This is a genomic window from Pseudomonas sp. FG13, assembly GCF_057809755.1.
In genome coordinates, this window is record NZ_JBMDKO010000009.1 from 1 (window position 1) to 55,594 (window position 55,594).

General features: G+C 59.7%; 56 protein-coding genes and 1 pseudogene (1 of these 57 cut by a window edge). 25 read left to right on the top strand and 32 right to left on the bottom strand.

The genetic code is table 11. The features are described 5' to 3' along the window. Positions 1-221: 221 nt before the first annotated feature. Positions 222-713, top strand: a complete 492-nt coding sequence (locus ACODTO_RS10660; protein WP_139648734.1) for a hypothetical protein — start codon at positions 222-224, stop codon at positions 711-713. On the opposite strand, the gene ACODTO_RS10665 is transcribed toward ACODTO_RS10660, so the two are convergent. Together ACODTO_RS10665 and ACODTO_RS10670 are read right to left on the bottom strand one after the other, a co-directional pair. Beyond that, positions 710-958: a hypothetical protein gene (locus ACODTO_RS10665; RefSeq protein ID WP_489106399.1), complete on the bottom strand. Its 249-nt coding sequence runs from the start codon at positions 956-958 to the stop codon at positions 710-712. The genes ACODTO_RS10660 and ACODTO_RS10665 overlap by 4 nt on opposite strands. Positions 959-1,086: 128 nt before the next feature. After that, entirely contained in the window at positions 1,087-2,322 is a 1,236-nt protein-coding gene (locus ACODTO_RS10670; RefSeq protein ID WP_489106400.1) for an MFS transporter, read from the bottom strand. Positions 2,323-2,568: 246 nt separating this feature from the next. Between ACODTO_RS10670 and ACODTO_RS10675 the strand changes: the two genes are divergently transcribed. Next, on the top strand, positions 2,569-3,468 hold the full coding sequence (locus ACODTO_RS10675; RefSeq protein WP_489106401.1) for an AraC family transcriptional regulator: 900 nt from the start codon (positions 2,569-2,571) through the stop codon (positions 3,466-3,468). 201 nt (positions 3,469-3,669) lie between these two features. Here the strand turns inward: ACODTO_RS10675 and cuyB are convergent, their stop codons facing one another. Both cuyB and ACODTO_RS10685 read right to left on the bottom strand, forming a co-directional pair. After that, complete coding sequence (cuyB, locus tag ACODTO_RS10680; RefSeq protein WP_489106402.1) at positions 3,670-5,133, bottom strand: cysteate racemase; 1,464 nt, start codon at positions 5,131-5,133, stop codon at positions 3,670-3,672. An 11-nt stretch (positions 5,134-5,144) separates the two neighbouring features. Continuing rightward, on the bottom strand, positions 5,145-6,437 hold the full coding sequence (locus ACODTO_RS10685) for a dicarboxylate/amino acid:cation symporter (RefSeq protein WP_175363634.1): 1,293 nt from the start codon (positions 6,435-6,437) through the stop codon (positions 5,145-5,147). A 181-nt stretch (positions 6,438-6,618) separates the two neighbouring features. On the opposite strand from ACODTO_RS10685, the gene ACODTO_RS10690 reads away from it, so the two are divergent. Continuing rightward, a complete protein-coding gene (locus ACODTO_RS10690; RefSeq protein ID WP_489106403.1) occupies positions 6,619-7,527 on the top strand; it encodes a LysR substrate-binding domain-containing protein in 909 nt (302 codons plus the stop codon). A gap of 260 nt (positions 7,528-7,787) precedes the next feature. Here ACODTO_RS10690 and ACODTO_RS10695 read toward each other — a convergent pair whose 3' ends face one another. The 3 genes from ACODTO_RS10695 to ACODTO_RS10705 are packed head-to-tail and all read right to left on the bottom strand — an operon-like array spanning position 7,788 to position 9,785. Further along, entirely contained in the window at positions 7,788-8,579 is a 792-nt protein-coding gene (locus tag ACODTO_RS10695; protein WP_175363632.1) for an acetoacetate decarboxylase family protein, read from the bottom strand. A gap of 44 nt (positions 8,580-8,623) precedes the next feature. Beyond that, entirely contained in the window at positions 8,624-9,304 is a 681-nt protein-coding gene (locus ACODTO_RS10700) for a type 1 glutamine amidotransferase domain-containing protein (RefSeq protein ID WP_175363631.1), read from the bottom strand. A 34-nt stretch (positions 9,305-9,338) separates the two neighbouring features. After that, positions 9,339-9,785: a cupin domain-containing protein gene (locus tag ACODTO_RS10705; protein WP_175363630.1), complete on the bottom strand. Its 447-nt coding sequence runs from the start codon at positions 9,783-9,785 to the stop codon at positions 9,339-9,341. Between the two features lie 194 nt (positions 9,786-9,979). Here ACODTO_RS10705 and ACODTO_RS10710 point away from each other — a divergent pair, with 194 nt between their 5' ends. Then, a complete protein-coding gene (locus ACODTO_RS10710; RefSeq protein WP_162843612.1) occupies positions 9,980-10,861 on the top strand; it encodes an NAD(P)-binding domain-containing protein in 882 nt (293 codons plus the stop codon). A 73-nt stretch (positions 10,862-10,934) separates the two neighbouring features. On the opposite strand, the gene ACODTO_RS10715 is transcribed toward ACODTO_RS10710, so the two are convergent. Further along, complete coding sequence (locus tag ACODTO_RS10715) at positions 10,935-11,915, bottom strand: helix-turn-helix domain-containing protein (RefSeq protein WP_052126476.1); 981 nt, start codon at positions 11,913-11,915, stop codon at positions 10,935-10,937. Positions 11,916-12,632: 717 nt separating this feature from the next. Between ACODTO_RS10715 and ACODTO_RS10720 the strand changes: the two genes are divergently transcribed. Beyond that, positions 12,633-14,123, top strand: a complete 1,491-nt coding sequence (locus tag ACODTO_RS10720; RefSeq protein WP_254705015.1) for a cytosine permease — start codon at positions 12,633-12,635, stop codon at positions 14,121-14,123. An 18-nt stretch (positions 14,124-14,141) separates the two neighbouring features. Here the strand turns inward: ACODTO_RS10720 and ACODTO_RS10725 are convergent, their stop codons facing one another. Continuing rightward, positions 14,142-14,813, bottom strand: a complete 672-nt coding sequence (locus ACODTO_RS10725; protein WP_175385282.1) for a TetR/AcrR family transcriptional regulator — start codon at positions 14,811-14,813, stop codon at positions 14,142-14,144. A gap of 112 nt (positions 14,814-14,925) precedes the next feature. Here ACODTO_RS10725 and ACODTO_RS10730 point away from each other — a divergent pair, with 112 nt between their 5' ends. Together ACODTO_RS10730 and ACODTO_RS10735 are read left to right on the top strand one after the other, a co-directional pair. Further along, positions 14,926-15,414, top strand: a complete 489-nt coding sequence (locus ACODTO_RS10730; protein WP_241802040.1) for a hypothetical protein — start codon at positions 14,926-14,928, stop codon at positions 15,412-15,414. Between the two features lie 114 nt (positions 15,415-15,528). After that, positions 15,529-16,275, top strand: a complete 747-nt coding sequence (locus ACODTO_RS10735) for an SDR family oxidoreductase (protein WP_175363627.1) — start codon at positions 15,529-15,531, stop codon at positions 16,273-16,275. Positions 16,276-16,288: 13 nt separating this feature from the next. On the opposite strand, the gene ACODTO_RS10740 is transcribed toward ACODTO_RS10735, so the two are convergent. The 3 genes from ACODTO_RS10740 to ACODTO_RS10750 form a co-directional block, all read right to left on the bottom strand. After that, positions 16,289-17,176: a LysR family transcriptional regulator gene (locus ACODTO_RS10740; protein WP_175363626.1), complete on the bottom strand. Its 888-nt coding sequence runs from the start codon at positions 17,174-17,176 to the stop codon at positions 16,289-16,291. 6 nt (positions 17,177-17,182) lie between these two features. Then, the gene (locus tag ACODTO_RS10745) at positions 17,183-17,869 is read right to left on the bottom strand and encodes a cysteine hydrolase family protein (RefSeq protein ID WP_489106404.1); all 687 of its coding nucleotides are present in this window, start codon (positions 17,867-17,869) and stop codon (positions 17,183-17,185) included. Between the two features lie 255 nt (positions 17,870-18,124). Beyond that, complete coding sequence (locus ACODTO_RS10750) at positions 18,125-18,400, bottom strand: hypothetical protein (protein WP_024778274.1); 276 nt, start codon at positions 18,398-18,400, stop codon at positions 18,125-18,127. Positions 18,401-19,049: 649 nt separating this feature from the next. On the opposite strand from ACODTO_RS10750, the gene ACODTO_RS10755 reads away from it, so the two are divergent. After that, on the top strand, positions 19,050-19,412 hold the full coding sequence (locus ACODTO_RS10755) for a BrnA antitoxin family protein (RefSeq protein ID WP_489106405.1): 363 nt from the start codon (positions 19,050-19,052) through the stop codon (positions 19,410-19,412). A 51-nt stretch (positions 19,413-19,463) separates the two neighbouring features. Here ACODTO_RS10755 and ACODTO_RS10760 read toward each other — a convergent pair whose 3' ends face one another. Together ACODTO_RS10760 and ACODTO_RS10765 are read right to left on the bottom strand one after the other, a co-directional pair. Continuing rightward, a complete protein-coding gene (locus tag ACODTO_RS10760) occupies positions 19,464-20,309 on the bottom strand; it encodes a TIGR03915 family putative DNA repair protein (protein ID WP_489106406.1) in 846 nt (281 codons plus the stop codon). Next, complete coding sequence (locus ACODTO_RS10765) at positions 20,300-21,520, bottom strand: putative DNA modification/repair radical SAM protein (protein WP_489106407.1); 1,221 nt, start codon at positions 21,518-21,520, stop codon at positions 20,300-20,302. The genes ACODTO_RS10760 and ACODTO_RS10765 overlap by 10 nt, the downstream gene beginning before the upstream one ends. A 117-nt stretch (positions 21,521-21,637) precedes the next feature. Between ACODTO_RS10765 and ACODTO_RS10770 the strand changes: the two genes are divergently transcribed. From ACODTO_RS10770 to ACODTO_RS10785, 4 genes are all read left to right on the top strand, one after another. Further along, positions 21,638-21,808 carry a YhfG family protein gene (locus ACODTO_RS10770; protein WP_122319437.1) on the top strand — a complete coding sequence of 57 codons (171 nt, stop codon included), beginning with the start codon at positions 21,638-21,640 and terminating at the stop codon, positions 21,806-21,808. Further along, positions 21,808-22,428, top strand: coding sequence for a putative adenosine monophosphate-protein transferase Fic (locus tag ACODTO_RS10775; RefSeq protein WP_055135398.1), 621 nt, complete (start codon positions 21,808-21,810; stop codon positions 22,426-22,428). The genes ACODTO_RS10770 and ACODTO_RS10775 overlap by 1 nt, the downstream gene beginning before the upstream one ends. A 142-nt stretch (positions 22,429-22,570) precedes the next feature. Then, the gene (locus tag ACODTO_RS10780; protein WP_139648757.1) at positions 22,571-23,113 is read left to right on the top strand and encodes a hypothetical protein; all 543 of its coding nucleotides are present in this window, start codon (positions 22,571-22,573) and stop codon (positions 23,111-23,113) included. Positions 23,114-23,179: 66 nt separating this feature from the next. Then, positions 23,180-23,902 carry a metallophosphoesterase gene (locus tag ACODTO_RS10785; RefSeq protein ID WP_139648759.1) on the top strand — a complete coding sequence of 241 codons (723 nt, stop codon included), beginning with the start codon at positions 23,180-23,182 and terminating at the stop codon, positions 23,900-23,902. 39 nt (positions 23,903-23,941) lie between these two features. Here ACODTO_RS10785 and ACODTO_RS10790 read toward each other — a convergent pair whose 3' ends face one another. Together ACODTO_RS10790 and ACODTO_RS10795 are read right to left on the bottom strand one after the other, a co-directional pair. After that, entirely contained in the window at positions 23,942-24,805 is an 864-nt protein-coding gene (locus ACODTO_RS10790; RefSeq protein WP_373682520.1) for a methyl-accepting chemotaxis protein, read from the bottom strand. Further along, positions 24,797-25,567, bottom strand: a pseudogene (locus ACODTO_RS10795) (MCP four helix bundle domain-containing protein); the annotation flags it as partial. The gene ACODTO_RS10790 and the pseudogene ACODTO_RS10795, both read right to left, overlap by 9 nt. A 501-nt stretch (positions 25,568-26,068) precedes the next feature. On the opposite strand from ACODTO_RS10795, the gene ACODTO_RS10800 reads away from it, so the two are divergent. Next, the gene (locus tag ACODTO_RS10800; protein WP_489106408.1) at positions 26,069-27,061 is read left to right on the top strand and encodes a ParA family protein; all 993 of its coding nucleotides are present in this window, start codon (positions 26,069-26,071) and stop codon (positions 27,059-27,061) included. Positions 27,062-27,749: 688 nt separating this feature from the next. On the opposite strand, the gene ACODTO_RS10805 is transcribed toward ACODTO_RS10800, so the two are convergent. From ACODTO_RS10805 to ACODTO_RS10825, 5 genes are all read right to left on the bottom strand, one after another. Then, the gene (locus ACODTO_RS10805; protein WP_489106409.1) at positions 27,750-28,295 is read right to left on the bottom strand and encodes an ImmA/IrrE family metallo-endopeptidase; all 546 of its coding nucleotides are present in this window, start codon (positions 28,293-28,295) and stop codon (positions 27,750-27,752) included. A gap of 13 nt (positions 28,296-28,308) precedes the next feature. Beyond that, entirely contained in the window at positions 28,309-28,674 is a 366-nt protein-coding gene (locus ACODTO_RS10810) for a helix-turn-helix domain-containing protein (protein WP_489106410.1), read from the bottom strand. 712 nt (positions 28,675-29,386) lie between these two features. Further along, complete coding sequence (locus ACODTO_RS10815; protein ID WP_489106411.1) at positions 29,387-29,680, bottom strand: transposase; 294 nt, start codon at positions 29,678-29,680, stop codon at positions 29,387-29,389. Between the two features lie 27 nt (positions 29,681-29,707). Beyond that, complete coding sequence (locus ACODTO_RS10820; protein WP_489106412.1) at positions 29,708-29,965, bottom strand: hypothetical protein; 258 nt, start codon at positions 29,963-29,965, stop codon at positions 29,708-29,710. After that, on the bottom strand, positions 29,938-30,399 hold the full coding sequence (locus ACODTO_RS10825) for an IS110 family transposase (protein ID WP_489106413.1): 462 nt from the start codon (positions 30,397-30,399) through the stop codon (positions 29,938-29,940). The genes ACODTO_RS10820 and ACODTO_RS10825 overlap by 28 nt, the downstream gene beginning before the upstream one ends. A 223-nt stretch (positions 30,400-30,622) precedes the next feature. Between ACODTO_RS10825 and dusA the strand changes: the two genes are divergently transcribed. Next, the gene (gene dusA, locus ACODTO_RS10830; protein WP_489106414.1) at positions 30,623-31,618 is read left to right on the top strand and encodes a tRNA dihydrouridine(20/20a) synthase DusA; all 996 of its coding nucleotides are present in this window, start codon (positions 30,623-30,625) and stop codon (positions 31,616-31,618) included. Between the two features lie 178 nt (positions 31,619-31,796). Then, complete coding sequence (gene tal / locus ACODTO_RS10835; RefSeq protein WP_139648767.1) at positions 31,797-32,723, top strand: transaldolase; 927 nt, start codon at positions 31,797-31,799, stop codon at positions 32,721-32,723. Between the two features lie 209 nt (positions 32,724-32,932). Here the strand turns inward: tal and rssC are convergent, their stop codons facing one another. From rssC to ACODTO_RS10850, 3 genes are all read right to left on the bottom strand, one after another. Further along, positions 32,933-33,415, bottom strand: coding sequence for an anti-sigma factor antagonist RssC (rssC, locus tag ACODTO_RS10840; protein ID WP_139648769.1), 483 nt, complete (start codon positions 33,413-33,415; stop codon positions 32,933-32,935). Beyond that, on the bottom strand, positions 33,415-34,596 hold the full coding sequence (rssB, locus tag ACODTO_RS10845) for a two-component system response regulator RssB (protein WP_139648771.1): 1,182 nt from the start codon (positions 34,594-34,596) through the stop codon (positions 33,415-33,417). Before rssB ends, rssC begins: the two co-directional genes overlap by 1 nt. A gap of 343 nt (positions 34,597-34,939) precedes the next feature. After that, positions 34,940-35,629: an MlaA family lipoprotein gene (locus tag ACODTO_RS10850; protein WP_139648773.1), complete on the bottom strand. Its 690-nt coding sequence runs from the start codon at positions 35,627-35,629 to the stop codon at positions 34,940-34,942. Positions 35,630-35,831: 202 nt separating this feature from the next. Between ACODTO_RS10850 and pcrP the strand changes: the two genes are divergently transcribed. Both pcrP and ACODTO_RS10860 read left to right on the top strand, forming a co-directional pair. Then, a complete protein-coding gene (pcrP, locus tag ACODTO_RS10855; RefSeq protein ID WP_489106415.1) occupies positions 35,832-36,452 on the top strand; it encodes an HAD superfamily inactivated hydrolase PcrP in 621 nt (206 codons plus the stop codon). A 111-nt stretch (positions 36,453-36,563) separates the two neighbouring features. Beyond that, positions 36,564-36,827 (top strand): DUF4404 family protein, encoded by a 264-nt coding sequence (locus ACODTO_RS10860; RefSeq protein ID WP_489106416.1) that lies wholly within the window; start codon positions 36,564-36,566, stop codon positions 36,825-36,827. A gap of 184 nt (positions 36,828-37,011) precedes the next feature. Here ACODTO_RS10860 and queF read toward each other — a convergent pair whose 3' ends face one another. Together queF and copI are read right to left on the bottom strand one after the other, a co-directional pair. Then, entirely contained in the window at positions 37,012-37,842 is an 831-nt protein-coding gene (queF, locus tag ACODTO_RS10865) for an NADPH-dependent 7-cyano-7-deazaguanine reductase QueF (protein ID WP_489106417.1), read from the bottom strand. A gap of 61 nt (positions 37,843-37,903) precedes the next feature. Continuing rightward, positions 37,904-38,416 carry a copper-resistant cuproprotein CopI gene (copI, locus tag ACODTO_RS10870; RefSeq protein WP_489106418.1) on the bottom strand — a complete coding sequence of 171 codons (513 nt, stop codon included), beginning with the start codon at positions 38,414-38,416 and terminating at the stop codon, positions 37,904-37,906. 155 nt (positions 38,417-38,571) lie between these two features. On the opposite strand from copI, the gene ACODTO_RS10875 reads away from it, so the two are divergent. Both ACODTO_RS10875 and ACODTO_RS10880 read left to right on the top strand, forming a co-directional pair. Next, entirely contained in the window at positions 38,572-39,252 is a 681-nt protein-coding gene (locus ACODTO_RS10875; protein WP_139648781.1) for a heavy metal response regulator transcription factor, read from the top strand. Beyond that, positions 39,249-40,595: a heavy metal sensor histidine kinase gene (locus ACODTO_RS10880; protein WP_489106419.1), complete on the top strand. Its 1,347-nt coding sequence runs from the start codon at positions 39,249-39,251 to the stop codon at positions 40,593-40,595. Before ACODTO_RS10875 ends, ACODTO_RS10880 begins: the two co-directional genes overlap by 4 nt. Positions 40,596-40,759: 164 nt before the next feature. On the opposite strand, the gene ACODTO_RS10885 is transcribed toward ACODTO_RS10880, so the two are convergent. The 3 genes from ACODTO_RS10885 to ACODTO_RS10895 all read right to left on the bottom strand — a co-directional run bounded on the left by ACODTO_RS10885 (position 40,760) and on the right by ACODTO_RS10895 (position 44,009). After that, positions 40,760-42,004: a lipoprotein-releasing ABC transporter permease subunit gene (locus tag ACODTO_RS10885; RefSeq protein ID WP_489106420.1), complete on the bottom strand. Its 1,245-nt coding sequence runs from the start codon at positions 42,002-42,004 to the stop codon at positions 40,760-40,762. Positions 42,005-42,067: 63 nt separating this feature from the next. Then, a complete protein-coding gene (gene lolD, locus ACODTO_RS10890; RefSeq protein ID WP_175363615.1) occupies positions 42,068-42,751 on the bottom strand; it encodes a lipoprotein-releasing ABC transporter ATP-binding protein LolD in 684 nt (227 codons plus the stop codon). A 7-nt stretch (positions 42,752-42,758) separates the two neighbouring features. Continuing rightward, positions 42,759-44,009 (bottom strand): lipoprotein-releasing ABC transporter permease subunit, encoded by a 1,251-nt coding sequence (locus ACODTO_RS10895; RefSeq protein ID WP_489106421.1) that lies wholly within the window; start codon positions 44,007-44,009, stop codon positions 42,759-42,761. A 94-nt stretch (positions 44,010-44,103) separates the two neighbouring features. Here ACODTO_RS10895 and ACODTO_RS10900 point away from each other — a divergent pair, with 94 nt between their 5' ends. Both ACODTO_RS10900 and ACODTO_RS10905 read left to right on the top strand, forming a co-directional pair. Then, positions 44,104-44,700, top strand: a complete 597-nt coding sequence (locus ACODTO_RS10900; protein ID WP_139648789.1) for a PilZ domain-containing protein — start codon at positions 44,104-44,106, stop codon at positions 44,698-44,700. Continuing rightward, on the top strand, positions 44,697-45,419 hold the full coding sequence (locus ACODTO_RS10905) for a glycerophosphodiester phosphodiesterase (RefSeq protein WP_489106422.1): 723 nt from the start codon (positions 44,697-44,699) through the stop codon (positions 45,417-45,419). Before ACODTO_RS10900 ends, ACODTO_RS10905 begins: the two co-directional genes overlap by 4 nt. A gap of 42 nt (positions 45,420-45,461) precedes the next feature. Here the strand turns inward: ACODTO_RS10905 and sthA are convergent, their stop codons facing one another. Next, the gene (gene sthA, locus ACODTO_RS10910) at positions 45,462-46,856 is read right to left on the bottom strand and encodes a Si-specific NAD(P)(+) transhydrogenase (protein ID WP_041020652.1); all 1,395 of its coding nucleotides are present in this window, start codon (positions 46,854-46,856) and stop codon (positions 45,462-45,464) included. Positions 46,857-47,066: 210 nt separating this feature from the next. Continuing rightward, positions 47,067-48,053, bottom strand: a complete 987-nt coding sequence (locus ACODTO_RS10915; protein WP_489106423.1) for an FAD:protein FMN transferase — start codon at positions 48,051-48,053, stop codon at positions 47,067-47,069. 263 nt (positions 48,054-48,316) lie between these two features. Here ACODTO_RS10915 and ACODTO_RS10920 point away from each other — a divergent pair, with 263 nt between their 5' ends. Further along, positions 48,317-49,615: an MFS transporter gene (locus ACODTO_RS10920; protein ID WP_139648795.1), complete on the top strand. Its 1,299-nt coding sequence runs from the start codon at positions 48,317-48,319 to the stop codon at positions 49,613-49,615. A gap of 157 nt (positions 49,616-49,772) precedes the next feature. Here ACODTO_RS10920 and ACODTO_RS10925 read toward each other — a convergent pair whose 3' ends face one another. Continuing rightward, on the bottom strand, positions 49,773-51,236 hold the full coding sequence (locus ACODTO_RS10925; RefSeq protein ID WP_041020650.1) for a glyceraldehyde-3-phosphate dehydrogenase: 1,464 nt from the start codon (positions 51,234-51,236) through the stop codon (positions 49,773-49,775). Between the two features lie 169 nt (positions 51,237-51,405). Here ACODTO_RS10925 and mfd point away from each other — a divergent pair, with 169 nt between their 5' ends. The 3 genes in view from mfd to ACODTO_RS10940 are tightly spaced (at most 11 nt apart) and all read left to right on the top strand, a layout consistent with a single transcriptional unit that may run on beyond the window. Further along, positions 51,406-54,855 carry a transcription-repair coupling factor gene (mfd, locus tag ACODTO_RS10930; protein WP_175385272.1) on the top strand — a complete coding sequence of 1,150 codons (3,450 nt, stop codon included), beginning with the start codon at positions 51,406-51,408 and terminating at the stop codon, positions 54,853-54,855. 10 nt (positions 54,856-54,865) lie between these two features. After that, positions 54,866-55,432, top strand: a complete 567-nt coding sequence (locus ACODTO_RS10935; protein WP_139648798.1) for a CsiV family protein — start codon at positions 54,866-54,868, stop codon at positions 55,430-55,432. A gap of 11 nt (positions 55,433-55,443) precedes the next feature. Further along, on the top strand, positions 55,444-55,594 hold the 5' end (the start) of the coding sequence (locus ACODTO_RS10940; RefSeq protein ID WP_139648801.1) for a DEAD/DEAH box helicase. The gene runs 2,540 nt beyond the window's last position; 151 of the gene's 2,691 nt are visible here — the first part of the coding sequence; its start codon is at positions 55,444-55,446; the stop codon falls past the right edge of the window.

Consider the following 55,594-nt stretch of genomic DNA (forward strand, 5'->3'; position numbering starts at 1 on the left):
GGGGAGTCGTGTTGAACCGAGATATTGTGCTCGTCGCTAAACAACTGTGGGAGCGAGCCTGCTCGCGATAGCGGTGCATAAACCCACCCAGAATTGACTGGCCTGACGCCTTCGCGAGCAAGCTCGCCCCTACACTCGAAAGCCTTCCCCTGACCCAACGCAACTGAACCCCTGCCCCCATCAGCTAAGCTCACCTCATCACTACGACAGGGAGCATTAACATGAGCAAGGCAGACGAGCTGGCAGCCAAACTGAGGCAAACCCGGCAAAGCCGTGCCGATACGGATAACAACGCCGACCTGGCGATTGAACATTGGCCCGCCCAGGTCTATGAGCTGTACCACCAGATCGAAACCTGGCTGGCGCCGGTCTGCGAGGCCGGGCTGACGATTCGGCGCAATCCCACCCACGTGTTCGAAAGCCATTCCAGCGGTTCGACGTACAACTACGCCATTGATCGACTGTCGATGGAAGGAAACCATCACCGCATCGAGCTCGACCCGATTGCCCGCTTCTCCTCTCATGGAGAGGGCTGTATTGAAATCCACCTGAAGGGGCAGACACGCTGTCTTCTGCGAACCGTCGGCGAGCATGGTGAATCGCGGTGGCATGTCCAGTCGAACGGACAACCGCAGTCCGAGCCCTTGGCACTGGACGAAGATGCATTGGTTGCGCTGGTGGAGGAAGGTCTGGGGTTAACGCACGCAGTCTAGTTGCTGGCCTGGAAGGCCGACTGGAGTGTCACGCCGCTGCCAACTTCAGCGTCGGGCGACGTCACTTGCGCCATCGGCCGTGCCACCAGCCTGTTCAAGGCGTTGTCGATCTCATCGGCCGCGCCTTGTACATAGAGGGCATTCGCCCAGCTCCAGTAGCGATCGGACATCAATCCGCCCACCGCCTGGGCACACAGCTCATCGCTGCAGACACCCATTTTCCCCGCGGCAGCGATAACGGCCATAAGGGCTTGCTCCAACTGGGGAATTCGTTCGGTAGACACAACTGACGGCCTGATGGATCGCGAGAGCCGAGTTTACCAAGATATCAATAGGCCACCAACCGCAAGCGCTCAACGGTCAGCTGACTTGCTCAGCTACCCACCGCGCTGAATGCCGCGGTGCTCGGCATCGCTAACGACTCCCGAGCCGTAGCGCGGCCAGCCAGCATGGTCAGGATGGCGGCAACGCCCAGCACCGCCGCACTGGTTTCGAAGGTCGCCTGGTAGCCGTTCAGATCAAACAGAAGACCACCGACCGTCGCGCCCGACCCGATGGCGAGCTGGACGATTGCCACCATCAGCCCGCCTCCGGCCTCTGCATCGTCCGGCAGTGTTCGCGCCAGCCAGGTCCACCACCCGACAGGCGCGGCAGTCGCCACCAGTCCCCATAATCCCAGCAAGACGGTCGTGGCAACCGCGGACGCGCCGAACCCCACCAGCGCAATGGCAATCGCCGCCATCAACAAGGGGATTATGATCAGAGTCCGATACAAGCCCTTCTTCAGAAATGCGCCAATCAGGAAAGTGCCCAGGAAACCGGCCACGCCGATGACCAGCAACATGAACGAAAGCAGGGAGACGCTCACTTGGGTCACGCTTTCGAGGAACGGACGCAGGTAAGTGAACAGCATGAACTGCCCCATGAAAAACGTGCTGACCGCCAACATGCCCCATGCAACCGGCGCCCGGGTCATCAGCCTGAAGACATTGCTGCTGCCCTGCTTCGTCTGCGAGTGCCGGACCCGCATTGTCGGCATCCGCAACAGCAGCCAGACCAGGGCAATCGCAGCCACGGGCACGATGCAGAAGAACGCGCCACGCCAACCGATGATCGCGCCCAGGAAACTGCCCAACGGCGCCGCCACCACCGTCGCCAGGGCGTTGCCGCCATTGACGATAGCCAAGGCACGCGGCAGATGATTGTCCGGTACCAGTCGCATGGCCGTGGCCGCCGACAGCGACCAGAAGCCACCGATTGCAACCCCGATCAAGGCGCGTCCCGCCATGAACGTCAGGTAATCAGGCGCCAGCGCGACCACCGTCCCGGAGAGGATCATCAGCAGTGTCAGGGCCGACAGCAGCCATTTACGGTCGATCCTGGCCGCAATCGAGGCAATGAACAGACTGGTGATCAGCGCGAAGGCGCCGGACACGGCAATGCCCTGGCCGGCCTGCCCCTCGCTGACATGCAGATCCGCTGCTATCGGCGTCAGCAGGCTGACCGGCATGAATTCCGACGCTACGAGCGCGAACGCGGCGAGCGCCATGGCAAGCACGGCACTCCATGCGGGTTGGCCGTGTGATTTCGGCAAAGAGGTATCGGTCATCGAGTATGCATCCTGTCGCTGAGGTAAACGCTTTTGCTGCGCCGCAAGAGCGGGTCCGCTCGGGCCTCGGGAACAGCACCGCAGCACACGCCCATTTCAGCGGTTATCTCTAGATGACCGGTAGAGTATTTCTCTGTAATTCTTGCCCGATTCTGTGAACCTGCACGCGACATATAGTCAGCGCTTCGCTTGGCGAGGTAATGTTCTGCCTAAAGCTATCAACCCAACCTGAAATCTGAGCACACCATGACGACCCGGCGCACATCGTTGCAAAAGACACTCGCCGACAACATTGGCGCGCGGGCCCTGCGGACGGGGGACTATGCAACCTCGATCGCCGGCCTCAGCCTGTTTCGCCGTGATGCCCCCGCGCCGCCTGCCATCTGCATGATCGAACCGAGCATCGTCCTCGTGGCCCAGGGTGCGAAGCAACTGTGGCTCGGCGGCGAGGCCTATGGCTACGATGCCTCGCGCTTCCTTATCACCTCGCTGGACCTGCCCGCCGATTCCGAGGTGACCCAGGCCAGCCCGGAGCACCCCTGTCTGGGACTGGTCTTCAAGCTCGACTTGCGCCTGGTCGCCGACCTGGTCGCCCAAGGCAGCCTGGCACCCGGTCGGGATCGCCCCGTCGGCGTCGGCGCGAACATCGGCGCGGTGACGCCCGAGCTGCTCGCGCCATTCATACGCCTGCTGGGCCTGCTGGATGAACCCGACGCGATTCCGGTCCTCGCGCCACTGATCCAGAGGGAAATCCATTATCGTCTGTTGATGAGCGAACAAGCTGCCCGGCTGCGGCAGATCGCCTCCGTGGACAGCCAGGGCTACCGGATCGCCAAGGCCATCGACTGGCTGAAATTGAACTACACCGACCCGATCCGCGTGGAAGACCTTGCGGCGAGTGTGCAGATGAGCGGCCCCACGTTCCACCATCACTTCCGCCAACTCACCGCGATGAGCCCGCTGCAATACCAGAAATGGCTGCGGCTGAACGAAGCGAAACGCCTGATGCTCAACGAACACATGGATGTGGCGAGCGCGGCCTTCAAGGTGGGCTATGAAAGCCCGTCCCAGTTCAGTCGCGAATATGGCCGCTTGTTTGGTGCGCCGCCCAAGCGAGATATTGCCGGGCTACGGAACAAGGCTTAATGCAAAACACTGTGGCGAGGGGATTTATCCCCGCTGGGTTGCGAAGCAACCCCAAGACAGCCAAACATAATCTGTCTGGTACATCGAGGTGCCAGGGTTCAGGGCTGCTTCGCAACCCAGCGGGGATAAATCCCCTCGCCACAGTATGTTGTGTGTTTGCTCAGGTGAAACACCACAGGCTAAGTCTTGTTGAGGACAACCTCATTTCGCCAGGGCAATGCACTTCAATGCCAGGATCATCGTCGGGTCCACCAACGCCACCGTGTGCCCATTGATTTCAAACGCCTCGCCGTGTTCGAGCACCAGGGGCAGCTCCGTACACCCAAGGATCAACACCCCTGCCCCCAGTTCGCATAGGTGCTCGGCCGCCAGCAGCAACTGTTCCCTGCACAGCCCGTCGGTGAAACCGGCCTTGATTCCCCGCGGCCCGTAGATAGCGTCCATGACCATGGCCTGATAATCGACCCCCGGCGTCAGGATCTGCAGCCCGGCGCGGCGTGCGGCCTGGTGATAGACCTGGCTCTGTACCGTGCCGGAAGTCGCCAGGAGCCCGATGATCTTGCCCGCCCCGTATCGGTGCAGGATCCACTCCACGGTCTCGCTCAACATATTCACGATGGGCACCCGCAGGTTCGCCTGGATGCGTTCGACAAAGGCATGGGCGGTGTTGCAGGGAATCGCGATGGCGTTGACGCCCGCGGTTTCGAGGCGCTTGCAGGTGGCATACATCGCCAGGGTCGGATCGGTTTCACCCCGCAGCAGGTTGGCCGTCCGATCCGGTATCTGCGGGTTCTGTTCGACCACCATCCTGATGTGGTCCTGGTCCCTGTCCGCCGGCGTATGAGCCACCACCTTGGCCATGAAATCCACCGTGGCGGCAGGCCCGACACCGCCCATGATGCCCAGCTTGAAGCTCGGTGGACTTGGCGACGTCCGCTGCTGCGTCGCGAAGTCAGCGTAGATCGAGTTGATGTCCAGCACCGCCATACCCCTTCGCTGCAACTCGGCACAGACCAATGAAAGCTCGGTCATGCCGGGAAGCATCACCGTCGCCCCCTGAGCCTGCAACGACAAGCACGCCTGATGCAGCACCTCCAGCGGCGCGCCCTCCAGGTGACCGTCCTTGATGCCGTCAAGACCGTACATGGCCTCCATCAAAGCCGACTGAGCCTCGGCATCGGGATAAACGATCCGGTAATCCTGCGAGAAGTACCGTTCGAACAATCCACAGTGACGCACGAAGTCGGAGCCGATGACACCCAGCGTTGCCCCCGGCCGGACGGTGCGCCTGACGTGCCGGGCCAGGGCCGCCATCATGTCCAGCACCGCAATGCCCAGCTCGTCCTGGATTTCCGCGCGGAAGGTATGGCTGGCGAAGCATGGAAGCATCACCGCGTCGAAACCATTGGCCTCGAACGACTTGCACACCTGGAACACATAGAACTTGCGCGACGTCATGCTCGCACTCGTGTCCAGGGGCAGCAGCACGTCCTTGAACGGGTGCTGCTCGACCAGAAAATGGTAGCGGCCCTGATCCTCAAGCACCGCCCTGGACTTGACCAGCTTGTAGAACAGATCGCCACCGGCCAGTGAGCCAAGCCCGCCGACGATGCCCAGCTTCCGAACCGCAGGCGCTTGCTGGGTCGACTTCGCTTTCACCTTCATGAGGTTGCTCCCTACACAACCGGAACCGGTTCGGATCGAGACCGGACGGGGGCAGTGTCTCGATCCTCGACCGCCTCCTCGTGAGGTTCGGATTGAGCGACCACCGCCGTTGCGATGCTGTTGCCCACCACGTTGGTGGCTGTGCGTGCCATGTCCAGGAACTGGTCGATACCGATGATCAGCAACAACCCCGCCTCGGGAAGATTGAACATCGGCAGTGTGGCCGCGACCACGACGACCGAGGCGCGGGCCACGCCGGCCATGCCTTTGCTGGTGATCATGAGCGTCAGGAGAATCAACATCTGCTGAGTGAAACTGAGGTCAATGTTGTAGGCCTGGGCGATGAACAGGATGGCGAAGGCCTGGTACATCATCGAGCCGTCCAGGTTGAACGAATACCCCAGGGGCAATACGAAGCTGGAGACACGCTTGGGCGCGCCGAACTTCTCCAGCGCCTCGATGGTTTTCGGGTAGGCGGACTCGCTGCTGGCGGTGGAAAAGGCCAGGAGAATCGGCTCGCGGATGAGCTTGCCGAGCCGGAACACGGCGCGTCCGAGGAACAGGTAGCCGGCACCGAACAACAGTGTCCAGAGGATCAGGATGCCCAGGTAGAACTCGCCGATCAGCTTGCCATAGTCGACCAGCAAACCGAGGCCCTGGGTGGTGATCGCCGAAGCGATGGCGGCAAACACGCCAATCGGCGCGAAAGCCATGACGTAGTCGGTGATCTTGAACATCACCTTCGCCAGCTCTTCGATAGCGTCTGTGATCCGGGTGTAGCCTGCCCGCTTGACGCCAGCCAGTGCGAAGCCAAAGAACAGCGAAAACACCACGATCTGCAGAATCTCGTTGTTCGCCATGGCTTCGGCGATGCTGCGGGGGAACACGTGGCCGATGAAGGCCTTGAGGCTGAAATCACCGGTATTGACCGACACCGCAGCGGTCGCATGCTGCGCGACGTCCAGGTTCAGCCCGGCGCCCGGCTGAAACAGATTCACCAGCCCCATCCCGATCAGCAGCGAAACGATTGACGCCGTCACGAACCAGGCCATGGCTCGGGCACCGATGCGCCCGACGGAACGGGAGTTGCCCATGCTGGCGATACCGCCGACCAGCGTCGCGAACACCAGGGGGGCGATGATCATCTTGATCATGCGCAGGAAAATGTCGGTGACCATCGAAAAGTAACCGGCGATCTCCTTGGCGCTTTGCTCGCTCCCTGCGAAATGGTGACACGCCCAACCCACCAGCACGCCCAGGGCAATGCCCATTGCAATTCGACGTGGGAGCTTATTTTTCTTCACGGTGCTGTCCTCAAGTAGTTCTTGGAGTTTTTTACTTGGCAAGGTCGATTCTAAGGAGCGGATCTGGCGAGATGATGAGTAATCCAGCTACCTTCATGCGCTTTCGGAATAGTTATGCGAAGGACGCGCTGGGCCGGGTGATTGCGACGTAAACTGGCGCATCTTTAACGGGAGATCGGACATGCAACTCAAATGGCTGGATGACCTGCTGGCGATCGCCGAATGGAAGAACTTCTCCCGCGCCGCCGAAGTTCGTTGCGTGACCCAGTCGGCCTTGTCACGCCGGATCCGCTCACTCGAGGAGTGGGTGGGGGTCAAGCTGGTAGACCGCGGCACCTACCCCGTCCAGCTAACGGCGGCGGGCATCACCTTTTGCGAGGAAAGTCGGGACGCATTGGCCGGCCTGCTGCGGTTACGCTCGACGTTACGCGACGTGGAGCGGATGCCGGGCCGCTCTATCCAGATCACCGCGGCCCACAGCCTCTCGATGACCTTCCTGCCGAAATGGCTCTCCCAATTCCAGCAACACAACGAACAGTTCAACGCCCGGGTCGTCGCCGCCAACATCCATGACGCCGTCATCGCCCTCGAAGAAGGCAATTGCGATTTGATGATGGTCTATCACCATCCGCTCGCCCCCATCCTGCTGGACGCCGAACGCTTCGGCAGCCTGGCCCTCGGCCACGACGCGTTCATCCCCTTGTGCGCTCCCAATGCCAAAGGCGAACCGCTGTTCCGCCTGCCCGGCCGTGCCGGCAAACCGGTGCCCTACCTGGCCTACACCGCCACCACCTTCCTCGGCCGCGTCGCCGACATCGTCATCAAGAACGGTCCCGCGCCGACGGCACTGGAGCGTTGCTACGAGGCCGACATGGCGATGCTGCTGATGCGCATGGCGGTCGAAGGCTATGGCGTGGCCTGGTTGCCGCAAAGCGCGGTAGCCGATGAGTTGGAGCGAGGGTTGTTGGTCAGGGCCGGGGGCGACGAATGGAGCACGCAGCTGGAGATTCGCTCGTACTGTGCGATTGCCAATCGGAACCCGACGATGCGCAAGTTGTGGAAGACGTTGGAGGGGGCTTCGTTGCGCTGATCAGGCCGGTTGACTTTCCAGGGACAAAAAAAGAGCGCCTTTCAGTTGATGTCAGTCCGTTAAGTATCAGCGACGAGAATCCTCTGGAAGCCGAGCTTGCTCGCGATGGGGGCATGTCAGTCGACAACGGCTTTGACTGATTCACCGCTATCGCGAACAAGCTTTGCTCCCACAGGTTGTCACTTGACTTACCCACTGCATCACCCGGCAGGCGCCCAAAATGCCCTCCAGACCTCATGACCGAAGGACAGAGCGTTCCCTTACTGAGCGTTCTGGAAGCGTGCCGGCTTGCGGAACAGGCGGAAGTCGTCGAATTTCTGGCCGTAGACGAAAGGCAAGTACGCATCCCGATCAGGCAGGACGTCCAGGCGCGGCACCGTCCAGGTCGACTCGCCCTCGGTGTACCAGGCGGTACCGACCGAGACGATTGGAATAGTGTCGAGCGAATCCCACGCCGTGCCCTTGAGCTTGAGCGTGCCCTTGCCTGCTCGCTTCACCCGGAGATGTTCCTGATTCTTCATGCAATTCAGGATCGGGTCATGCTGCAGCCCATAGCCTGAAGAGTGCGGCACCGCCTTGATTTCGAAGTCGTAACTTTCGCTGCTCGAAGGACCCAGGTCCTCTCCGAACTCGGCTTCGATCTCGATCAAGCGTGTACCGTTGCGCTCACAGAAGCCGTACCCTTGATGCCCATCCCGATAGACTTGGGCGATGCCGGTCTTCTTGGCCTCCCCCCACATCTCGCGTCCGATCGTCACGGGCATGTCCCCGCTGACAATCAATACCAGCATGGTGGTGCCTTCGAGCTCCTGGTAGCGGCAATTGAGCGCGATGATGCCGCAATCGAACTCGCCGCACAGTTCGCTCTGCCAACGCGAGACACTGGCGATGGCAGTGGGTGTCGCCGGCAGATCAAAACACGGTGGCAGCACGGTACGCAGGAACTCGAAGGTGGTTTCGAATTCAATCGAAATCCCTTCGATCGTGCAGCGACCCTGGGCGAGAATTCTCTGGATTTCCTGAAGCTCTTCTTTCGTTTTCACAAAGCTCATGGCAGTGGTTCCCATAATTGTTTTTGGTTGAAGGCCCTGGTGAATCAGCGCTTCAGAAGTTTCATCACCGCATCGGCGACACCCAGCGAAGACGCCGGGTTCTGACCGGTCACCAGTGATCCGGACACCACCACATGGCTCTCCCAATCGCCGGCCTTTGAATACACCGCCCCGAGCGCTCTCATGTCGGCTTCAACCAGATAAGGCACGGCTTTGTCCAAACCGACGGCGGCTTCTTCGCTATCACTGAATGCCGTGACCTGGAGCCCCTCGACCAAGGGGCGTCCATCGCTTTTGCGCGCATCCAGCAGGGCGCAGCCGGCATGGCAGATGGTCGCGACAGGCTTGTCCGAGCCGCTGAACGATTCGATCAGCGCCACAGACGCCGGGTTGTCGCGCAGGTCCCACAACGGACCGTGCCCACCGGGATAAACCAATGCACTGACGTCCCCTGCGTTGACCGCGGACAGTCTGACGGTGGAATTCATACGCTCTCCCAGGACCGCATCCGAGGCATAGCGCTGATACAGCGCACTGTCCTTCAATGCCTCCACCGAAGCCGGGTCCACCGGGACCCTGCCGCCTTTCGGGGAAGCCAGGCGCACCGCCAGGCCGGCGTCGATAAAACGGTAATAAGGCGCCAGAAACTCTTCGAGCCATAGGCCGGTCTTGCGTCCGGTATCACCGAATGCATCGTGGGAAGTCAGTACAAATAGAACGCTCATCGCAGGCCCTCCAGAATCAGCAAAACGGTAAATGTCAGGCAGCGGTCTGCTGGTCCCACAAGTCCTGGGCGGTGGACCAGGTCTGGTTGATCTCTTGTCCATCCGGGGTTTGCCAAGTGATCGGGCCGACCATCTGCAGAATGAACGTGGTGTCCGCGAGCATTTTGGTTTCCTCATGCTCGGCGCCGGTCGCTTCGTAGAGGAAGCCATGCTTGACGCACAGCGCGCCGCCATTTTCCGGGCCGCCGCGCAACTCGAGGATGCCTTCGAACACGTAGCCTTCGGCGGGGCCGTGGTGAATGTGCGGCATCAGGATCGAGCCATTGGGGCAGAAAAACATCACGGTCCAGATGCCGAATTCCGGCGACACATGCAGCAATTTCCACTTCACCCCACCGGTATGGAATTGCGCGGGAAAGTCCTGCCATTCGACTTGATCGACTTGCACGTAAGCGTCTTGGGGTTTCTGGATCGTATTCATTTCAGGCCTCGCGGTTTCCGGTTTCGATGGCCTCAAGCTACCCTCGGGACTTCCTCGTACCTATCCAGAATTGGCAATCGTGCCAGCCCTTGCTCCCTTGCCGAAATTGGCTATTGAACCAGACGTTATGCCCTTAGCTTTTGCCTCGTAGACCACCCAGCGGGCACGTCTCGTCATCTATGAGGAATTTGAGAATGGCTAAAACAATAACGGTAATCGGCACCGGCATGATGGGCTCGGGCCTGGCCAGCACACTGCTGGCGGCCGGTCGCAACGTCACGGTATGGGACGGTCGCCCTGAAGCCACGCGCCATCTGGTCGCCAAGGGCGCGACGCTGGCCCCCTCCTTCGTCGACGCTGTGCATGCCAGCGAGCTGACCATCATGATCATCAGCAGTGCGGCCGGCGGTGCAGCGCTCATCGAGCGCAACATTGCCGACCTCGATCTGAATGGCCGCTTCATCGCCAACCTCAGCACGGCAATGCCCGAAGACGGCGAGCGCTATCGCGCCATCGTTGAAAGCCACGGCGGCACCTTCATCAACGCGGCGATTTCGTCGTACCCGGATCTGATTGGTGGCCCCTACACGGCCATTCAATACGCTTGCGCGCCGGCCGTGTGGGAAGCAATCGCGGACACCGTAAAACCCATGGCCCCCCAGGGCACGATCTATACCGGTGAAAACCTGAGCGTGCCGCCCATCGTCGACGCGGCGATGACAGGCAGTTTCTACGCCGTCGGCCTGGCCGGGTTTCTCGAAGCGGCGGCCTATGCCAAGACACAAGGTGTGAGTGCCGGACAGTTGTCGGAGTTTGCCGACAAGATGCTGGACCTGCTGCGTTACAAAGTGCAGAAAAGCATCAAGGAAATTGAAGCGAATGAGTTCGGCACCATCCAGGCGACGGTCAACGTGTATCTGGATGCCGTCATCCAATGGCGGGACGCGCTGAAGGCGAGCGGCCTGCGGGCCAGCCATATTTCGGCATTGGCCGATGACCTGACCATTGCCCGGGACGCCGGCCATGGTGAACTGGGATTCAACGCCCAATATCTGGTTGCCAAGGTAAATAAATAATCGCTTAGAGATCTTTGGCGAAAAAGCTTTTCCCCAGGGCTGCCCAGCAGCCCTTTTCCCAGCACCGCGTCACTCAGTGTGGATGCCGGTGCGCACCCAGACGCCCCACAGTCTGCGAAGGCAGCTCGCCAAAAAACTCCTGGTAATACTTCGAAAATCTCCCGAGATGACTGAAACCCGCATCGAGCGCCGCGCCCTGGATGGTGTCCGAAGGCGACTGCACGAGCAGCTTGCGGGCCGTGTTCAATCGCACCGACCTGATGTAATTCAGCGGCGTCATGCCCAGGACGTCCTCAAAGCTGTACTGAAGGGTCCTACGGCTGATCCGCAGGTGATTGCACAGATCCAGCACGCCGATGTTTTCATCCTGCAGATGCCGGGCAAAGAACTCGCAGCTCTTCTCAACGATATAGGTGCGCGTAGACGGTGGAACCACGAAGCGGGAAGAACCGGTATCGAAGTCCAGGATCTCCTGCACGCAAGCGAATACGTTGGCCAGGCTCGAACGATCGGTAGCGTCCGCGCAGCCTGATTGCACGTGGCTCAGATGCAACTTCAGGTTCGTTTCGAAATCGATCTGCGTTTCGGAGGACGGTTGGATAAACCGTTCGAAGGGTTTCGCGTCGATGTTCAAGTGACCGTCGGTCCTGAACTGCTCCAGGAAGTCCGATTTTTTTACTGTCAGCATCAGGGCCTCGATAGGCGCCCTCGACACCGAGTGAAACGACCGGCCGGAAGAAATGTGGAAGGTATTGGCGTTCACGTATCGGCCATTGAGCAATACGTCTGCGCTGGATCGCACGTTAACGATGACGATTGAATCGAGCGGCACATGGCAGATCTGCTCGATGTAAGGGCTCTCCATCGTCTCGCGGGTGACCTGCACTTTTCCCGCAATTGAATGGCTGGCGATCGCCCCGTGAAAACGGGCCCTTTTCTCCAATTGGTGGTAGCGGTTGTCATCCCACTCTTCCAGGCCGCCGGCATGTTCGAACGCATCATGGGATTCCAGGAAACGGAACTGGGTGTCGGGTTGACGGGTTGGCATGGGCATGACACGGGACTCGCAGATACAAGGTCGACGTTCATCTCTTAGCAATCTTCATACCGCGAAGGACCGACAAGAGCCTTCGAGGCATCGGGGCGGATTCTGGATGGCCGCTCAAGCGTCTATACCAAGCCCTGGCCCATGACCACGAGTCCCCCTTTTCAGGATAAACCCATCGTTGTTCGAGCAGCCGCATCATCACCGGAACAAAAAATTGGTCACATGACCCAACTTGATGCGTTTTTACTCAAAAGCCGACATCCATTTCGAGAAGAAACGACACACTCACGGACAAACCCGCTTTACGCCTGGTGTTGTTATTCATCGCCGTCATCGATTGCCAAAAATGGATACGGGGCAACAGGGGCTGGGCGTAGGCTGGAATCCAGGGCGCTGCCGGACACGTTTCGGCGGCGCCCGGAAACATTGATTACCGCTGCCATAATAATTTTCCAGAACAGCCAAAGCGGACGGCATCGCAAGAACTCGTCCAGAGAGCAACGACATGAGCAAAGCTGACGTTGAACACAGCACAGGAATGATGAGTACAAGCGCGAGCTTGAACAGGGACCTGTTGAAACAACTGGAGGCCCTGAACCAGGCCGAACACACCTCCTCCGAATGCTGGAGCAGTGGTGCATCGCTGGTTCGAGAGGCGTCTCTGTGGATCCTCTTCGGGGCTGCCCTGTGGGTCGGTACCTTGCTGGCTGTAGGAGCAAACGCATGACCAGTTCAAACAGTGTCGAACAAGAAGCCCTGGCGGGCCGCTTGCCCGTTCTGGCCGGCAATCGGGTCTACAAGACCTACGGTTCTTTCCTTTGGACATGCTGCGCATTCAGTGCGGCGACCTGGGCCTTCCTGATCGGCAGCTACCTGCCGTTCGTAGGGGATTGGCGGCTGGGGGTAATGGGCTACACCATCGGCTTGATCATCGGCATGGCGTTGGTGTCGCTGGCCTCCGGCGTCCCGAGTTTCAAATATGGCACCGACCCCATCGACACCGCCAAACCTTCATTCGGCTACCGTGGCATCGTCATTCCGCTGTTCGGGCTGCTGGCCACGTTGATCGGTTGGTCCTACGTGGTGGAAGCGCTCACTGCCAGGGGTGCCGCGAACGTAGCGGCCACTATCACAGGCAGTCAGGTGACGGGGGATTCCCATGAGCATCTGGTGATAGGTGTCGCACTGGCAACGCTGTTCCTGGTCTGGATCATCGCGAGCAAGGGGCCGAAGCTGTTCGAACGCCTCAACGGTTTCATCGGGCCTTTACACATGCTGATCACCTTGGTGATGTTCGGCATCCTCGTGCATAAATTCGGTCTGGAAAACCTCTGGCACAACCAGTTGCCAGCCGACCAGATGCTTTCCCACGACCCTGTCCAGGGCCTGGCGCTGGCCGTCGAGTTTGGTGTGTCCAACGCCATGACCTGGTGGCCGGTCATGGGCGGCCTTACCCGTCTGGTCAAACATAAGAATCATGTCATGGGGCCGTCCATTATCGGCGTGGGCATTCTTGGCGCCGCCGTTGTTTCCACCGTTGCGGCCCTTGCAGCCATCAGTGCCGGCACCTACGACCCGACGATCTGGATGATCGCCGTGGGCGGATCGATATTCGGCTCCATCGTCATGACCATCGTGCTGACAGCCAATATCGCCACCATGGTCGTGATGATCTATCTGGCAGGGGTCTCGATCCAGCAAGTGAAGTTTTTCGCGCGCTTGAAGTGGGAGTTGCTTCTCGCCCTGTTACTGTTGCCGGGCCTGTACTTCGCGTTCGAAACCGAATGGTTGTTATCCAACGTGATGAGCTGGCTGTCCTATAACGGCGTGATGTTCGTGGGCATCTCGGGCATTACCCTGGTGGACTACTTCGTATTGAGACGTGAACAACTCGACGCACCCAGCCTGTTTGCCACTCATAACAGTCATTACGCCTACTGGGGCGGGATCAACTGGGCAGCCGTCGTTATCAGCATCGTTGCAGTGGCGGGATACCTCGCGTTGTACAACCCGGTAACGGTGGCGATGAGTGAATCGTTCCGATATTTCGGCGCCTCCATACCGGTGATTGCCATTTCCGGACTGGCCTACTACCTGGCGGCCCGTATGATCCTGGCTCCCCTGGGCAAAGGTCATTACGCCCGCGCACTGGTCTTGAGCCAACCTACGCTGGATCCCCAACCCAAACCTGGGACCTTGAAAGTCAGCCTTTGATGCCACCGGGGGGACGCCTCAGGCACCCCCGCTTTGGCCGGCAGGCGCAGGCAGCAAAGTCATTGACCAGAACGCGATGGCGGTTTCAATCAATTGCTCGCGCATGCCAGTCGTGGCGCTCACCTGGTCCTGATAGAAAAAGTTGCCATCGATTTGGGTGGCGATCAACGCGGCGTAGATGGCGACCTGAGCAGTGGGCAACGCAGGATTGACCTCGCTGATGAGCTGGCGGAAGCCTTCGAGAAACCTGTCGTACTGGCTGGCCATCAGCGCCTTGATGGCCGGATCGTGACTGGCCAGCGCCCCCATCTGGAAGAAGAACCTGGCCGTTTCAGCGTCGAATGTCGCGGCCGAATTTTCACGTATCGCCACAGCCAGGCGCTCCATCGGCGTCTCTGCAGATGAACGCTCTACCAAAAGGTCGACCCGGTGAACGAAGAACTCGAGCTTTGCCTTGATCATTTCAAAGCAGAGCTTTTCGGTACTGCCACAGTAATGCTGGAGGTTGTTCAGGCTGATGCCCAGCTCCTTGGCCACTTTCCTGGCTGAAAACTGCGCATAGCCATCCCTGACAAAAATCATAGCAGCGACTTCGTTGATCTCTTCGATTCGCTTGAGTCGTTTCCCAACCCGACTGTAAGGACTGGTCGCTCCCATGTCCTCGGATTCCAGGTTTCGTTCACGCTCCATTACGGATTCCTTTGCGGATTACAACCTTTAACAATTTTTTCCCGGTAGAAACCTAAACACATTCAAGAACAAGCCGATAGGTTTCGAATACCCCATCCTCCAAGGATTGAACATGATTAACCTCGATGCCCAGCGCTCCAGTGCTCTCCCACTCTCCACGATCAGCGTAGAACCCAAAAAGACCACGGATGAAGTTGCACAGGCGCCTGCGAACAAATCGTCTACCGGTACGCAGGTCGAGGGGGTGAAAGTATCGCTGTCCGGGGTCGGACTTCAAAAATCGGCGAATGACCGCGCCGCCAATGCCAACAAGGACATTGAAGAAAGCGGGTTGCCCGATCAGGTGCAGAAGATCCTGAAAATGATTCGGGAGCTGAAGCAGAAAATCGCAGAAAAGCAGTCAGAAATGCAGGCGCTCATGGCCGATCAAAGTATGTCCCCGGAAGCCAAGCAGGTAAAAGTCGGCGCGTTGCAAGCGACGCTTTCGACTCTCACCGCCAGCCTGATGACAGCGAGCGCCTCCCTGGACAAACTGAGCAAGAATGGGACCCTGTCGGCTGCCCAGGCCCAACAGGTCGTCAAGCTGGCCATGAAAAGCTGAACCCGCTTCCCCGCCCGCGCCTCGACACCTGCCATTGCCGATATTGGCTAGGTCGCAAAACCTCGGCCAAGTAGGGTTGCCTCAGCTCATTCATACGGGCTGAGGATATGAAAAATGAAAAGACTTGAAGGAAAAGTGGCGCTGATTTCCGGCGCCGCGTCAGGCATTGGCGCGGCCAGTGCCATTCGATTTGCAGAAGAAGGCGCCGGAATCGTCATTTGCGACATCGACGAAACAAAGGCCGGAGCAGTGCTGGAAACGATTCGGGCCTTAGGAGGCAAAGTACTGTTCTGTCGTCTCGACGTTCGGGATGAAAATCAGTGGGCCGCTGCTTTCATGGCAGCACTGGCGCAGTTCGGGAGCGTCGATATCGTCATGAACAGCGCTGGCATAGCCGTAGCTGGCGATGTAGAGACCATGAGTTTCGATGATTGGAACAAGGAGCTTTCAGTCAACCTTCACGGGACCTTCCTTGGTATGAAACAGGCATTCAAGCACTTACGGGAAAAAGGCGGATCGATCATCAACCTGTCTTCCATCGAAGGTATCGTGGGTCATCCTGGATACGTGGCCTACTGTGCCGGAAAAGGGGCCATTCGCAACCTCACCAAATCGGCGGCACTGCATGCCGGACGCAAGGGTTACCGAATCCGAGTCAACAGCATTCATCCTGGATACATCACCACGCCTATGGTAGGCAACGACCCCGTCGAACTGGAACGATTGCGCAGGCTGCACCCCATCGGCTTTCTGGGAGAAGCAATCGACATCGCAAACATGGCCCTTTTCCTCGCATCAGACGAGTCGCGCTTTGCGACTGGCGCAGAATTTGTGATCGATGGCGGATTTCTCGCTCAATGAGCAGACAGCATCCTCAGAGCTTTCCTTCGTAGTACTGGGCCATGTGATCAACAAATACGCGGACTTTAAGCGGTAGATTCCGGGCATGGGGGTACAACGCATAGTAGTGCCTCATCCCCAGGGTGTATTCCGGCAGAATCCGCATCAACCTTCCCTTCAGCAGATCGTCTCGTACCGTCGCCAGGGTAAACGCCGCGATGCCCCCGCCCGACAACGCGCACGCGTGCAAGGCGGTGATGGTGTCCGTGTGGAAGGCACTGTCGCAATCCAGCGTCATTGACTGCCCTCCCTCGCTAACCAACGACCACCGGGTAGCCGCCCCATACGTCAGTAGCCGGTGCTCATTGAGCTCAACGACGCTGCGCGCAAGACCGTACTTGGAGACATAACCCGGTGCCGCCACCAACACCTGCGGTGACACGCTGAGCAAGCGGGCGACGAGGCTGCTGTCGGCCAACGGCCCGCAGATCCGCAACGCCACGTCGAAGCCATCGGCCACCAGGTCGACAAGGGGATCGGAGCAGGACAGGTCGACCCGAATGTCCGGATAGCGTTGCTGGAAGGTCGGCAACCAATGAGCCAACTCCAACGTACCGGTGACCAGCGGCACGCTGATTCGCAGCAGGCCGGAGGGACGCTCCTGTTCCAGGGTGACGGCGCGGGAGGCGGCCTCGACGCGGTCCAGGATATCCACGCAAGCCGCGTAGTACTTTTCGCCGGCCGCGGTCAGGCTCATGCGCCGGGTATTGCGATTGAGCAGACGCACGCCCAAGGCACTTTCCAATTGCTGCAAATGTCGCGACACCGAGGAATGAGTGGTGTCCAGCCGCTCCGCTGCGGCTGAAAACCCCTGGGACTCCACAATGCAACGGAACACGCCCATGGCGAGCATCTGATTCATATCGACTCAGCGTATCGGTAAATTGATGATCTGCTCGGTGGTCATGACATCACCGAAGGTATCCTCGACTTCAGCCAGCGCGGCCTTGTGCAAGGCGTCCTTGTCGATCGCCTCACCGTTGACCCGGGTAACCGCGCGAGTCGCCGATGCGTCGGAGGCGACCAGTACGTTGTAGCCCAAAGGCGCCGCATCCCGGGCGGCACCCGCCACGCACGCATGGGTCATGAGGCCGGAAATGATCAGGTTTTCGATACCGGCGCGCTTCAGACGCTTGTCCAGGTCGGTACTGCCGAAGACGCTGACGGTGGTTTTCTGCAACACCACATCCTGGGCCCTGGGCTGCATGTCCGGGTGGAACTTCACGGTTTCGCCGTCCTTCGCGAACACTGCAGAACCTGCGGGAGCGACGTGCTGGACATGGAAAACCGGCATCTTGTGGTCATCGGCAAAGGCAATCAGCCTACGGGTATTGGCCAGCGCAGCAGCGCCATCAGGAATCGGCATCTTACCGGTGAAGTATTCGTTCTGAAAATCGATCACCAGTAACGCGGTTTTACCGGCAGGCAACTGGCTGGCCGGCGTTGCGCCGGACATGGCCCGGATGGTTGGGTGGTTTTCCGCGAGTGCACCGCTGCTGGCGACGATGCCGGAAAATGCACAGGCGGCGAGGAAACGGCGGGGGAATCGTTGCATGGGAGCTTCCTTCCTGGTTGTTGAGGGAAGGAATGCTAGAAAGAGGTCCGGTGCTTGAACACAGTGGGGACGACACAGGACCTGTTCGGGATTTGCACAAATAAGGCATTTGCCGGTGGGCAGCATTTACCGTATTCATACTGGTGATGAACTGACCTGGCTTTCAGCGGAGCGGACCTGAACGAATGGTCGACGCTGACTCTTTTTACGAATCGGCACTGAAAGCGGGCGGCCCTTCACGGTCGCCCCACTTCGTTAGGACGCCAGAACCTGCGCATGCAATCGGCGCCCGATCACATCCAGCAAGTCACAACCGTCGCGCAATGGGATCGCCAGTAACTGGGCGAAATCGTGCAGGACCACGGCGTCAGTGCTGATGTCGGAACGCATTGCGAGGTTTTCCAGCAGTTGCGTGACGGCGGCGATGCGATAGGCGGCAGTGTCGTGGAGCACGTCCAGGGGTGCTTCCGTGTCGATCAGGAGGGCGTGGTAGTTGTTTTCGATACCGGTGATGGGCATGTAGCGAGACATGATTGTTTACTCCTGCGAGATGGCTGGTAGATGGCGCGTTGGGGATTGAGATGCCACTGGCGACGAGATCGAATCCGACTGACGGTTCGATTGATTTGCAGGAGATGGAACTGAACATCTTGGTTGAGGTTGAACGCATACATCTTTCGAAGCGTTGGATGTGATTTTCATCGATTGACCTCCTGGATTTGAAAAGTCACTACCACCATCACTTCCACATGATGGTGGTGGTAGCTGTACGCGGGTGTGGAAGACCGTATCCAGGAACCGGCGCACCCGAAGGTGCCCCGCGTACAGCCGCCATAATCTAACAGCAGACATAAGAAAAGTGCCTGCTTTTAAATTTAACGACGCTACGCGTCTGGAGTTATGAGGGCTTCCACACCCTGCCGCTGAATGTGCAGCGGCAGAGCAAACTTAGCGTGCGGGATGATTCGCGGGTAGTCGGCGGGGAGCGATGCGGATTGCGGGAAATTTCCGATAGGAGTGTCCATAAATACCCTGGAGGCGTGGGAAATCACAACGACTTACCCTGATACGAATTGGCTCTCAAATCCGTAGGTGAAAACAAAAATTTCGTCGTATGGTTTGAGCGCAGCCATCCTTCGCGGCAAGCAATGAACAGCGCCAGTACCTGGAGGGTTGAGCCATGAAAGAAGAATACGATTTCAGCAAAGCCAAGCGTGGCCCGGTTGCGAGCAGCAAAGGCAAAACACGCATCACCATCATGCTGGATGACGACGTGATCAAGGCTGCTCGCGAATGTGCCGAAAATGCCGGCGCTGGGTATCAAACCGTTATTAATAATCTATTGCGTCAGGCCCTGATATCTCAGACTGCCCACAATTTGGCGCCAGTAGCTCAAAAGCGGACCCGAATAGACAAACCCTACGCAAACGGCGTTACCCGAGCCGACGTGAAAGGCTTGGAAAAACAGTTGGCCGCTATGGCTGAAGAATTACATAAGATGATGGATTCGCCCAAGCCCGGCAAGGCCAAGGCATCGGTATAAGCTGAAAATTCCCGTCACTCAAACGCAAAGCACAGCCCCGGCCCAGGGGTCTCAGCCATTGCCACCCAAAACGATCCGCTTCCCGACCTTCTCCCCCACCTCCAACGCCTGCCCATCCCGTTGCTTACCTTGCCGTGCCTGTCCCACCAGCCGGGGAATCAACTCCCCCTCCGGCAAGTGCTGCCAGAACCGCCCCGGCATGTGCTGTCGCAGCGCTTGAGGATTGACCCTCGCCGGGTTGAAGGTGTGTCGATAGTAAGTACGCCATAATTCGGCGTCCGGGTCTTCAGCGTGGCGCGCCCATTGCCGCCAGGGCTCAGGACATTGGCGCTGATAATCCAGGGCCTGGCCATCGAAGCGGATGCCATCGCGAGGCGTCGCTATCAGCCAGCGTTGTCGGCCCAGCCGCTCGGCAAAATGGCCGCTCGCGCTTTCGAGGATGTCATGGGCCGGCTCGTGAAAGGCCACGAGGTCCAGTTGCAACTGCTCGGCAAGCGCCTGCGGCAAGGGTATGAAGCGCACAAACGCATGGAGGTGATGGGCCTCGCGGCTGACTTGTTTGATCCGTCGCTGCAATTCGCTGCCCAGGCGATCACCGGCGAGCATCGCCGTGCGATCGCCATGGGCGACACGCCAGAGCACTTCGTACAACAAGCTCCAGCGTTGTTCGCCCTGGTAACGGCCGGCCTGCTCGAGCTGGGTCAACAAGGCCGCCGGCACTCGTGTGGAGAACGGACCCGGGCCTGACGGCAGCGGCGTCGGCATGGCCAGCAAATCGGCCATGGGGCCTTGGGTCCAGGTCACCTCAGCGGGGTCGATGCCGTGGCCGAGCAGTTTGCGGGCCTGGTCGCGCCATATCAGGAAATCATCCTGGCAATCCAGCGCAATCATCCCCACAACCCCATTTGCATCGGCCCTTGGGGCTCACGCAAGCGCGCCCGCAGCAGGCCGCTGCGCATCTGAGCGTCGGCGGGCCGGTAGTCGCTGGTGACGATGAACGGTCGCGCCTTTTCCAGCACGCAACGCAACTGCACCAGATCGTCGTAGCGGACCCGTCGTTCCCGGCGCAGCGCCACCAGGCGTTGCACGCTGCGCAAGCCAATTCCCGGAATACGCGCCAGCAACGCGGGTTCGGCACGGTTGACGTCGAGGGGGAACACTTCACGGTTCGCCAGCGCCCAGGCCAGTTTGGGGTCGATGTCCAGGTCCAGGTTGCCGGCGCCCCCCAGGATTTCACCCGCCTTGTAGCCGTAGCCGCGCATGAGGAAGTCAGCCTGGTACAGCCTGTGCTCGCGCAACAACGGCGGCGCCGCCAATGGCACGCTGGCGGGGCTGTCGGGAATCGGGCTGAAAGCCGAGTAGTAGACCCGCCGCAGGCCATACCCCTGGTAGAGCGATTCGGCATTCTGCAGGATCGCATGATCGTCCGTGGCATCGGCCCCGACGATCACCTGGGTGCTCTGCCCGGCCGGGGCGAAGCGAGGCGCGCGTGCTTCTCCGGCCACCGCTTGCTGGCCCTGATGGATGGTGCCCATGGCCTGGCGGATCGTGACCAGCTGCTTCTCCGGCGCCAGGCGCTTGAGACTGGCCTCGCTGGGTAATTCGATGTTCACGCTCAGGCGATCGGCCAGCCGCCCGGCCTCCTCGATCAGCAACGGATCGGCATCGGGAATGGTCTTGAGGTGGATATAGCCCCGAAACTGATGCACCTCCCGCAACAGACGCGCCACGCGTACCAGTTGCTCCATGGTGTAGTCGGCCGACCGAATGATGCCGGAACTCAGGAACAGCCCGCTGATGCAATTGCGACGATAGAAATCCAGCGTCAGGCGCACCACCTCCTCCGGCGTAAAGCGCGCCCTCGGCACGTTGCTGGAGCGGCGGTTGACGCAGTACTGGCAGTCATAGAGGCAGAAATTGGTCAGCAGCACCTTGAGCAGCGAGACGCAGCGCCCATCCGGCGTGTAGCTATGGCAAATGCCCATGCCGTCCGTGGCCCCCAACCCGTCACGACCGCGAGAGCTGCGCTTGGGTGCACCACTGCTGGCGCAGGAGGCGTCATACTTGGCAGCGTCGGCGAGAATGCCGAGCTTGGCGATCAGTTGCATGGGAGGGCTCTCGATACTGGTTATGCATACAGTATTTGGAGAAGCAGGGCGATGCAAGCGCCATTGGTCATCGGTGGGTTATAATCCATTCACCCACGCGATTTGAGGTCCAGCCCCATGGGCACTATCAGCCTTGAAACCAAGAAGGCCTACGCGGCCAGGACACGTCGGTCCAACTATGCGGCCAGCCTGCGCCTGGAAGGCTTCAAAGTGACCTTTTCCGATGGCGAATGCAAAATGCCGACCCGTGAAGAAGTCTTGAAGACCTTCACCAAGACCAGAACCTGATGCCCGACAAATATGGGGTCGGTGAAGACGCCTATTGCTACCCGGGCTCCACTGTCCTTCGCAACAAACTCGATATCCGCGACGAACCCACCTTGAGCGAAGCCGAACAACAACTCACGGCCATCGCGGCGGACCACGTCGAATTCAACCCTCCCCCTTACGACCTGGCCTACCTCCAGAACATCCACCGGCAACTCTTCTCGGATTTGTACGAGTGGGCCGGAGAACTGCGCACCGTCGGGATGGCCAAGCAAGACACACGCTTCTGCCAGCCGCAGTTCATGGAAAAAGAAGCCGGGAAAATTTTCAGCAACATGGCCGCCGCCCATTGGTTCGAAGGACTGTCCCGGGCGGACCTGATCGTTGCCGTGGCCGATGCCTATTCCGATATCAACGTCGTCCACCCCTTTCGCGAAGGCAATGGACGTGCCCAACGCATTCTCTTCGAACATCTCATCATGAATGCCGGGTTTGAAATCAGTTGGTGGGGCATCGAAAAGGAAGAGTGGATCTTTGCAAACATTGCAGCTTACAACTGCACTCTTGGCCCCATGGTGCAGGTGTTCGAGAAGTGCATTGGTCAGGCGATTCAAGCCAGTGCAGCTGATGCCGCCCCATGAACTGATCGCACTATCATCGACTCGCTCAACCCCTGCCCCCTTCGAAACCGCACCGATTTATTTCATCTTGCGGGTAGGTCAGCGATAAACTCGACAGCCATTGCATGCCTCGACGCTGCAGATCATTCTCAAGGACTCCAGTATGACTCTCTTGCCGTCACGCTCCCTCTTCTTTGTCTCCAGCCTCATGGCCAGCACTTTGTGCTTCGCCGAAGCTGAACCGGCCGATGGCAGCCTCATCAAGGACTCGACCAAAGCCGCCGTTTCATCGTTCATCACGGCTGGGAAGAACCTGTTGGGCGGTGTGAGCGAAGGTGTACTCGATGGCCGCGAATCAGCCCAGGGCACCGATGGCGCAGCGATCATTTCCTCCGGCGAACAAATGAAAGAGCGCATTGGCGTCGAGGTGCTGAAACTGGAGCCCAGCGATGACAACCTTACAGTCACTCTCGGTTTCAAGAACAGTACCGACACGCAACTGCGCCTGATCAACCTCAGGCAGACGGGTGTCTTGCTGGCTATCGACCAGGCAGGTTATGCCAACAGCCTCAAGGCAATGGAAAACCCGGATGAAGTCACTGTTCCACCCAAGGCCGCCGTGCGGCAGAAGTTCATCTTCGATGGGCAGAACGAGCCCATCAGTTCTGTACGGGTGTGGGGCCAGGACTATCAATTGAAAAAATAGTGTTATCGGGCCAGAAGAGCGAGCAAGCTGCTTCCTCTTCTCCCTTCTCCACATGAAATGCCGACGATGAACACGATCAGAACGTTCTCCCCCAATGGAAAAGGCCGGGACTTTGTCGTAGGTGATGTCCATGGACACTTCAAACTTCTGAAGTCGCTTTTGGTTAACGCCAATTTCAATGCTGAACGGGATCGTGTTTTCTCGGTTGGCGACCTGATCGATCGCGGCCCGGACTCCCTGGACGTGATGAACTGGCTCACGGAGCCCTGGTTTCACGCGGTCCGAGGCAATCATGAACAGATGCTCATCGACTGTGTGTCCGGACAGGGCGACATTGCCAGGCACACCCGAAACGGCGGGGCCTGGCTCTATGAACTGGCAGCCAAGACCCAGCATGAACTGTCCAATGTCCTCCAGGGACTTCCGCTGATCATTGAAGTTGACCTGGTAGACGGAAGAAAAATGGGCATCGTGCACGCCGAAGCTCCGTTACTACACGACGATGGCGACTGGCAGACTGCCAAAGACGCCTTGTCCGGACATTTTGGAGAAGACAGCCGCCACCGCGCCCTGAAAACAGCGCTGTATGCCCGGGGGAAAATCGAACAGCAGAATAATGACCCCATCAGGGGAATAAGCCGGCTTTACGTCGGGCACTCAACCGTATCGAGCGTCACCTGCCTGGGTAATGTCGTCTACATCGACACCGGCTGTTCCTTTCACGATGGGGCATTGAGTCTTGTGGAACTCAATGCGGACACCACAACCTGCATAACAATGCGCCCATAGTCGAATACGGAAACGGGTACGACACTTCGCCTGCACGTGTCAGACCTTGAAACGCGCCACCAGGCGATTCAGTTCAATCGCCAGGTTCGCCATCTCACCGCAAGCGCCGGCGGTCTGAGTAGCGCCCGCCGCGCTCTGGATCGACAGCTCGCGGATGCTGGTCAGGTTTTGGTCGGCCTCGCGAGCCACCTGCGCCTGCTCTTCGGAGGCGGTGGCGATCAGCAGGTTGCGTTCATTGATACGGGTAATCGTCTCGGCGATCTGCTTGAGCGACTGGTCGGCGTTCTGCGCCACCGAAATTGAGCTGCTGGCCATCTGGGCGCTGACGTTCATGGCGCCCACTGCCTGGGTCGAGTCGGCCTGAATCGCGCTGATCATCTGTTCGATTTCCTGGGTCGACTGCTGGGTGCGGTGTGCCAGAGCCCGGACTTCATCGGCCACCACGGCAAAGCCGCGACCTTGCTCGCCGGCGCGGGCGGCCTCAATGGCCGCGTTCAGCGCCAGCAGATTGGTCTGCTCGGCAATCGCACGAATCACCTCGACCACCTTGCTGATGTCCTGGGCCCTGCTGGACAAGGCCTTGACCTGATCTCCAGTGCTGGCCACGTTGCCGGCCAGGCTTTCGATGGCTTTGAGGGTCTGCGCCACATTCTCGATCCCCGAGCGGGTGAACTCCATGGATTCGCGGGAAGATTGGGCGGCGGCTTCGGCATTACGTGCCACCTCATCCACCGCGGCGCTCATTTCGGTCACGGCGGTGGCGGCCTGATTGACCTCATCGTTCTGCCGCACCAATCCGCGGCTGGCGTCTTCGGTCACTGCGGTCATTTCTTCAGAGGCCGATGCCAGTTGGGTGGAGGAGTCAGCGATGCGAGCAATGGTTTCCCGCAGATTGCTCTGCATTTTCGCCAGGGCGGCCAGCAGACGCCCGGCTTCATCGCGGCCACTGACCGAGACCTCCCGGGACAGGTCGCTGCCGGCGATGCGCTCGGCCACGGACAGGGCATCGTTGATGGGCGTGGTGATGCTTCGAGTCAGCACCGCAGCCAGCACCACGGTAAGGACCACGGTCATCACCAGTAGGCCAATCACCAGCGTTACGCCATGGCTATAAGTCGAGGCAGCCTCCAGGCCGGCACGCTTGGCACCCTCGTCGTTAAAGTCCGAGAGCTTGGTCATCTTGTCCTGCAGGGTATTGGTCATCGGGCTGATGCGAGCATTGATCAGGGTAATGGCAGCAGCGTTGTCACCACTTCGCAGCAACGGTTCCAGCTCGTCCAACAGCTTGAAATACTGCTGCACGTCGGTGGACACCGCCTGGTAGAGCTCACGCTCTGTCGGTCCGGTAATCAAGGGTTCGTAACGATTGAGGGCCTCCTGCAACGTGCTGCGGTAGCCGCTCAACGAAGCGATGCGGGTTTGGCGCTGTTGTTCGTCGACGGTCACCGTGATACGGATGCTTTCAAGACGCAGGCGCAAGATGCCAGTCTGCATCTTGGCTGTCTGACGGATACTCGCCATCCAGTTGGTTTCGACATCCTGCTCCGAGTCTCGCAGCTTACCCATCTGCAACAGGGCGATGATGCCCAGGGCAAAGACCACCATAACAATAAGCGAGAAGAAGGCGGCAGACCTCGGGGCGAGGTTCATGGTCCTGACATTCATGTTTTGTCTCTCTTGGAAAGGGTCGGCATAGCGCTGCCGTTATTCCGAGATATCGACCGAGATGTCTGGCGCTGCAAATCAGCCGACAAATGGGCTAGCGCGGTCTTTGGCAGGACATCGGCGATGGGCGTCCCGCTTCATTCAGCGGTAGAGTGTGTGGACGTGAGAGTTGCGCGATCTTGCAGCTTCAGACCTTGCTGAGCGCTTTCCTGATAAACCGCGGCTCTCCGCCTTTCTGTCCAGATATCCGATGTCTCTATACCCAGCTCCCCCGAAGACCCTGTCTCGCCGTTTCAGCGTTGCCCCGGTGATGGACTGGACAAAGGCTCTCAGTTACTCCCAGCAGTTTGGAGGTATCAGCGGCCCGGCATCGTCTGATGTAGCAAATTTGTAGCATCAACCTTGGGTAGAGATATCCTAGTGCCTACCTTGCTAACTCCACAATTCGCTGCACACCATCAATAGCACAGTGCTAGCATCATCGTTTAATCAGGGAGCCAGATGATGCGTACACTCACGTTTTTTAACCATAAGGGTGGCGTCGGTAAAACCACTCTCACCGTCAACGTGGCCGAGGCCCTTGCTGACCAGGGGCTCAGCGTCCTAATGGTCGATGCGGATCCCCAATGTAATTTGACGGCGTTCTATCTCGACGAAAAAAAGCTCGACATGCTTCTGGGAGAGTCGGACGACGTAAATGGCGGCACGCTATGGTCAGCCATCAAACCAGTCGTGGATGGTAAAGGCGGCATCAAACCCGTCGATGCTTATAAAATCAGAGATGGGCTTTACCTCTGCCCAGGCGACGTACTTTTGGCCGACTACGAGGAAGAACTGCCTTCTGCATGGACAGGATCTTTCGCTCGCAAAGGTCGCGACTATGACGTGATGTGCGCACTCTCGACCGCCGCGAGAGAGATGGGAGAGCGCTACGAAGTCGACCTAGTCATTTATGACATCGGGCCAAACGTCGGCCCCCTCAACAGAGCAGTACTGCTTGACTCCGACTTCTTTTGCACCCCTGTAGCCGCAGACCTGTTTTCGCTTCGGGCTCTGTCTACTGTTGGCCGTGCCTTAGCACGATGGATCACGGATTGGAAAACGGTCAGAGGCCTAGCCTCTGACGAGGCCAGAGATCAGTTGCTGCTTGGCTCTCCTACCTATCTGGGTTATGTAACCTCAGCTTATAAAGTCTCGTCCGGAAGAATTTCCACTCGGCCACATGATTACTGGGAGAGTAAAATTTCTCCTCGAGTAAAAAACAGGGTAGTGGATGTATTACGAGCTGTAGATCCCGCCACTGCTCCTTTTCCGTCCAACAAACTGGCAGCTATTAAAGATTTCCATAGCCTGGCTCCTCAAGCTCAGGAGTACGGCTTGGCAATCGGCAAGCTTAAAGGAAAGGTGAACTCTGGCTATAACGCACAGGTTGCCGAGGCCGCTGCTGAATTCACCGGACTCGCAACTGTCATTAGGAAACGAATGGGCTTGTGATGAAGGCCACTGTCTAGCAGCGCCCTAGACACAATAGGTGATGGGCAACCCTCTCGGGCCGCCCATCTGGCCATCAGAACAGATTCATCTGACCGGGACATGAACGCCAGTGCTGGCAGACGCTTTCCCATCGACCATGTCGATAACGGAAATAGCGGCGCACATAAACGCTCTTCGTAGCTGAGTAAGCCATGACAGACTCCTCCCCTTGAAGGGTTGGAGGGTTTTCGCTTGCCCTGATCCCGTACCGCGACTACACTCCCGACGTCTGTCCAAAGACATCTGTGTAGGGATCAGGGTGGTTAGGTAGACCCTCATTCACCTCACCAAGAGCCTGGGAGTGTTAGTAGCACTTCCCGGGCTTTTTCTTCGCTTGCGATATTCCCCGAGTTAGTCTTGGAGAAGGCACAGCAAAGTCAGCATCTGACCAAGAAGCACCATGCTTCATGACCGTAGTCCCATGCGTCGAGTACGCGCTGCGAGTTTTTCACTCGGCGATAGCGGCAGCAGACCCAACGGAACCCTTTTGGTGCTGGTTTATTAGGCATCGTTCATAGTCACCTCCTTAGCAGAAGGAAATTTTTTCTTGCCATCTGCTAGGAAATGACTAACATTGCCGTCGCAGCCAAAGTGCAAGGGTAAGCCCCTCCCCCAAAGCTTACCGATGTGACCGAAGAGCCAACTTCAATCACGTCAAAATCCTCATTCCAAATTTGTTCAGCTTTCTGTTCTGTACTATCGCAGCTTGGGAACTGACACCAAAGCGCCCGACTACTTCATCAATGCTTCTGCATTGGAGCATCAGTGAGCGGGGCATCAGAAGATCTCCCGCAAACGTATTGGCTTGCCATTCGCTATCCCGAAAAGAAGCTAAACGGCCATGCTCCTGCCGATGGAAAACAATCGGCACTGTCCTATGCATAATGTAATGACCGAGCTCATGAGCCGCTGTAAATCGATCCCTCCCCTGCCCCCTGAACAAGCCATCATAGACGTCCTCTCGGAGCCTGATCACATTCTCGGCAGGGATCGTCAAACCATGGTTCGCGCCCATCTCACCCTTGAGACCCACCTCTAAGGCAAAGCCTGGAAAAAGCCTCGGCATAGCGAGCTCAAGGAAATGGATCAGAGGGAAATCATCCGTCTTAATCTGCATATCTCGCCGAATAACTTCAGCAATTTCAGCAATTTGAGCTCCGCTTAGCGGAGGCACCTCACAACGCGGCCCACTCATAAGCCCTACCTCTTCATTTTTTTGCTCTCGTCAACACAGCCAAAATCTGGTCCAGCTCTGTTGTTTTCATTTCTTCGAATTGTCTCGAAAATGCCATAGCAACCTCCTGATGCCTTTGTGTCATTCCATGAAAAGGGACTTCTACCTGTCCGCGTGTCCGAATTGCAGCCTCGTTAAGCTCTTCATATTCCTTTGAACCAGGCGAGAACCCTAAATACTTGGCGATTTTCTGCACGAAATCATCGCTAAAGGTTTTTTTACCTGTTTCTACGGTGGACAAATATGCAGGGCTGACTTCAAGCCCAAGGGCCATATCCTTGAGCAGAAGGTTTCTATCTATTCTTACCTTCCTCAAAAATTTACCGATTTCTGTCAACATACCTACCTCCGACGAGATGGTGATTCTCCATCTCCAGTTTCAGATTAACATAAAAGGTTAATCCGTCAAACGATTTACTAAAATATCATTACATACGACACCGTCTTCCATCCCTAGGTCACGCTTTTTCCGTGATGCTCGACGAATGGCGCATGAGACGAAAGCTACATTAGCTTCAAACTGGTCGCGTGAGCATGCAGCATGCTGTGGCTAGCAAGTTAACTTAAAATTCAAAAACTGTACGTATAACCAGTATATATTCGCAGAGCGTTGCTGCTATCACCTGAGCAAGGAATAAAAGGGACACCCATTAGCCGGTCTCAAGTCAAGGTTAAAAGCCTCCGCCCCCTGCGGTTTTTAACTGCAGGGATTGCTCTTTAACTCAACCTGATCGGTTGAACCCGCCGACCCCGTTTCCTCTTTATTGGCTACGACCGAGTCGTGCCTGACACCCATGTGGATCAAGCGGTAGCGATACAGCGAGCACCGCCCTGGCAGTCAACTGCCCCAGAGAAACGTTGGAGCCGCCAATGTGGCCAAAACGTGTCACAGAACTGTGGCTCGTGCAAAAACACGTCCAGTCTCAGCGGGCTCACATGGCGGACGACCCGGTTACAACACACTCAGGCGGTGACAGCCGGTCGCCACTCAGATTTCATGGTTCACGCCCAGTCCCTTTTTGGTTGATCGGCCATCACCTTAACCCGCCCCTTCAGGCGAAACAGCGCTTGGCATCAAATGGCTGTTTCTCCTTCAGGATGTGATAACTCGCCCGCGCCAGTTTGTGCGCCAGCGCTTTGGTGGCGACCACGGCATTGGTCTTGGCTTTCTTTTTCTCGAAAAAACGTTTGGCCTCTTCACTGAAACGCCGAGCAAAATTCGCCGCTTCGATAAAGGCCCAAATCAAGTAAGCGTTGCCGTTCTTGGTATTGCCTTCGCCCTTTTTCTTACTATTAGAGTAATGCGCACTCTGTACGCAACGGGCATAGGAGGCGAAGTTGCCCACGTCGGCAGAGCGCTCGATATCGCCGGTTTACAGCATGATAACCGTGGCCAGCACTTCGCCGATTCCAGGCATCGTTTTTAACAAGCAGAACTCCGGCCGCAGGCGAGCTTCATGCAGTAAGCGGTCCTCAAGGATATCAATCTGAGCCTGCATCGCCTGGATGATCGCGACATTGGCTTTCATCGCCAGAGCGATATCCGTGGTCAGGCTAAGCCTGTCCACGGATGTCGCTGACAGTCCTTTGACTTCATTGCAGCTCAACCCGTGGCCAAACTGGCGCGCCATGATGTTCTCCACCGCAAGAATGTGCTGCGTCCTACTGCGGACCAACTGAATACGTTTACGTGCCAAATCGCGCAGCGCCCGTTCTTGCGGCGGATGGATATAGCCGTCGGCGATATCCCGAGTCGCAATAAATGCGCCAGGAACGCCGCATCATCCTTATCGTCAGAATGCTTTAAACCGTCGTAGCGTTGCATCACCACGGGGTTGGCCAGCTTTACTTCGAAGCCTGCCGCCTTGAGACCATCGACCAGCCAATACCAGTTGTAGGTCGACTCGACCACGACACCGAGCAATTCGGCACGATGCGGTTCGAGCAGCGGGAGGATTTTTGTCAGCTCATTAGGACAGCGCCGACTGAGCAGGACCCGGTCCGTTTCGTCGGTAACCACTACAACGCTGTTGTTTGAATGCAGGTCTATACCACAGAATTTCATCACGGCCTCCTCACAGCAAAAGTCTAAGTTCGCACCTTGAATTTTGCGCCACCTCCGTGAGGTGGGGAGGCCGGCTAGATGATTCTCAGATTTATTTAACCTCGACCCCATACCTACACGGACTCACCAACAAGCGAAGCCCTAGACACTCAACTCCCATCCAAACCTCGCCGACCTCTTTCCTGATAAACTGCGGCCTTCCGCCTTTCCGTCCAGATCCCCGATGCCTCTATACCCAGCTCCCCCGCAGACCTTGTCTCGCCGCTTCAGCGTTGCGCCGATGATGGATTGGACAGACGCCCACTGCCGCTACTTCCTGCGCATCCTCTCCAAAAACGCGCTCCTCTACACCGAAATGGTCACCACCGGCGCCCTGCTCAACGGCGACCATGAGCGTTTCCTGCGTCATCACGAAACCGAACATCCCCTGGCGCTCCAGTTGGGCGGCAGTGTCCCGGCGGATCTGGCCGCCTGCGCGAAGATGGCCCAGGAGCATGGCTACGACGAGGTCAACCTCAATGTCGGTTGTCCAAGCGATCGGGTGCAGAACAACATGATCGGTGCGTGCCTGATGGGGCATCCGGGGTTGGTGGCCGATTGTGTGAAGGCGATGCGTGATGCGGTGTCGATCCCGGTGACGGTCAAGCATCGGATCGGGATCAACGGGCGGGACAGCTATGAGCAGCTGTGTGAGTTCGTTGGCACGGTGCGCGAGGCCGGTTGCACGAGTTTTACCGTGCATGCGCGGATCGCGATCCTGGAGGGGCTGTCGCCAAAGGAGAATCGTGATATCCCGCCCCTGCGCTATGACGTGGTGGCGCGGTTGAAGGCGGATTTTCCGGAGCTGGAAATCGTGCTCAACGGCGGGATCAAGACGCTTGAGGCGTGCCATGAGCATCTGCAGACCTTCGACGGCGTGATGCTGGGGCGCGAGGCGTACCATAACCCCTATCTGCTGGCCGAGGTCGATCAACAGCTGTTCGGCAGCACCGCGCCGGTCATCACCCGGGCCGAGGCGCTGGCACAGTTGCGACCCTATATTGCCAATCACCTGGCCGCTGGTGGGGCGATGCACCATATCACCCGCCACGTGCTGGGCCTGGGTACAGGCTTTCCAGGGGCGCGACGCTTTCGGCAACTGTTGTCGGTAGATATCCATAAGAGCAAGGATCCGTTGGCGCTGCTGGATCAGGCCGCTGGGTTGCTGGAAGGGCGCTGACGGTCATTTGGGTTGAACCTGCACGCGGTTTTGGCATCGTATCTACCGGTACCTGCCCCGCCCTTTCAAACAGCCGTTTTCAGGTTGTTGCCACCGGGGCCATTGATCCCCGCACACGCCCTTGAGTGGCCGCCGGCCCTCGGGTAATGTCAACAGACCCATAGGACAGAGCACGCTCATGACTTCCAAGCTGGAACAACTCAAGCAATTCACCACCGTCGTGGCCGACACTGGCGACTTCGAAGCCATTGCCCGCGTCAAACCGGTAGATGCCACCACCAACCCTTCCCTGCTGCTGAAGGCCTCGGCGATGCAAGGCTATGCAGAGCTGTTGAACGCCTGCGTGGCGGACTGCAAGGGTGATGTGGGCCTGGCCAGCGACCGCTTCGGTGTGGCGGTCGGGGGAGAGATCCTGAAGGTGATTCCAGGGCGCATTTCCACCGAAGTGGATGCGCGCCTGTCGTTCGACACCGATGCCATGCTGAAACGTGCCCATCGCCTGGTCGAACTGTACGACAAGGCCGGCATTGGCCGTGATCGCGTGCTGATCAAGATCGCTTCGACCTGGGAAGGCATCCGCGCCGCCGAGCAACTGGAGCGTGAAGGCATCCAGTGCAACCTGACCCTGCTGTTCTCCTTCGCCCAGGCCGCGGCCTGTGCCGACGCCGGGGTGTTCCTGATTTCGCCGTTCGTGGGACGTATCTACGACTGGTACAAGAAAGCCAATGGCAACGACTACACCGGTGCCGATGATCCAGGCGTCCAGTCGGTGACACGCATCTACAACTACTACAAGGCCAATGACTACAAGACCGTGGTCATGGGCGCCAGCTTCCGCAACCTCAACCAGATCGAACAACTGGCCGGTTGCGACCGCTTGACCGTCAGCCCGGAACTGCTGGAAAAACTGGCCGCCGACGAAGGCAAGCTGGAGCGCAAGCTGGCACCAGGCCAAGCCGGTGAAGCGCGCTTGAGCCTCAATGAAGCGCAGTTCCGCTGGTTGTCCAACGAGGACGCCATGGCTACCGAAAAGCTGGCAGAAGGTATCCGTCAGTTTGCCCGGGACCAGGAGAAGCTCGAGGCGTTGCTGCAAGCCAAGCTCTGAGCTGATTCACAGGCATGCAAAAGGGGGCGAACCTTGATGGGTTCGCCCCCTTTTCATGTTGGAATGGCTTGGCTTCGCACTGAGGGATTGGACGACAGAACAGACGTCATCGCGAGCAGGCTCGCTCCCACAAGTTTCGCGTAACCCTCATCAACTGAGTACAGCCCAATCCCTGTGGGAGCGAGCCTGCTCGCGATGGGACCCCTGGATCAGGGACGTTCCAGCGCGTTCACCAGGTCATGGAACGCTTCACGATTGGATTCGTTCAGCCCCATGAGGATCTTGTGGGCTTCGAGCACCTTGATCCGCACGTCTTCCTCGGACTGGTCCTGGTCAGGCAGGTCATCCAGGCACTCAGGGCACGGCACCGGGTCGCTCACGATGTTGAACACCTGATCGAAACCCATCGATTGCAGCAGACGGGTGATGTCGTTATGGGTGGTGACGACGGTGGGCAGCAAGCCGACCTTCTGCCGCGACAGGATCGACAGTTTGGCCAGCAGGCCAAGTGTGGTGCTGTCGATACTGCGGGTTTCGGTCAGGTCGATCACGATGGCGCTGAAATTCAGCGCGGTGAAGATCCGCTCAATAGTCGCATCCAGCGCCGAACACAGCGTCAGGCGCACTTCACCGACAAACTTCAGGACAAATGTGCCGTCCTGCTCGGCGAACTGGATTCTACCAGTACTCATCAAAGGTTCCTGCTCAACACTAACAGGGCGATATCATCCGGCATCTCCCCTAGCGTGGCTAATCCAAACACTTGGCGCAAGCCTTCCAGGCTGCCGCCCGCTGCGCTCACCCGTTCAGGCAAGGCCGCTTCTTTCTCTTTGAGTGTAGGCTCTGTCAAAAGATCCAGAATGCCATCAGACATCAGCGTCAAGCTGAATACCGGCGGCAATTCCAGCACGTGGTCTTCGTAGGTTGCCTCATTGAACAGGCCCACCGGCAAACCACGCCCTTCCAGATACCGAACACTGTCTGGCGTATACAACACAGGCAACGGCAGGTGACCGCCGATGCTATAGGTCAGCAAGCCCGTCTCCTCGTCGATGACTCCACCGACCATCGTGACGTGCTTACCCAGCTTACAACTGATCAGGCCCCGGTTGATATGCCCCAGGACCTCAGACGGCTTGAACTCTGGCAGCGTGCCGTTGCGCTTGGACTCGAACAGCAGCCGCGTGGTCATGAACTTCAGCAGCACCGTGACGAAAGCCGACGAAGCACCATGGCCGGAAACATCCGCCAGGTAGAACGCCACCCGTCGCTCATCGACCCGGAAATAGTCCACGAAATCCCCCGACAGGTACAACGACGGGATGATCTGGTGGGCAAACCGGAAATCGTCGACGGCCCAGGGGCTGACCGGCAACATGTTCATCTGCACCTGGCGCCCGGCGTTCTGGTCTTCCTGCAACAGGTTGAGGCTGGCTTCCAGCTCACGGTTGGCGGTTTCCAGCTTTTCCCGATAACGCTGGTTTTCTACCAACAGCCGCGAACGGTCCAGGGCTCGGCGCACCGAGTGCTCGAGCACTGCCAGGTCTTCGAGAGGTTTGATCAGGTAATCCGCCGCGCCCAGGCGCAATGCCTCGACCGCGTCATTCATCACGCCGGCGCCCGACACCACGATGACCGGTGTCTGCGACGAAATTCCGGTGACCTGGCGAATGAGCTCAAGTCCGCCCATCTGCGGCATGCGCAGGTCGCAGATGACCAGGTCGGGCTTGTCTTGCTCGAATACCTGAAGACCCTGTTGGCCGTTGCTGGCCTGCAGGACGCTGAAACCACTGTCTTCCAAGTAGGCTGCGAGACTGGCTCGCACCACTTCGTCATCATCGATTATCAGCAGCGTGGCACTGGTTTTTGGCATGTGGGCAAACGGCGCCAGAATTAGGTTGGCGTAGTCGGCTGGGCCATCTGGCCTTGCACGCACTACTGGATTCGCTTTCTAGCCTCTCTGTCGTACCGGCTTCAGGCCTTTGCCCTACACACGATTACATCAGAGGTGCCCTTCTAAGGCGCAGACGGTACTCCCATCCGCGGGGCGTTTCAAGCTCATGCGAATAGCCGCTTGCCGTCTTTATTTGTCAAAGTACAGAGAGTTATAAGAACCGAGCGAAGCGTAACTCAATGGAAGGACAAATCGGCCGGACAACGCGCAAAAGCGCGGAAGGCGGCCTCCAGGGCCGCCTTCCGTTTGTCTCTGGATCGAATCAGAAATCGTCTTCGACCTGGCCATCCTTGACCTTGAACTCGCGGTTCTGCAGGTAGGCATTACGGATGAACACGTACTTGTCGCCGCTCACCAGTTTCTCGGCCGACAACAGGCTGGCGCGGGTATCGACGACGTTCAGACCGAAGATGGAGTTACGCACCGACACATTGTCGATGTAGGGATAGGGCGTGGTGTAGTTATCGACAAGCTTGGCCGGCGCATCGCGCAGCGTGCTTGGCCCCAGCAACGGCAGCATCACGTAGGGGCCGCTGCCCACGCCCCAATAGCCGAGGGTCTGGCCGAAATCTTCATCGCTACGTTGCAGTCCCATCTTGGTGCCGACATCGAAGAAGCCCAGCAAGCCGAACGTGGTGTTGAAGATCAACCGGGCCGTGTCGACCCCGGCGGAGGCCGGCTTGGCCTGCAACAGGTCGTTAGCCAGGTTGCCCACATCGCCGATGTTACGGAACATGTTATGGATGCCGTCTTCAAGGAACTGCGGCGTCACATACTGATAACCCTGGGCCAGTGGCTTGAGCGCGTAGGTATCAACGGTGTCGTTGAAGGTGAAGATAGGACGGTTGATGCTTTCCCATGGATCTTCTTCCGTAGCGGCCTGAGCGGCGAACGGCACCAGCAACACACTGGCGGAAAGAAACAACTGAGCTAGGCGATGGCTCCAGCGCATAGGGAAAACTCCTTGGTTCATTCAGGCAAGGGCGCCGAGCCCAGGCGGTAAGATGGTGGGTAGTATAAGGTGGAAAGCGCCGATAGGCAGCATGGAAAAGAAGCTGCTCGTAGGACATTTCCACGACCCGACCCTTTCATTTCTCTGTCACTGGACTGTCATTGAAGCACGCTAGGCTCGGCTTATTTCAAGGATGACCCCAATGCCCCGCGCCGAAGCCCTGCCCCTCCCCGCTCCCAGCCTCACCGCCGTACTGTTTGGCCTCAGCGGATGTCTGGTGGACTTCGGGGCACGCACTCGCCAACCAGGGACAACGCCGGCCGAACATGCGCAACCGACACCCGGCGCCCTCGAAAGCCTGCGGCACCTGCAACTGCAAGAAATTCCCTGCGCCTGGCTCGATGAACTGCCGCCAGCCGTCAGTCATGGCCTGGCGGCGTCGTTACCGGCGTGGATCAAATCACCGCAACTTCCTGCAACAAATAATCCGTGGCCGGCCCCTCATGCCTGCTGGCAGGCATTGATGACGCTGAACGTCCAGCAATTGGACGGAAGTGTATTGGTCAGCGGCGAACCTCGTTTGCTGCAGTCAGGGCTCAACGCCGGTTTGTGGACCATCGGATTGGCCTCCTGCGGCTCGCTGTGTGGCCTGACACCCAGCGAATGGCAAGCCCTGAGCCAACAGCAGCGGGAAATCAGGCGCGCCAAGGCCACGGTAGCGCTGTTCAGTCTGGGGGTGCATTCGGTCATCGATCATCTGGGCGAACTGGATACCTGCCTGGCAGACATCGGCCAGCGTCGGCTCAAGGGCGAGAAGCCCTGACCGGGATCATGCAGGGAACGTGAGGGTGGATTACTCTTAGGGCAAGCCATGGACTTTTGACGCACTGCCGCGGTCCATGGCTGTGCTTATCAATTATGGGAGTTAATGCCAATGGCGCGCCTCGAACTGCAAGAACAACTCAATGCCCTGCGCGAGCAATTGGACCAGAACCCGCCCCTGTCCGAACCTGAGCGCGAAAACCTGCAACAACTGATGGATCAGATCGAAGCCGAAATCCAGCTGGAGAACACCCTTCAGGACACCAACCTGGTGGATGGCGTGAACCTGGCCGTGGAACGCTTCGAAGTCAGCCACCCGGCCGTTGCAGGGACTTTGCGCAACATCATGCTGACGCTGGGCAACATGGGGATCTGAAACACCGGACAAAGAAAGCCCCGCTCCATCGATGGCGGGGCTTTTTTATACTGCAACCTGAGATGCCATCTTTGTGGGAACGAGCCTGCTCGCGAAGACGGCAGCACATCCGACCTCAATGCTGTCTGATCCATCGCTATCGCGAGCAGGCTCGCTCCCACAGGGGATCACCTCTGCCAGGTGGTTACTGACGAACCAGCCGCAGGTTCGGCAGTTGCACGCTTTCAGTGCTGCGATAGGGGTTGATGTCCAGCCCACCACGCCGGACATACCGCGCATACACCGTCAATTTCTCCGGCTTGAGCAAGCGCTGCAAGTCGAGAAAGATCCGCTCCACACATTGCTCATGGAAATCCGAATGCTGGCGGAAGCTGACGATGTAGGCCAGCAGGCTGGCAGGATCGAGCGCTGCGCTGCGGTACTCCACGACAACGCTGCCCCAGTCCGGCTGACTGGTCACCGGGCAGTTCGATTTGAGCAAGTGGCTGTGCAGGCTTTCTTCGACGATGCGCGACTCATCGCATCGCAGCAGCTCCGGACGGGGGTGCGCGTAGGAATCGACGCTGATATCCAGGTCGTCGATGCAAACGCCGGGCAGCGCCACGACGCCTTCACGCTCCACGTCCTTGAGGCTGCGAACCCGCACCTGCACCGGTTTCCCCGCCGCCGCCGAGAGGTCCTGGCGCAGGGTCGCTTCCAGGCTCGCGGTATCGGCGAACGGGGTCTGATTCAGCGAGTTGAGGTACAGCTTGAACGACTTGGACTCAATGATGTTCGGTGAGTCCGCCGGAATCGCGAACTCACCGATCGCCACCACCGGCTTGCCGGACGGTAAAAGCCACGACAGCTCGAAACAGTTCCAGAAATCCACGCCCTTGTACGGCAGGGTGTCGGCCGTCAGGCCCAGCTCCGCCCATTTTGCGGTACGCGGAATCGGGAACAGCAGTGACGGCGTGTACGTGGCGATGTATTCGCTGGATTTGCCCAGCGGCGAATGTTCGGCTGCGGGATGCATGACGGAAACCTGACTGAAGAATCAGCGGATTCTATCAGCCTTTGCCCAAGCCTTTGAGTGCTTACTGTCTGACGGTCAAGTCACCCTTCATCCCCGCCTGGTAATGACCGGGAATATTGCAGGCGAACTCCAGGCGCGTGGCCTTGCTGAACGTCCAGGTCAGCTCGGCGGTCTTGCCCGGCTCCACCAACACGCTGTTGGGATCGTCATGGTTCATACCGGCCATGTCATGGTCCATCGAGCCATGCCCCATCCCCGTCGGCATCAATTGCCCACTCTGCTGCATCTTGAGCATTTCCTGTTGATGCTCGGCGTGCATCGCGGCGTCGCCAAGATTGAACTCGTGCAGCAACCGGCCCTTGTTGATCAGCACGAATCGCACGGTTTCGCCGGCTTTGACGTCGAGCGTGCGCTGATCGAAGGTCATGTCTCCCATCACCACATCAATGGTGCGGCTGGCCTTGGCCGCCGGCGCAGGCTGGCCGAAATCGAAATGCTGGCCCGGCGAGGCCCACGACGACGCACTGAAGGCCAGCGCACAAGCGGCCAGGATCAAACGTTTTCCCATCAACATGTCCATACTCCAACCGGATAATATTCAACGTGCGCAAACTCTATCCCCGTGCGGCTGCCAGCCGCCTGACAGCTTGATTACAACTTTGTCAGCTTGCGCCGCAGCGGTGCCTGCCGCGGTATAACCTCACGCCGAAACCTGTCCTGAGCCGCCCTATGAAACTGCTGATCGTCGAAGACCAAACGAAAACCGGCCAATACCTGCGCCAGGGCCTCGGCGAGGCCGGGTTCAACGCCGACCTGGTGACCGATGGCATTAGCGGCCAGCAACTGGCCCTGAGCGGTGACTACGCCCTGCTGATCCTCGACGTGATGTTGCCCGGCTGCGACGGCTGGCAGATTCTGCAAGCGGTCCGCGGGGCCGGGCTGGACACCCCCGTACTGTTCCTGACCGCGCGGGACGCGGTACAGGATCGGGTACACGGCCTGGAACTGGGGGCCGACGACTACCTGGTCAAACCCTTCGCCTTTTCCGAGTTGCTGGCACGGGTCCGCAGCCTGCTGCGCCGGGGCGGTTCGACGCCCCTGGAAACCAGCCTGCAACTGGCGGACCTGCGCCTGGATCTGATCCGTCGCCGTGTCGAACGCAGCGGCCGACGCATCGACCTCACCGCCAAAGAGTTCGCCTTGCTGGAAATGCTCCTGCGCCGCCAGGGCGAGGTACTGCCCAAATCCTTGATCGCCTCCCAGGTCTGGGACATGAATTTCGACAGTGATACCAATGTCATCGAAGTCGCGATCCGGCGGCTGCGACTCAAGATCGATGATGAGTTCCCCAGCAAACTCATCCACACCGTGCGGGGCATGGGATACGTGCTTGAAGAGCGCAGCCTGTGAGGGGCCGGTGGTCGTTGAGTAGCCGACTGGCATTGCTGTTCGCCGCCTGCACCGCCGTGGTGTCCCTGTTTGCCGGGATACTGTTCAGCCGCGCCAGCGAGGCGCACTTCATCGAGTTGGACCAGCAGTTGCTGGAGGGCAAGCTGATCGGCCTGCGCCGCGCCCTTCAGGATCTCGATGCCGAGCAGACCCAGCGCCGCCTGGAAGACGAGCTGAGCCGACAGGCCGACCTGGCCCTGCGTATCAAAGGCAGCGACGGCGTGCGCTGGTATGACAGTTCGATCCAGATTCCGGCCCAACTGCCCGAAACCCCTGGCCTATTCACCCTCAGCGATGCCGACACCGATTACCGAGTCCTGAACGCAGCGCTGTACCCCGATCGCCCGGACTCGCCGCAACTGACGCTGCTGCTGGACATCACCCACCACCAGCATTTCCTGCAACGCATGCAGCGCCTGATCTGGCTGACCGTCGGCCTGTCGGCCCTGGCAACTGCCCTTCTCGGCGCCTGGGTTGCCCAACGCGGTTTGCAGCCGCTTCGCCGCATGGGAGCCATCGCTGGCGGGGTTTCGGCACGCTCACTCAACGCCCGACTGCCCGAAGACCGCATGCCGGCCGAACTGGCGGAATTGGCCCACAGCATCAACGCCATGCTCGGACGCCTCGATGACGCCTTTCAACGGCTTTCGGCGTTCTCCGCCGACATCGCCCATGAACTGCGCACGCCGCTGTCGAACCTGCTGACCCACACCCAGGTCACCCTCACCCGCGAGCGCACACTGGAGGATTACCGCGAGACGTTGCACAGCAATCTCGAAGAGCTGCAATGGATGGCCCAACTGGTCAACGACATGCTCTACCTGGCCAAGGCCGACCATGGCCTGCTGGCACCCCACCGCGAACCGCTGGAGCTGGCGCAGGAAGTGGATGTGCTGCTGGAGTTTTTTGCGCCACTGGCCGAAGACGCCCAGGTTCGCTTGAGCCGCGAGGGCAGTGGTCGCCTCGAGGGGGATCGCGGCATGTTGCGCCGGGCCCTGTCCAATCTGCTGGACAATGCCCTGCGTTTTACCCCCATGGGCGGTGAAGTGCGGGTACGAATGATCGAGACTGCCCAGTCGTTGAGCGTGAGCGTGGAGAACAGCGGCGAAGGCATCCCGGCGGACTTGCTGCCGCGCCTGTTCGACCGTTTTTACCGCGCCGACCCGGCCCGCCGGGAAGGCAGTAGCGAACATGCCGGCCTGGGCCTGGCGATCACCCGCTCGATCATCCGCGCCCATGGCGGCGAGATTCACTGTGAATCAGCCGATGGCTGGACGCGGTTCGTGATTGAGTTGCCAAAATAGGTTGAGCCGAACGCCAACCCTGTGGCGAGGGGATTTATCCCCGCTGGGGCGCGAAGCGGCCCTAAACCTGCCAACCCGATCTGCCAGATTGAATGAGAGCTTTTGGGGCTGCTTCGCAGCCCAGCGGGGATAAATCCCCTCGCCACAGGGGGGTCGCGCTGACCTTACGAATACCGCAACGCCTGCGCCGGTTCGATCTTCGCCGCGCGCCACGCCGGGTAGACGGTGGCCAGGAAGCTCAGGATGAAGCCTGCGGCACAGATCAGCACCACGTCGCCGCGCTGAAGCTCCGACGGCAGGTTGCTGACGAAGTACACGTCGGAGCTGAAGATGTGCTGGCCGGTGACCCGTTCCAGCCAACCCACCAACTCACTGACGTTCAGCGCCGCAATCACCCCCAGCACACCGCCGATCACCGTGCCAACGATACCGATCACCGTGCCCTGGACCATGAAGATCGCCATGATCTGCCGCGGCGTGGCGCCGATGGTGCGCAGGATCGCGATGTCCGCGCCCTTGTCGTTCACCACCATGATCAGCGTGGCGATGATGTTGAACGCCGCCACCGCGACAATCATCAGCAACAGCAGGCCGATCATGGTCTTTTCCATTTTCATGGCACTGAACAGGCTGCCCTGGGTGTGGGTCCAGTCGTCGGCCTTGTAGTCCGTGCCCAGGCCCGTAGCGATATCGCCGGACACCTTCGGCGCAGCGTAGAGGTCCTTCACCGCCAGCCGCACGCTCTGCACCTGGTTCGGCTGCCAATGCTGCATCTGTGCGGCGTCGGCCAGATGGATCAGGGCCATGGAGCCATCCAGCTCGGCGCCGACCTTGAACACACCGACCACGTTCAGCCGTTGCATCCGCGGCGTGATACCGCCCGGCGCGGTGCTGACTTCCGGCACGATCAGGGTCAGCTTGTCGCCGACGTTCAGGCGGAAGCGCCGGGCGGTGATTTCACCGATCACCACGCCAAACTCCCCCGGCTTCAAGGCATCGAGACGACCCTGGACGATATGCTGGGCGACGATGGACACCTTGCCTTCCTGGGCCGGATCGACGCCGCTGATCTGGATCGGCTGCATCGAGCCCTTATAGCTCAACATGCCTTCCATCTCGGTGAACGGCACAGCGGCGGTCACCTCGGGATTTTTCAGCGCGGCGGCGGCCACTGGCTGCCAGTCATCGATCGGATTGACCCCGACGATGGTGGCATGGGGCACCATGCCGAGGATGCGCGAGCTCATTTCGCGCTGGAAGCCGTTCATCACCGACAGCACCACGATCATCGCCAGCACACCCAGGGCGAGGCCGATCATCGAGGTCATGGAGATGAACGAAACAAAGCGATTGCGGCGCTTTGCGCGGGTATAGCGCGTGCCGATGAAGATCGATAACGGTCTGAACATTCGCGGAGCACCGTAGAAAAATTAAAGACCCGGCGCGTATCACCAGCGCCGGGTTGCGGGCGGTCAGATGGGCGTCAGGCAACCTTCCTGCAAATGCAGGACGCGGTCCATCTGCCGGGCCAGGTTCATGTCGTGGGTCACCACCAGGAACGCGGTGCGCATCGAGGTGCTGAGTTCCAGCATCAGGTCCTGGATGCCCTGGGCGGTGTGGGAGTCGAGGTTGCCGGTCGGCTCGTCGAGCATCACCAGGCCTGGCTTGTTGACCAGGGCCCGGGCAATCGCCACCCGCTGGCGCTCGCCACCGGACAGTTCCGCCGGTTTGTGCTCCAGGCGATGGCCCAGCCCTACCCGCTCCAGCAACGCGGTAGCGCGCTGGCGGGCCTCTGGAATCGCCGTGCGGCCGATCAACAGCGGCATGCAGACATTTTCCAGGGCGGTGAACTCGGGCAGCAAATGGTGGAACTGGTAGACGAAGCCCAGGGAGCGGTTACGCAACAGGCCACGGCCCTTCTCGTTCAGCGCCGAGAGTTCTTCCCCCGCCAGCCAGACACTGCCGGTGCTCGGTGTATCGAGACCGCCCAGCAGGTTGAGCAAGGTACTTTTGCCCGACCCGGAGGTACCGACAATTGCTACGCGCTCACCCGGATGCAGCTCCAGTTGCAGGCCCGACAATACCACCACCGACTCCGGGCCTTCCTCGTAGGATTTGCCCAGGTTGCGGCAGCTCAAGATCGCTTTTTCACTCATGCCCGACTCACTCATAACGTAACGCCTCCGCAGGCTGGGTGCGCGCGGCACGCCAGGCTGGATACAGGGTGGCGAGGAAACTCAGGATCAACGCGGCGCCGCAGACCATCAACACATCGTCGACCTGCAGTTGCGATGGCAGGTAGTCGATGAAATACACGTCGGCGTTGAGAAACTTGTGCCCGATCAGGCCTTCCAGGGCGGCAATCGCGGCGCTGACGTTCAGCGCGGCGAACATCCCGACCAGGGCGCCGACCAGCGTACCGATCACGCCGATGACGGTGCCCTGGACCATGAAGATGCGCATGATCTGTCCCGGCGTGGCGCCCAGGGTCCGCAGAATGGCGATATCACCCTTCTTGTCGTTCACCACCATCACCAGGGTGGAAATGATGTTGAACGCGGCGACGGCGACGATCAGCAGCAACAGCAGGCCGATCATGGCTTTTTCCATGCGGATCGCCTGGTACAGGTTGCCGTGGGTGCGGGTCCAGTCCCGGGCGTAGTAACGGTCTTCACCGAGCTGCTGGGCGATGGTCCACGCGGCACGCGGCGCCTGGAACAGATCGTCGAACTTCAGCCGCAGCCCCTGGACCTGGTCCGGTTTCCAGCGATGCAGGCGCGCCAGGTCCTGGAGGTTGGTAACGCCCAGGTAACCGTCCAGCTCCCCGGCGCCGACATGGAAAATGCCGACCACGGTAAAGCGCTTCATGCGCGGGAACACGCCGCCCGGGGTCACGGTGACTTCCGGCGCGACGAAGGTCAGCTTGTCGCCAATGGCCACGCCCAGCTTGGTCGCGGCCTTGTCGCCGATCACGATGCCAAAACTGCCCGGCGCCAGGTCGTCGAGCCGGCCCTGCTGCATGAAGTTGTCGATGATCGACACCTGCCGCTCGAGCCCGGGGTCGATGCCGTTGAGCAGCACCTTGGACACCTTGCCGTCGTTGGTCAGCAGCCCCTGCATCTGGGTGAACGGCGCAACGGCCAGCACCTGCGGGTTCTGCTTGACCTTGGCGGCCAGGCTCGGCCAGTCGCTGATGGCTTCGCCGGATTCGACGGTGGCGTGGGGCACCATGCCCAGCACGCGAGTGCGCATTTCATGGTCGAAGCCGTTCATCACCGACAACACGACGATCATCACGACCACGCCAAGGGCCAGCCCGATGATGGATGTCAGGGAAATGAACGATACGAAATGATTGCGACGTTTTGCACGGGTATAACGCGTGCCGATGAATACGAAGAGAGGTCTGAACATGTCGGGGCTTGTTCGGGGGGAAAAGGAACGTCCTTGTGGCGGGGGTCTCAAACCAGCTTTACACTCAGACCACCGCCGCTACCATGGGTTCGCCATGTCGACATTAGATGAAGAAGATCGCCGCGAATACTACCGTATCGAGGACACGATCGCACTGGAAATTCGGCCCCTCTCCATTCCTGAAGCTGCTGGCCAGGAAGTGTTGCAGGATCCTTCTCCATTGTTCAATCTGCTCAGCGAACTGCACCTGAGCGAGTTCGAGTCACAGCACCTGCTGCGCCAGATCAGCGAGCGCGAACGCAGCATCGCCGCCTATCTCAAGGTGATGAACAAACGTATCGACCTGCTCAGTCAGGTCATTGCCCTGACTGTGCTCGGCGAGATCGGCGAGCCGCAACCGGTGATCATTTCCGAAGGCGGCATCGACTTCCAGTACCCCACCGCCATTGCCATCGGCGCGCACCTGTCGATCAAACTGGTGCTCATGCCCCAGGCCCTGGGACTGTTGCTGCGGGCGCGGGTCACCCATTGCGACCCCAAGGGCGACGGCTACGACGTAGGCACCGAGTTCGAACGCCCGACCGACGCCCAGCGCCAGCTGCTGGCCCGCTACATCCTGCAGAAACAGGCGCAAGAACGCCGCCTGGCGCGGGAACAGAACGAATCAGGTATCAATAAGGAAGAACCGTGACCCTCATTTATGGCCACCGCGGCGCCAAGGGCGAAGCACCGGAAAACACCCTGACCGGTTTTCAGGAATGTCTCAAGCACGGTGTACGCCGTTGCGAACTGGACCTGCACCTGTCCATGGACGGCGAGTTGATGGTGATCCACGACCCGACCCTCAAGCGCACGACCGACCGCCGGGGCAAGGTGGTGGAGCACTCCGCCGCCGAACTGGTGACCTACGATGCGCGCAAGGGTGGCCCGGGCTGGATCACACCGTGCCCGATCCCACGCCTGGAAGAGCTGTTCGAGAAGTGTGATTTCGAGCATTGGCAACTGGAGGTCAAGAGCGCTTCACGCACCCGGGCGGCAGCCACGGTGCTGGGGATCCGCGAGATGGCCCAGCGCTTCGGCCTGCTGGACAAAGTCACCATCACCTCCAGTTCCCGGGAAGTGCTCAAGGCCGCGCTGGAGTTGACCCCGGACATCTCCCGCGGGCTGGTGGCCGAGTACGCTTGGCTCGACCCGCTGAAGGTCGCCCAGAGTTACGGTTGTGAGATTCTGGCGTTGAACTGGACCTTGTGCACGCCCGAGCGCCTGATCAAGGCGCAGCGCCAGGGGCTGCATGTGTCGGTGTGGACCGTCAACGAGCCTGCGCTGATGCGCAGGCTCGTTGACTTTGGCGCTGACAGCCTGATTACAGACTTTCCCGGTTTGGCCACTGCCACGCTCGAGAATGGCTGAAATCGGTCTCCCCGGCCGGCTCAGGCCACCGGCCGGAGCCGCTCAAAAAAGCCGGTTGAGCCCGTCATAGGCCGCTACCCGATAGGCTTCGGCCATGGTCGGGTAGTTGAACGTGGTGTTGACGAAGTACTTCAGCGTGTTCAGCTCGCCCGGCTGGTTCATGATCGCCTGGCCGATGTGGACGATCTCCGAAGCCTGGTAACCGAAGCAGTGCACGCCGAGCACTTCCAGCGTCTCGCGGTGGAACAGGATCTTCAACATGCCTTGCGGCTCACCGGCGATCTGCGCCCGCGCCATGCTCTTGAAGAAGGCCTTGCCCACTTCATAAGGCACTTTGGCCTGGGTCAGTTCCTGCTCGTTCTTGCCGATCGAGCTGATTTCCGGAATGGTGTAGATACCGGTCGGCACGTCGTTGACGAAACGCCAGCTGCCGTTGTCGACGATGCTGCCGGCGGCCGAACGCCCCTGGTCGTGGGCGGCACTGGCCAGGCTCGGCCAGCCGATCACGTCACCGGCACCGTAGATGTTCGGCACACAGGTGCGGTAGTTCTCGTCGACTTCTATCTGGCCACGGCTGTTGACCTTCACGCCGATGTTCTCCAGGCCCAGGGCATCGGTATTGCCGGTGCGACCGTTGCACCAGAGCAAGGCGTCGGCCTTGATCTTCTTGCCGGACTTGAGGTGCAGGATCACGCCGTTATCCACGCCTTCGACGCGATCGTAATCTTCGTTATGGCGCACCGTGATGTTGTTGTTGCTGAAGTGATAGCTCAGGGCCTGGGAGATTTCCGAGTCCAGGAAGCTCAGCAACTGGCCACGGTTGTCCACCAGCTCCACCAGCACACCCAGGCCGCTGAAGATCGACGCGTATTCGCAACCGATCACCCCGGCGCCGTAGACGATGAGCTTGCGCGGGGTGTGTCCCAGGCTGAGGATGGTGTCGCTATCGTAGATACGCGCGTGGTTGAAATCGATGTCGGCAGGACGATAAGGACGCGAGCCGGTGGCGATGATGATGTGCTTGGCCACCAGCTTTTCCACCACGCCATTGCCGCACACCACTTCCACGGTCTGCTCGTCGGCAAAGCTGCCGGTGCCGAAGAATACGTCGACACGGTTGCGGGCGTAGTAGCCGGTACGCGAGGCCACCTGCTTGGAGATTACCTTCTCGGCACTCTTGAGCACGTCGGGGAAGGAGAACCAGCGCGGCTCGCCGATGGCCCGGAACATCGGGTTGGTGTTGAACTGCATGATCTGCCGGACCGAGTGACGCAAGGCCTTGGACGGGATGGTACCCAAGTGGGTGCAGTTGCCGCCGACCTGGCGACGACTGTCGACCATCGCCACCTTGCGTCCTGCCTTGGCGGCGTTCATTGCCGCGCCTTCTCCCGCCGGGCCGGAACCCAGTACCACCACGTCGTAGTTGTAGACAGCCATGCGTACTCCTCAGAACAGGCCGTGGCACCCGATATGGCGCCGACGGCTAAATCACGCCGGGTTGCGGCATGAAGGAACAATTTTGGGCCGGTTCACGCGCCCGGCCGCAGTCTATCGAAGCGTCAACGCCGCGCACATTACCCCTTGGTCGCGTCAGAGGCTAGTTTTGCTGCGTTATTTCGCCACACCTACGCTTTCACCAGCCTGTCATCATTGGGTTTTTCCGCTGCTGATCCGTTCAAACGCATCGTTGGTACGGGTGACAAAACGATCTTTGTCCCGCAGCACGAAAAATACCCCAATGTCATGTTTCTCGGCATAGTCCCAACCCTGCTCAGGCCCGAGAATCAGCAACAGCGTCGACAGTCCATCGGCCATCAACGCCGAAGGATGAATCACCGTGACTGACGCCAGGTTGTGCAGGACCGGTGCACCGGTGCGCGCATCGAAGGTGTGGGAATAGCGCGTGCCGTGCTGCTCGAAGTATCGGCGGTAGTCGCCGGAAGTTGAAACACCGTAGCCATTGACCTCGATGACACGCTCGGCCACTTGCTGGTCATCCCGAGGCGCCTCCAAGGCGACGCGCCACGCCGAACCGTCAGGTTTGCGCCCGAGCGCCTTGAGTTCACCGGTGGCTTCGGCCAGGTAGCTGTCGATGCCCAGGGCCTGGAGCCTCGCGGCGATCCGGTCGACGGCATAACCGGCGGCAATGCTGTTGAAATCGACTTCCACCGGGGCATCCTTGCACAGCCGGTCGCCCTCGATACGCAAGTGACCATGGCCGACGCGCTGGCGCACCTGGGCCTGGACCTCGGCACTCGGCACCTTCTCTTCCCGGGACTGGGGACCGAAGCCCCACAGGTTCAGCAGCGGTTCGACCGTCAGGTCAAAAGCACCGCCACTTTGCGCGGATAACTGCTCCCCCAAGCCAATCAATTCCAGCACCGGGGCGGACATGACCTGGCAACTGTTGGCCGGCAGCGCATTGAAACGTTCGATGTCCGAGTCGCTGCGATAAGTGGATAACTGCCGATCCACGTCGGCAAGGATCTGCTCGACCTCGGCCTGCACCGCTGCCGGGCCTGGCGTGGCCGCATGCCTGACGTACTGGATGGAATAATGACTGCCCATGGTCGGGCCGTCGAAACGCTCCAGGGTATCGCCGTTGCCGCAGCCGGACAGTACGCCGACCAGCATCACAAGCGTTGCCCATCGTCCAGTTAACAAATCTTCATCCCCCCTCAAAACCACGACGGCCATTATGGACTTCAGTGTCCGCCAGTCCAGATGCAACAACCTGTGGGAGCAGACCTGTGGGAGCAAAGCTTGCTCGCGACGCAAACGACTCGGTCCACCTGCAAGGCCGCGCCTTCGTTCATCGCGAGCAAGCTTTGCTCCCACAGGCTCGCTCCTACAGGTACTGCGTTTCCAACAAGATTTACCAGAGTGAGTACCTACACATGCCTTCCAACACGAGCAACGGCAAGGCGATTTTTCGCGTTGTCAGCGGCAACTTCCTGGAGATGTTCGACTTCATGGTCTATGGCTTCTACGCCACGGCCATTGCCAAGACGTTCTTCCCCACCGACAGTGCTTTCGCCTCGCTGATGCTGTCCCTGGCCACCTTCGGCGCCGGGTTCCTGATGCGCCCGCTGGGGGCGATCTTTCTCGGTGCCTACATCGACCGCCATGGTCGCCGCAAAGGCCTGATCATCACCCTGGCGATGATGGCCGCCGGCACCTTGCTGATCGCCTGCGTACCGGGCTACGCCACCCTGGGGGTGGTGGCACCGTTGCTGGTGCTGCTGGGTCGGTTGTTGCAAGGTTTCTCCGCAGGGGTCGAGCTCGGTGGAGTGTCGGTGTACCTGGCGGAAATCTCCACACCCGGGCGCAAGGGCTTCTTTGTCAGTTGGCAATCCGCCAGCCAACAGGCTGCCGTGGTATTCGCCGGGCTCCTGGGGGTTGGCCTCAATCATTGGCTGAGCCCGCAGGAAATGGGCGAATGGGGCTGGCGTGTACCCTTCCTGGTAGGTTGCATGATCGTACCGGCGATTTTCGTGATCCGTCGCTCCTTGGAAGAAACGCCTGAATTCCAGGCGAGAAAGCACCGCCCCACCCTGTCGGAAATCATCCGTTCCATCGGCCAGAACTTTGGCATCGTCTTGGCCGGCATGGCGCTGGTGGTGATGACCACGGTGTCGTTCTACCTGATCACCGCCTATACGCCGACCTTCGGCAAATCCGAGTTGAACCTGTCGGACCTGGACGCGTTGTTGGTCACCGTGTGCATCGGCCTGTCGAATTTCTTCTGGTTGCCGGTGATGGGGGCATTTTCCGACAAGGTCGGACGCAAACCCCTGCTGCTCGCCGCGACCATCCTGGCAATCCTGACGGCCTATCCGGCGCTGTCCTGGCTGGTGGCGAACCCCAGCTTCAGCCATTTGCTGATCGTCGAGCTGTGGTTGTCGTTCCTGTATGGATCCTACAACGGCGCCATGGTGGTGGCCTTGACGGAAATCATGCCGGTGGAAGTGCGCACCACCGGGTTCTCCCTGGCCTACAGCCTGGCGACCGCAACCTTCGGTGGATTCACACCGGCGGCCTGCACTTATTTGATTCATGTGTTGGGCAACAAGGCTGCGCCGGGGATATGGCTCAGCGGTGCGGCGGTGCTGGGGCTGATTGCTACCCTGGTGCTGTTCAAGGGCAATCGTCATCAACTGCGGACTGCGCAGGCTTCAGCCGTTAGCGGCGCCTGATCAACCGCTATCGCGAGCAGGCTCGCTCCCACAGAAAGTATGCGACCAACATGTGGGAGCGAGCCTGCTCGCGAAGAGGCCAGTTCAGGCACCCTAAAAACAACAGACAAAAAAAACGCCCCGACAAGTCGGGGCGTTTTTTATGGGCGGCTAGCGCTTAGCGTGGGAACGCTGGCGGGTTCACACCGGCCATGTCTTCCATCACGCGAACCACCTGGCAGCTGTAACCAAACTCGTTGTCGTACCAGACGTACAGAACAACGCGGTTGTCTTGGCTGATGGTGGCTTCAGCATCCACGACACCGGCATGGCGCGAGCCCACGAAGTCGGTGGACACCACTTCCTGGGAATTGACGAAGTCGATCTGCTTATGCAGATCGGAGTGCAGCGCCATGTAGCGCAGGTACTCGTTCATCTCTTCACGGGTGGCGGCTTTCTCAAGGTTCAGGTTGAGAATGGCCATCGACACGTTAGGCGTCGGCACACGGATCGCGTTACCGGTCAGTTTGCCGGCCAGTTCAGGCAGGGCCTTGGCGGCGGCGGTGGCGGCGCCGGTCTCGGTGATGACCATGTTCAGCGCGGCACTGCGGCCACGACGATCGCCTTTGTGGAAGTTGTCGATCAGGTTCTGGTCGTTGGTGTACGAGTGAACTGTTTCGACGTGACCGTTGACGATGCCGAACTTGTCGTTCACTGCCTTGAGCACCGGCACGATGGCGTTGGTGGTGCAAGAGGCGGCGGAAACGATCTTGTCGTCCGCGGTGATGTCGCCGTGGTTGATGCCGTGAACGATGTTCTTCAGCTTGCCCTTGCCTGGCGCGGTCAGGACAACGCGGTCGACACCCGGGCAGGCCAGGTGCTGGCCCAGGCCGTCGGCGTCACGCCATACACCGGTGTTGTCCACCAGCAGCGCATCCTTGATCCCGTACTGGGTGTAGTCCACCTCGGTCGGGTTCTTCGCGTAGATCACCTGGATCAGGTTGCCGTTGGCGGTGATGGTGTTGTTTTCTTCGTCGATGGTGATGGTGCCGTTGAACGAACCATGGACCGAGTCACGGCGCAGCAGGCTGGCACGCTTGGTCAGGTCGTTCTCGGCGCCCTTGCGCACCACGATGGCCCGCAGACGCAGGCCGTCGCCACCACCGGTTTTCTCGATCAGGATGCGCGCCAGCAGACGGCCGATACGACCGAAGCCGTACAGGACCACGTCAGTGCCTTTGCGAGCCGAAACGTTCTGCTGGCCAACCACATCAGCCATCTCTTCACGCACGAACTGCTCGGCGCTACGGCCATTGCCTTCGTTGCGGAATTTGAACGCCAACTTGCCCAGGTCCACCGAAGCCGCGCCGAGCTTGAGCTCGCTCATGGCCTTGAGCAGAGGGAATGTTTCGTGGACGGAGAGTTCGCTGTCGTCGGAGGAACGGTGGCGAGCAAAGCGGTGCGCCTTGAGAATCGCGATGACAGACTGGTTGATCAGGCTGCGGCCATAGATCGAGCTCACCACGTTGTTATTGCGGTAGAGCTGACCGATGAGAGGGATCATCGCTTCGGCGAGTGCTTCACGATCAATCCATTCACCAAGACACTGGTCGGGCTTCTGAGTCACGGGAACCTTCCACATGTAGGGGCTGAAAAAAGGGGCTACATTATGCCGCCGAGTCCACGCCGGAGCAATGCGCGCCTGTCGCGCCGTGGTTTTCCCCTCCGCCCGGGTAGTCTGCGACTGACAGCCGCCCCTTTACCCCGCTACAATTGTCGACTTTGTCGCAACGCTTGGAGCTCAACCTTCCGTGCCCGTTCTGCGTCTTCCGCTTCTCCCTGCCACGGCAGGTAAACAGCACTGGGGCAACCTGCCCGGTGCCGCCCTGAGCCTGGCCATTGCCGAGGCCGCCAGCGCTGCAAAGCGCTTTACCCTGCTGCTGACCGCCGACAGCCAGAGCGCCGAGCGGCTGGAGCAGGAGCTGGGTTTCTTCGCCCCGGATCTGCCGGTTCTGCATTTTCCGGACTGGGAAACCCTGCCCTACGACCTGTTCTCGCCGCACCAGGACATCATTTCCCAGCGAATCGCCAGCCTTTATCGGTTGCCGGAGCTCAGTCATGGCGTTTTGGTAGTGCCCATCACCACGGCCCTACATCGCCTGGCCCCGACCCGGTTCCTCCTCGGCAGCAGCCTGGTGCTGGATATCGGCCAGAAGCTGGATGTGGAGCAGATGCGCATCCGACTGGAGGCCAGCGGCTACCGTTGCGTCGACACCGTGTACGAACACGGCGAGTTCGCGGTACGTGGCGCCTTGATCGACCTGTTCCCGATGGGCAGCAAGCTGCCTTATCGCATCGACCTGTTCGATGACGAAATCGAGACCCTGCGTACCTTCGACCCGGAAAACCAGCGTTCCATCGACAAGGTCCAGTCGGTCCGCCTGCTGCCCGCCAAGGAATTCCCGCTGCAGAAAGACGCCGTGACCCGCTTCAAGGCGCGGTTTCGCGAGCGCTTCGACGTGGATTTCCGTCGCTGCCCGATCTTCCAGGACCTGAGCAGCGGGATCACCCCCGCCGGCATCGAGTATTACCTGCCGCTGTTTTTCGAAGAGACTTCCACCCTGTTTGACTACCTGCCCCAGGACACCCAGGTGTTCTCGTTACCAGGGATCGAACAGGCAGCGGAAAACTTCTGGAACGACGTGCGCAATCGCTACGAAGAACGTCGCGTCGACCCGTCCCGTCCTTTATTGCCGCCTGCCGAGTTGTTCCTGCCGGTGGAAGACTGCTTTGCCCGTCTCAAGAACTGGCCACGCGTGGTGGCAAGCCAGCAGGACGTGGAGCCTGGCGTCGGCCGTGAACGCTTCCCCGCCAAAGCCCTGCCAGACCTGGCGATCGAAGCCAAGGCCACGCAGCCATTGGCGGCGCTGGCCGGCTTTCTCGACGAGTTTCCTGGCCGCGTGCTGTTTACCGCCGAATCCGCCGGGCGGCGCGAAGTGCTGTTGGAGTTGCTCGAGCGCCTGAAATTGCGGCCGAAAACGATCGACAGCTGGCCGGACTTCGTCGCGAGCAAGGATCGACTGGCAATCACCATCGCGCCGCTGGACGAAGGCCTGGTACTCGATGATCCGGCGGTGGCGCTGGTGGCCGAAAGCCCGTTGTTCGGCCAGCGCGTCATGCAACGCCGTCGCCGTGAGAAGCGTGCCGATGCCGCCAACGACGCGGTCATCAAGAACCTGACCGAGCTGCGCGAAGGCGCGCCGGTGGTGCATATCGACCACGGCGTGGGTCGCTACCTGGGCCTGGCGACACTGGAAATCGACAACCAGGCGGCCGAGTTCCTCACCCTGGAATACGCCGAAGGCGCCAAGCTCTACGTGCCGGTGGCGAACCTGCACCTGATCGCACGCTACACCGGCAGCGACGACGCCCTGGCCCCGCTGCATCGCCTGGGCTCGGAAACCTGGCAGAAGGCCAAGCGCAAGGCCGCCGAACAGGTGCGCGACGTGGCCGCCGAACTGCTGGACATCTACGCCCGCCGCGCCGCGCGCGAGGGTTATGCCTTCGCCGACCCGAAAGCCGACTACGAAACCTTCAGCGCCGGTTTCCCGTTCGAGGAAACCGTCGACCAGCAAACCACCATCGAAGCCGTGCGCGCCGACATGCTCGCGCCCAAGCCGATGGACCGGCTGGTGTGCGGCGATGTCGGTTTCGGCAAGACCGAAGTGGCGATGCGCGCCGCGTTCATTGCCGTGCACAGCGGCAAGCAGGTCGCCATCCTGGTGCCGACCACCCTGCTCGCCCAACAACACTACAACAGCTTCCGCGACCGCTTCGCCGATTGGCCGGTCACTGTGGAAGTGATGAGCCGCTTCAAGTCCGCCAAGGAAGTGAACGCCGCCGTGGCCGACCTGGCCGAGGGCAAGATCGACATCGTCATCGGCACGCACAAGCTGCTGCAGGACGATGTGAAGATCAAGAACCTCGGGCTGGTGATCATCGACGAAGAACACCGCTTCGGTGTACGCCAGAAAGAACAGCTCAAGGCCCTGCGCAGCGAGGTCGACATCCTGACCCTCACCGCCACGCCGATTCCGCGCACGCTGAACATGGCAGTGTCGGGCATGCGCGACCTGTCGATCATCGCCACGCCGCCGGCCCGCCGCCTGTCGGTGCGCACCTTCGTCATGGAGCAGAACAAGAGCACGGTCAAGGAAGCGCTGCTGCGTGAGCTGCTGCGCGGCGGCCAGGTCTATTACCTGCACAACGACGTGAAGACCATCGAGAAGTGCGCCGCCGACCTGGCCGAGCTGGTGCCGGAAGCACGGATCGGCATCGGCCACGGGCAGATGCGCGAACGCGAACTCGAACAGGTGATGAGCGACTTCTACCACAAGCGCTTCAACGTGCTGATCGCCTCGACCATCATCGAGACCGGTATCGACGTGCCGAGCGCCAACACCATCATCATCGAGCGAGCCGACAAGTTCGGCCTGGCCCAGTTGCACCAGTTGCGCGGCCGGGTCGGGCGCAGTCACCACCAGGCCTATGCCTACCTGCTGACGCCGCCACGCCAGCAGATCACCCCCGACGCGGAAAAACGCCTGGAGGCCATCGCCAATACCCAGGACCTGGGGGCCGGTTTCGTGCTCGCCACCAACGACCTGGAAATCCGCGGTGCCGGCGAACTGCTGGGGGACGGCCAGAGCGGCCAGATCCAGGCCGTCGGCTTCACCCTGTACATGGAAATGCTGGAACGGGCGGTCAAGTCGATCCGCAAGGGCGAACAGCCGAACCTCGACCAGCCCCTGGGTGGCGGGCCGGAAATCAACCTGCGGGTGCCGGCGCTGATCCCGGAGGATTACCTGCCGGATGTCCATGCGCGACTGATTCTCTACAAGCGCATTGCCTCGGCCACCAACGAGGAAGAACTCAAGGACCTGCAAGTGGAGATGATCGACCGCTTCGGCCTGCTGCCGGAACCGACCAAGAACCTGGTGCGAACGACGCTGCTCAAGCTCCAGGCCGAACAACTGGGCATCAAGAAAGTCGACGGCGGCCCCAATGGCGGTCGGATCGAGTTCGAAGCCCAGACCCCGGTCGATCCACTGGTACTGATCAAGCTGATCCAGGGCCAGCCCAAGCGCTACAAATTCGAAGGCGCCACGATGTTCAAGTTCATGGTGCCCATGGAGCGCCCGGAAGAACGTTTCAATACCGTAGAAGCGCTGTTCGAGCGCCTCACCCCGACCACTGCTTGAAGGACGCCCCATGCGCCTGTTTCGCTCACTGACCTTGCTGCTGACCCTGGTCGCTCCCCTGGCGTTTGCCGACGACCTGTATCAGGTCGAAATGATTCTGCTGCGCCAGAATGCCGAACCGGTGATTATCAGCCGTGCCGCCCCGGAAGACTGGGACGCCGGCGCGCAACGCCTGCCCGCCGACAGCCAGCGCACCCCAGCGCTCAGGGGCATCGTGGAGAAACTCAACGCCAGCGGCCAATACACCGTATTGATGCACAAAGCCTGGCAGCAGAACATCGGCGAACAGGGCAGCAAAATCGCCATCAGCGACGGCACCGAACAGTTCGGCCAGTTCCCCATCGAAGGCACCCTGGGGCTGAAACTGGGACGCTTCACCGACGTGGATGCCGACTTCTGGATCAACCGGATCGATGCCAATGGCCTCGTCACCGCGAGCGAACGCATGAAGCAGAACAGCCATACCAAGAACGGCCAGCTCAACTACCTGGACAACGGTCACCTGGCCCTGCTGATCAAGATCACCTCGTTGACCGCGCCCGCTCCACGGCAGGCACCTGACGTCATTCCGGACTGAACGGCGCGCCTATGCCCTCGCCCCTGAGCAAACCCCTGGCACCTTCCTGGGTCAATCGATTCAAGGAACAGAGCCTGGAGCGTGGGCGCCGTTACGCACTGGAAAACCGCGTCAGGATCGTCGAGACCGGAGAAAGCACCATCACCGCCAGTTGCGAAGGCT

Bases quoted from the DNA above. Each gene is read 5' to 3' on its own strand.
- ACODTO_RS10660 (WP_139648734.1), top strand. From the start codon at position 222: ATGAGCAAGGCAGACGAGCTGGCAGCCAAACTGAGGCAAACCCGGCAA.
- ACODTO_RS10665 (WP_489106399.1), bottom strand. From the start codon at position 958: ATGGCCGTTATCGCTGCCGCGGGGAAAATGGGTGTCTGCAGCGATGAG.
- ACODTO_RS10670 (WP_489106400.1), bottom strand. From the start codon at position 2,322: ATGACCGATACCTCTTTGCCGAAATCACACGGCCAACCCGCATGGAGT.
- ACODTO_RS10675 (WP_489106401.1), top strand. From the start codon at position 2,569: ATGACGACCCGGCGCACATCGTTGCAAAAGACACTCGCCGACAACATT.
- cuyB (WP_489106402.1), bottom strand. From the start codon at position 5,133: ATGAAGGTGAAAGCGAAGTCGACCCAGCAAGCGCCTGCGGTTCGGAAG.
- ACODTO_RS10690 (WP_489106403.1), top strand. From the start codon at position 6,619: ATGCAACTCAAATGGCTGGATGACCTGCTGGCGATCGCCGAATGGAAG.
- ACODTO_RS10695 (WP_175363632.1), bottom strand. From the start codon at position 8,579: ATGAGCTTTGTGAAAACGAAAGAAGAGCTTCAGGAAATCCAGAGAATT.
- ACODTO_RS10700 (WP_175363631.1), bottom strand. From the start codon at position 9,304: ATGAGCGTTCTATTTGTACTGACTTCCCACGATGCATTCGGTGATACC.
- ACODTO_RS10705 (WP_175363630.1), bottom strand. From the start codon at position 9,785: ATGAATACGATCCAGAAACCCCAAGACGCTTACGTGCAAGTCGATCAA.
- ACODTO_RS10710 (WP_162843612.1), top strand. From the start codon at position 9,980: ATGGCTAAAACAATAACGGTAATCGGCACCGGCATGATGGGCTCGGGC.
- ACODTO_RS10715 (WP_052126476.1), bottom strand. From the start codon at position 11,915: ATGCCCATGCCAACCCGTCAACCCGACACCCAGTTCCGTTTCCTGGAA.
- ACODTO_RS10720 (WP_254705015.1), top strand. From the start codon at position 12,633: ATGACCAGTTCAAACAGTGTCGAACAAGAAGCCCTGGCGGGCCGCTTG.
- ACODTO_RS10725 (WP_175385282.1), bottom strand. From the start codon at position 14,813: ATGGAGCGTGAACGAAACCTGGAATCCGAGGACATGGGAGCGACCAGT.
- ACODTO_RS10730 (WP_241802040.1), top strand. From the start codon at position 14,926: ATGATTAACCTCGATGCCCAGCGCTCCAGTGCTCTCCCACTCTCCACG.
- ACODTO_RS10735 (WP_175363627.1), top strand. From the start codon at position 15,529: ATGAAAAGACTTGAAGGAAAAGTGGCGCTGATTTCCGGCGCCGCGTCA.
- ACODTO_RS10740 (WP_175363626.1), bottom strand. From the start codon at position 17,176: ATGAATCAGATGCTCGCCATGGGCGTGTTCCGTTGCATTGTGGAGTCC.
- ACODTO_RS10745 (WP_489106404.1), bottom strand. From the start codon at position 17,869: ATGCAACGATTCCCCCGCCGTTTCCTCGCCGCCTGTGCATTTTCCGGC.
- ACODTO_RS10750 (WP_024778274.1), bottom strand. From the start codon at position 18,400: ATGTCTCGCTACATGCCCATCACCGGTATCGAAAACAACTACCACGCC.
- ACODTO_RS10755 (WP_489106405.1), top strand. From the start codon at position 19,050: ATGAAAGAAGAATACGATTTCAGCAAAGCCAAGCGTGGCCCGGTTGCG.
- ACODTO_RS10765 (WP_489106407.1), bottom strand. From the start codon at position 21,520: ATGCAACTGATCGCCAAGCTCGGCATTCTCGCCGACGCTGCCAAGTAT.
- ACODTO_RS10770 (WP_122319437.1), top strand. From the start codon at position 21,638: ATGGGCACTATCAGCCTTGAAACCAAGAAGGCCTACGCGGCCAGGACA.
- ACODTO_RS10775 (WP_055135398.1), top strand. From the start codon at position 21,808: ATGCCCGACAAATATGGGGTCGGTGAAGACGCCTATTGCTACCCGGGC.
- ACODTO_RS10780 (WP_139648757.1), top strand. From the start codon at position 22,571: ATGACTCTCTTGCCGTCACGCTCCCTCTTCTTTGTCTCCAGCCTCATG.
- ACODTO_RS10785 (WP_139648759.1), top strand. From the start codon at position 23,180: ATGAACACGATCAGAACGTTCTCCCCCAATGGAAAAGGCCGGGACTTT.
- ACODTO_RS10790 (WP_373682520.1), bottom strand. From the start codon at position 24,805: ATGCAGAGCAATCTGCGGGAAACCATTGCTCGCATCGCTGACTCCTCC.
- ACODTO_RS10800 (WP_489106408.1), top strand. From the start codon at position 26,069: ATGATGCGTACACTCACGTTTTTTAACCATAAGGGTGGCGTCGGTAAA.
- ACODTO_RS10805 (WP_489106409.1), bottom strand. From the start codon at position 28,295: ATGAGTGGGCCGCGTTGTGAGGTGCCTCCGCTAAGCGGAGCTCAAATT.
- ACODTO_RS10810 (WP_489106410.1), bottom strand. From the start codon at position 28,674: ATGTTGACAGAAATCGGTAAATTTTTGAGGAAGGTAAGAATAGATAGA.
- ACODTO_RS10820 (WP_489106412.1), bottom strand. From the start codon at position 29,965: ATGGCGCGCCAGTTTGGCCACGGGTTGAGCTGCAATGAAGTCAAAGGA.
- ACODTO_RS10825 (WP_489106413.1), bottom strand. From the start codon at position 30,399: ATGAAATTCTGTGGTATAGACCTGCATTCAAACAACAGCGTTGTAGTG.
- dusA (WP_489106414.1), top strand. From the start codon at position 30,623: ATGCCTCTATACCCAGCTCCCCCGCAGACCTTGTCTCGCCGCTTCAGC.
- tal (WP_139648767.1), top strand. From the start codon at position 31,797: ATGACTTCCAAGCTGGAACAACTCAAGCAATTCACCACCGTCGTGGCC.
- rssC (WP_139648769.1), bottom strand. From the start codon at position 33,415: ATGAGTACTGGTAGAATCCAGTTCGCCGAGCAGGACGGCACATTTGTC.
- rssB (WP_139648771.1), bottom strand. From the start codon at position 34,596: ATGCCAAAAACCAGTGCCACGCTGCTGATAATCGATGATGACGAAGTG.
- ACODTO_RS10850 (WP_139648773.1), bottom strand. From the start codon at position 35,629: ATGCGCTGGAGCCATCGCCTAGCTCAGTTGTTTCTTTCCGCCAGTGTG.
- pcrP (WP_489106415.1), top strand. From the start codon at position 35,832: ATGCCCCGCGCCGAAGCCCTGCCCCTCCCCGCTCCCAGCCTCACCGCC.
- ACODTO_RS10860 (WP_489106416.1), top strand. From the start codon at position 36,564: ATGGCGCGCCTCGAACTGCAAGAACAACTCAATGCCCTGCGCGAGCAA.
- queF (WP_489106417.1), bottom strand. From the start codon at position 37,842: ATGCATCCCGCAGCCGAACATTCGCCGCTGGGCAAATCCAGCGAATAC.
- copI (WP_489106418.1), bottom strand. From the start codon at position 38,416: ATGTTGATGGGAAAACGTTTGATCCTGGCCGCTTGTGCGCTGGCCTTC.
- ACODTO_RS10875 (WP_139648781.1), top strand. From the start codon at position 38,572: ATGAAACTGCTGATCGTCGAAGACCAAACGAAAACCGGCCAATACCTG.
- ACODTO_RS10885 (WP_489106420.1), bottom strand. From the start codon at position 42,004: ATGTTCAGACCGTTATCGATCTTCATCGGCACGCGCTATACCCGCGCA.
- lolD (WP_175363615.1), bottom strand. From the start codon at position 42,751: ATGAGTGAAAAAGCGATCTTGAGCTGCCGCAACCTGGGCAAATCCTAC.
- ACODTO_RS10895 (WP_489106421.1), bottom strand. From the start codon at position 44,009: ATGTTCAGACCTCTCTTCGTATTCATCGGCACGCGTTATACCCGTGCA.
- ACODTO_RS10900 (WP_139648789.1), top strand. From the start codon at position 44,104: ATGTCGACATTAGATGAAGAAGATCGCCGCGAATACTACCGTATCGAG.
- sthA (WP_041020652.1), bottom strand. From the start codon at position 46,856: ATGGCTGTCTACAACTACGACGTGGTGGTACTGGGTTCCGGCCCGGCG.
- ACODTO_RS10915 (WP_489106423.1), bottom strand. From the start codon at position 48,053: ATGCTGGTCGGCGTACTGTCCGGCTGCGGCAACGGCGATACCCTGGAG.
- ACODTO_RS10920 (WP_139648795.1), top strand. From the start codon at position 48,317: ATGCCTTCCAACACGAGCAACGGCAAGGCGATTTTTCGCGTTGTCAGC.
- ACODTO_RS10925 (WP_041020650.1), bottom strand. From the start codon at position 51,236: ATGTGGAAGGTTCCCGTGACTCAGAAGCCCGACCAGTGTCTTGGTGAA.
- ACODTO_RS10935 (WP_139648798.1), top strand. From the start codon at position 54,866: ATGCGCCTGTTTCGCTCACTGACCTTGCTGCTGACCCTGGTCGCTCCC.